This window comes from Rhizobium sp. 1399 (assembly GCF_031455475.1).
GTDB lineage: Bacteria > Pseudomonadota > Alphaproteobacteria > Rhizobiales > Rhizobiaceae > Rhizobium.
In genome coordinates, this window is the sequence record NZ_JAVDSU010000011.1 from 166,008 (window position 1) to 222,915 (window position 56,908).

53 protein-coding genes, 1 tRNA gene and 1 pseudogene (1 of these 55 running past the window's edge) are annotated in these 56,908 nt (G+C 60.7%); 23 read left to right on the plus strand and 32 right to left on the minus strand.

Going from position 1 to position 56,908, the window contains the following annotated elements; translation table 11 throughout:
- The first annotated feature begins 412 nt into the window (after positions 1-412).
- Positions 413-1,411, plus strand: a complete 999-nt coding sequence (locus tag J2X71_RS28400) for a glycine betaine ABC transporter substrate-binding protein (protein ID WP_310387458.1) — start codon at positions 413-415, stop codon at positions 1,409-1,411.
- A 32-nt stretch (positions 1,412-1,443) separates the two neighbouring features.
- A complete protein-coding gene (locus J2X71_RS28405; RefSeq protein WP_310387460.1) occupies positions 1,444-1,794 on the plus strand; it encodes a hypothetical protein in 351 nt (116 codons plus the stop codon).
- Positions 1,795-1,800: 6 nt separating this feature from the next.
- On the opposite strand, the gene J2X71_RS28410 is transcribed toward J2X71_RS28405, so the two are convergent.
- From J2X71_RS28410 to J2X71_RS28425, 4 genes are all read right to left on the minus strand, one after another.
- Positions 1,801-1,956 carry an entericidin A/B family lipoprotein gene (locus J2X71_RS28410; RefSeq protein WP_113321818.1) on the minus strand — a complete coding sequence of 52 codons (156 nt, stop codon included), beginning with the start codon at positions 1,954-1,956 and terminating at the stop codon, positions 1,801-1,803.
- A gap of 190 nt (positions 1,957-2,146) precedes the next feature.
- Positions 2,147-2,839, minus strand: coding sequence for a substrate-binding domain-containing protein (locus tag J2X71_RS28415; RefSeq protein WP_310387463.1), 693 nt, complete (start codon positions 2,837-2,839; stop codon positions 2,147-2,149).
- Positions 2,840-2,913: 74 nt separating this feature from the next.
- On the minus strand, positions 2,914-3,813 hold the full coding sequence (locus tag J2X71_RS28420; RefSeq protein WP_310387465.1) for a LysR family transcriptional regulator: 900 nt from the start codon (positions 3,811-3,813) through the stop codon (positions 2,914-2,916).
- A 109-nt stretch (positions 3,814-3,922) separates the two neighbouring features.
- Positions 3,923-5,329, minus strand: a complete 1,407-nt coding sequence (locus J2X71_RS28425) for a DUF882 domain-containing protein (RefSeq protein WP_310387467.1) — start codon at positions 5,327-5,329, stop codon at positions 3,923-3,925.
- Between the two features lie 289 nt (positions 5,330-5,618).
- Here J2X71_RS28425 and J2X71_RS28430 point away from each other — a divergent pair, with 289 nt between their 5' ends.
- The 5 genes from J2X71_RS28430 to J2X71_RS28450 all read left to right on the plus strand — a co-directional run bounded on the left by J2X71_RS28430 (position 5,619) and on the right by J2X71_RS28450 (position 10,979).
- Complete coding sequence (locus J2X71_RS28430; protein ID WP_310387469.1) at positions 5,619-6,923, plus strand: hemolysin family protein; 1,305 nt, start codon at positions 5,619-5,621, stop codon at positions 6,921-6,923.
- 126 nt (positions 6,924-7,049) lie between these two features.
- On the plus strand, positions 7,050-8,951 hold the full coding sequence (locus tag J2X71_RS28435; RefSeq protein WP_310387471.1) for a potassium transporter Kup: 1,902 nt from the start codon (positions 7,050-7,052) through the stop codon (positions 8,949-8,951).
- 215 nt (positions 8,952-9,166) lie between these two features.
- A complete protein-coding gene (locus tag J2X71_RS28440) occupies positions 9,167-9,334 on the plus strand; it encodes a hypothetical protein (RefSeq protein WP_007817848.1) in 168 nt (55 codons plus the stop codon).
- Positions 9,335-9,450: 116 nt separating this feature from the next.
- The gene (locus J2X71_RS28445) at positions 9,451-9,654 is read left to right on the plus strand and encodes a hypothetical protein (RefSeq protein ID WP_310387473.1); all 204 of its coding nucleotides are present in this window, start codon (positions 9,451-9,453) and stop codon (positions 9,652-9,654) included.
- Positions 9,655-9,956: 302 nt separating this feature from the next.
- Positions 9,957-10,979 (plus strand): GlxA family transcriptional regulator, encoded by a 1,023-nt coding sequence (locus tag J2X71_RS28450; RefSeq protein WP_113323369.1) that lies wholly within the window; start codon positions 9,957-9,959, stop codon positions 10,977-10,979.
- A gap of 186 nt (positions 10,980-11,165) precedes the next feature.
- Here J2X71_RS28450 and J2X71_RS28455 read toward each other — a convergent pair whose 3' ends face one another.
- The 9 genes and pseudogenes from J2X71_RS28455 to J2X71_RS28495 all read right to left on the minus strand — a co-directional run bounded on the left by J2X71_RS28455 (position 11,166) and on the right by J2X71_RS28495 (position 24,107).
- Entirely contained in the window at positions 11,166-12,497 is a 1,332-nt protein-coding gene (locus J2X71_RS28455; RefSeq protein ID WP_310387475.1) for a diguanylate cyclase, read from the minus strand.
- A 201-nt stretch (positions 12,498-12,698) separates the two neighbouring features.
- Complete coding sequence (locus J2X71_RS28460) at positions 12,699-13,529, minus strand: response regulator (protein ID WP_113323315.1); 831 nt, start codon at positions 13,527-13,529, stop codon at positions 12,699-12,701.
- Between the two features lie 147 nt (positions 13,530-13,676).
- Entirely contained in the window at positions 13,677-16,190 is a 2,514-nt protein-coding gene (locus J2X71_RS28465) for an FAD-dependent oxidoreductase (RefSeq protein WP_310387478.1), read from the minus strand.
- A gap of 236 nt (positions 16,191-16,426) precedes the next feature.
- On the minus strand, positions 16,427-16,702 hold the full coding sequence (locus tag J2X71_RS28470; RefSeq protein ID WP_113323317.1) for a hypothetical protein: 276 nt from the start codon (positions 16,700-16,702) through the stop codon (positions 16,427-16,429).
- Positions 16,703-16,802: 100 nt separating this feature from the next.
- Complete coding sequence (locus J2X71_RS28475; RefSeq protein ID WP_310387480.1) at positions 16,803-19,436, minus strand: mechanosensitive ion channel family protein; 2,634 nt, start codon at positions 19,434-19,436, stop codon at positions 16,803-16,805.
- 91 nt (positions 19,437-19,527) lie between these two features.
- Positions 19,528-20,085 carry a DUF924 family protein gene (locus J2X71_RS28480; protein ID WP_310387482.1) on the minus strand — a complete coding sequence of 186 codons (558 nt, stop codon included), beginning with the start codon at positions 20,083-20,085 and terminating at the stop codon, positions 19,528-19,530.
- A 33-nt stretch (positions 20,086-20,118) separates the two neighbouring features.
- Positions 20,119-21,174: a histidine kinase dimerization/phosphoacceptor domain -containing protein gene (locus J2X71_RS28485; protein ID WP_310387486.1), complete on the minus strand. Its 1,056-nt coding sequence runs from the start codon at positions 21,172-21,174 to the stop codon at positions 20,119-20,121.
- Between the two features lie 273 nt (positions 21,175-21,447).
- The gene (locus J2X71_RS28490) at positions 21,448-22,893 is read right to left on the minus strand and encodes an MFS transporter (protein WP_310387488.1); all 1,446 of its coding nucleotides are present in this window, start codon (positions 22,891-22,893) and stop codon (positions 21,448-21,450) included.
- A gap of 166 nt (positions 22,894-23,059) precedes the next feature.
- Positions 23,060-24,107: pseudogene (locus J2X71_RS28495) on the minus strand (glycosyltransferase family 2 protein).
- A 190-nt stretch (positions 24,108-24,297) separates the two neighbouring features.
- Here J2X71_RS28495 and J2X71_RS28500 point away from each other — a divergent pair.
- On the plus strand, positions 24,298-24,987 hold the full coding sequence (locus J2X71_RS28500; protein ID WP_310387490.1) for an isoprenylcysteine carboxylmethyltransferase family protein: 690 nt from the start codon (positions 24,298-24,300) through the stop codon (positions 24,985-24,987).
- 15 nt (positions 24,988-25,002) lie between these two features.
- Here the strand turns inward: J2X71_RS28500 and J2X71_RS28505 are convergent, their stop codons facing one another.
- From J2X71_RS28505 to J2X71_RS28540, 8 genes are all read right to left on the minus strand, one after another.
- Positions 25,003-25,656, minus strand: a complete 654-nt coding sequence (locus J2X71_RS28505; protein WP_113323324.1) for a DUF1442 domain-containing protein — start codon at positions 25,654-25,656, stop codon at positions 25,003-25,005.
- 227 nt (positions 25,657-25,883) lie between these two features.
- Positions 25,884-25,959 (minus strand) — tRNA-Lys (locus tag J2X71_RS28510).
- A gap of 126 nt (positions 25,960-26,085) precedes the next feature.
- A complete protein-coding gene (locus J2X71_RS28515; protein ID WP_310387492.1) occupies positions 26,086-26,997 on the minus strand; it encodes a PhzF family phenazine biosynthesis protein in 912 nt (303 codons plus the stop codon).
- 70 nt (positions 26,998-27,067) lie between these two features.
- Entirely contained in the window at positions 27,068-27,817 is a 750-nt protein-coding gene (locus J2X71_RS28520; RefSeq protein WP_310387493.1) for an NUDIX hydrolase, read from the minus strand.
- Positions 27,814-28,923 (minus strand): endonuclease/exonuclease/phosphatase family protein, encoded by a 1,110-nt coding sequence (locus tag J2X71_RS28525; protein ID WP_310387495.1) that lies wholly within the window; start codon positions 28,921-28,923, stop codon positions 27,814-27,816. Before J2X71_RS28525 ends, J2X71_RS28520 begins: the two co-directional genes overlap by 4 nt.
- Before the next feature lie 128 nt (positions 28,924-29,051).
- Positions 29,052-30,071, minus strand: coding sequence for an ABC transporter ATP-binding protein (locus J2X71_RS28530; protein ID WP_310387497.1), 1,020 nt, complete (start codon positions 30,069-30,071; stop codon positions 29,052-29,054).
- Entirely contained in the window at positions 30,059-31,753 is a 1,695-nt protein-coding gene (locus J2X71_RS28535; RefSeq protein WP_310387499.1) for an iron ABC transporter permease, read from the minus strand. The genes J2X71_RS28530 and J2X71_RS28535 overlap by 13 nt, the downstream gene beginning before the upstream one ends.
- A gap of 7 nt (positions 31,754-31,760) precedes the next feature.
- Entirely contained in the window at positions 31,761-32,738 is a 978-nt protein-coding gene (locus J2X71_RS28540; protein ID WP_310387501.1) for an ABC transporter substrate-binding protein, read from the minus strand.
- A gap of 586 nt (positions 32,739-33,324) precedes the next feature.
- Between J2X71_RS28540 and J2X71_RS28545 the strand changes: the two genes are divergently transcribed.
- Entirely contained in the window at positions 33,325-34,383 is a 1,059-nt protein-coding gene (locus tag J2X71_RS28545; protein WP_310387503.1) for an aldo/keto reductase, read from the plus strand.
- Between the two features lie 94 nt (positions 34,384-34,477).
- Positions 34,478-35,521 (plus strand): DUF2278 family protein, encoded by a 1,044-nt coding sequence (locus J2X71_RS28550; protein ID WP_310387506.1) that lies wholly within the window; start codon positions 34,478-34,480, stop codon positions 35,519-35,521.
- A gap of 39 nt (positions 35,522-35,560) precedes the next feature.
- On the opposite strand, the gene J2X71_RS28555 is transcribed toward J2X71_RS28550, so the two are convergent.
- On the minus strand, positions 35,561-36,778 hold the full coding sequence (locus J2X71_RS28555) for a PLP-dependent aminotransferase family protein (RefSeq protein ID WP_310387507.1): 1,218 nt from the start codon (positions 36,776-36,778) through the stop codon (positions 35,561-35,563).
- A gap of 314 nt (positions 36,779-37,092) precedes the next feature.
- Between J2X71_RS28555 and J2X71_RS28560 the strand changes: the two genes are divergently transcribed.
- The 4 genes from J2X71_RS28560 to J2X71_RS28575 all read left to right on the plus strand — a co-directional run bounded on the left by J2X71_RS28560 (position 37,093) and on the right by J2X71_RS28575 (position 39,552).
- Entirely contained in the window at positions 37,093-38,193 is a 1,101-nt protein-coding gene (locus J2X71_RS28560) for a branched-chain amino acid aminotransferase (protein ID WP_310387509.1), read from the plus strand.
- A gap of 200 nt (positions 38,194-38,393) precedes the next feature.
- The gene (locus J2X71_RS28565; RefSeq protein ID WP_310387511.1) at positions 38,394-38,603 is read left to right on the plus strand and encodes an AbrB/MazE/SpoVT family DNA-binding domain-containing protein; all 210 of its coding nucleotides are present in this window, start codon (positions 38,394-38,396) and stop codon (positions 38,601-38,603) included.
- The gene (locus tag J2X71_RS28570; RefSeq protein WP_310387513.1) at positions 38,603-38,980 is read left to right on the plus strand and encodes a type II toxin-antitoxin system VapC family toxin; all 378 of its coding nucleotides are present in this window, start codon (positions 38,603-38,605) and stop codon (positions 38,978-38,980) included. The genes J2X71_RS28565 and J2X71_RS28570 overlap by 1 nt, the downstream gene beginning before the upstream one ends.
- Positions 38,977-39,552 carry a class I SAM-dependent methyltransferase gene (locus tag J2X71_RS28575; protein WP_310387515.1) on the plus strand — a complete coding sequence of 192 codons (576 nt, stop codon included), beginning with the start codon at positions 38,977-38,979 and terminating at the stop codon, positions 39,550-39,552. The genes J2X71_RS28570 and J2X71_RS28575 overlap by 4 nt, the downstream gene beginning before the upstream one ends.
- A gap of 49 nt (positions 39,553-39,601) precedes the next feature.
- Here the strand turns inward: J2X71_RS28575 and J2X71_RS28580 are convergent, their stop codons facing one another.
- The 3 genes from J2X71_RS28580 to J2X71_RS28590 form a co-directional block, all read right to left on the minus strand.
- A complete protein-coding gene (locus tag J2X71_RS28580; protein WP_310387517.1) occupies positions 39,602-40,336 on the minus strand; it encodes a hypothetical protein in 735 nt (244 codons plus the stop codon).
- Positions 40,337-40,447: 111 nt separating this feature from the next.
- Positions 40,448-41,467 (minus strand): ketol-acid reductoisomerase, encoded by a 1,020-nt coding sequence (gene ilvC, locus J2X71_RS28585; protein ID WP_007817741.1) that lies wholly within the window; start codon positions 41,465-41,467, stop codon positions 40,448-40,450.
- Between the two features lie 47 nt (positions 41,468-41,514).
- On the minus strand, positions 41,515-42,165 hold the full coding sequence (locus tag J2X71_RS28590; RefSeq protein WP_007817743.1) for a TetR/AcrR family transcriptional regulator C-terminal domain-containing protein: 651 nt from the start codon (positions 42,163-42,165) through the stop codon (positions 41,515-41,517).
- 174 nt (positions 42,166-42,339) lie between these two features.
- Between J2X71_RS28590 and J2X71_RS28595 the strand changes: the two genes are divergently transcribed.
- Entirely contained in the window at positions 42,340-42,696 is a 357-nt protein-coding gene (locus J2X71_RS28595) for a DUF4087 domain-containing protein (RefSeq protein ID WP_310387522.1), read from the plus strand.
- 18 nt (positions 42,697-42,714) lie between these two features.
- Here the strand turns inward: J2X71_RS28595 and J2X71_RS28600 are convergent, their stop codons facing one another.
- Positions 42,715-43,623, minus strand: a complete 909-nt coding sequence (locus J2X71_RS28600) for an AraC family transcriptional regulator (protein WP_310387523.1) — start codon at positions 43,621-43,623, stop codon at positions 42,715-42,717.
- Positions 43,624-43,820: 197 nt separating this feature from the next.
- Here J2X71_RS28600 and J2X71_RS28605 point away from each other — a divergent pair, with 197 nt between their 5' ends.
- Entirely contained in the window at positions 43,821-44,867 is a 1,047-nt protein-coding gene (locus tag J2X71_RS28605; protein ID WP_113323340.1) for an NAD(P)-dependent alcohol dehydrogenase, read from the plus strand.
- 57 nt (positions 44,868-44,924) lie between these two features.
- Here the strand turns inward: J2X71_RS28605 and J2X71_RS28610 are convergent, their stop codons facing one another.
- Positions 44,925-46,205 carry an NAD(P)/FAD-dependent oxidoreductase gene (locus J2X71_RS28610; protein WP_310387526.1) on the minus strand — a complete coding sequence of 427 codons (1,281 nt, stop codon included), beginning with the start codon at positions 46,203-46,205 and terminating at the stop codon, positions 44,925-44,927.
- On the opposite strand from J2X71_RS28610, the gene J2X71_RS28615 reads away from it, so the two are divergent.
- Complete coding sequence (locus J2X71_RS28615; RefSeq protein WP_310387527.1) at positions 46,194-47,168, plus strand: aminoglycoside phosphotransferase family protein; 975 nt, start codon at positions 46,194-46,196, stop codon at positions 47,166-47,168. The genes J2X71_RS28610 and J2X71_RS28615 overlap by 12 nt on opposite strands.
- Before the next feature lie 9 nt (positions 47,169-47,177).
- On the opposite strand, the gene J2X71_RS28620 is transcribed toward J2X71_RS28615, so the two are convergent.
- Positions 47,178-47,642 carry an Lrp/AsnC family transcriptional regulator gene (locus J2X71_RS28620; RefSeq protein ID WP_310387529.1) on the minus strand — a complete coding sequence of 155 codons (465 nt, stop codon included), beginning with the start codon at positions 47,640-47,642 and terminating at the stop codon, positions 47,178-47,180.
- Between the two features lie 149 nt (positions 47,643-47,791).
- On the opposite strand from J2X71_RS28620, the gene J2X71_RS28625 reads away from it, so the two are divergent.
- The 4 genes from J2X71_RS28625 to J2X71_RS28640 all read left to right on the plus strand — a co-directional run bounded on the left by J2X71_RS28625 (position 47,792) and on the right by J2X71_RS28640 (position 51,480).
- Positions 47,792-48,514, plus strand: coding sequence for an aspartate/glutamate racemase family protein (locus tag J2X71_RS28625; protein ID WP_310387531.1), 723 nt, complete (start codon positions 47,792-47,794; stop codon positions 48,512-48,514).
- A 62-nt stretch (positions 48,515-48,576) separates the two neighbouring features.
- Entirely contained in the window at positions 48,577-49,494 is a 918-nt protein-coding gene (locus tag J2X71_RS28630; RefSeq protein WP_310387533.1) for a bifunctional helix-turn-helix transcriptional regulator/GNAT family N-acetyltransferase, read from the plus strand.
- 60 nt (positions 49,495-49,554) lie between these two features.
- On the plus strand, positions 49,555-50,178 hold the full coding sequence (locus J2X71_RS28635; RefSeq protein WP_310387535.1) for a TetR/AcrR family transcriptional regulator: 624 nt from the start codon (positions 49,555-49,557) through the stop codon (positions 50,176-50,178).
- 93 nt (positions 50,179-50,271) lie between these two features.
- Positions 50,272-51,480, plus strand: a complete 1,209-nt coding sequence (locus J2X71_RS28640) for an MFS transporter (RefSeq protein WP_310387537.1) — start codon at positions 50,272-50,274, stop codon at positions 51,478-51,480.
- Positions 51,481-51,568: 88 nt separating this feature from the next.
- On the opposite strand, the gene J2X71_RS28645 is transcribed toward J2X71_RS28640, so the two are convergent.
- Positions 51,569-52,015, minus strand: coding sequence for a helix-turn-helix domain-containing protein (locus J2X71_RS28645; protein ID WP_310387539.1), 447 nt, complete (start codon positions 52,013-52,015; stop codon positions 51,569-51,571).
- A gap of 119 nt (positions 52,016-52,134) precedes the next feature.
- On the opposite strand from J2X71_RS28645, the gene J2X71_RS28650 reads away from it, so the two are divergent.
- A complete protein-coding gene (locus J2X71_RS28650; protein WP_310387542.1) occupies positions 52,135-53,022 on the plus strand; it encodes an SDR family oxidoreductase in 888 nt (295 codons plus the stop codon).
- Between the two features lie 150 nt (positions 53,023-53,172).
- On the opposite strand, the gene J2X71_RS28655 is transcribed toward J2X71_RS28650, so the two are convergent.
- Positions 53,173-53,925: a pyridoxine 5'-phosphate synthase gene (locus J2X71_RS28655; RefSeq protein ID WP_310387543.1), complete on the minus strand. Its 753-nt coding sequence runs from the start codon at positions 53,923-53,925 to the stop codon at positions 53,173-53,175.
- Between the two features lie 447 nt (positions 53,926-54,372).
- Between J2X71_RS28655 and J2X71_RS28660 the strand changes: the two genes are divergently transcribed.
- Positions 54,373-55,065 carry a MerR family transcriptional regulator gene (locus tag J2X71_RS28660; RefSeq protein WP_007817771.1) on the plus strand — a complete coding sequence of 231 codons (693 nt, stop codon included), beginning with the start codon at positions 54,373-54,375 and terminating at the stop codon, positions 55,063-55,065.
- Positions 55,066-55,133: 68 nt separating this feature from the next.
- Here J2X71_RS28660 and J2X71_RS28665 read toward each other — a convergent pair whose 3' ends face one another.
- Together J2X71_RS28665 and J2X71_RS28670 are read right to left on the minus strand one after the other, a co-directional pair.
- Positions 55,134-56,261, minus strand: a complete 1,128-nt coding sequence (locus J2X71_RS28665; RefSeq protein ID WP_113323371.1) for an ATP-dependent RecD-like DNA helicase — start codon at positions 56,259-56,261, stop codon at positions 55,134-55,136.
- 59 nt (positions 56,262-56,320) lie between these two features.
- Positions 56,321-56,908, minus strand: partial view of a Mur ligase family protein gene (locus tag J2X71_RS28670; protein WP_310387546.1) — the 3' portion only. Its footprint extends 708 nt past the window's final position; the window shows 588 of its 1,296 coding nt (coding positions 709-1,296); its start codon lies off the right edge, out of view — the gene reads right to left on this strand; its stop codon occupies positions 56,321-56,323.

Genomic DNA, 56,908 nt, shown 5'->3' on the forward strand with positions numbered 1-56,908 from the left:
TGAAGACCCAACCGGAGACAAAATTCGACTTTTTTTGAACTTTTCCGACTTTCTCTCACTTGGAACCGCTTTCACCCCTCGCCGCGAGCGTGCATTTCCACCAATCGCACCCCGGGCCGCAGTTTCATGAAGCTGCCGGCATAAATTCTTCGAATTCAATAATTTAGTTACAGGTACAACGCGGAAAAGAGAGTTGATTTCTTGCGGCAAATCCGTAGGTTTGCTCATATTAAGCCATCATAGAAATGGCCAGCGACGAGCAGCCGGAAGACCAGACGAACGGCGCCGCACATAGGAAAAGCCCCGTGGAGCCATATTCCGGCCGTGGGCACCTGAAGCGGCGGAGAGATTTGTCGGCTAATTGCCTCGGTGCATGCGCGTTCGATCACATAAAAATTTCGGGGAACGTATAATGAAGACATTTTTCACGTCATTCATCCTTGCGGTCTGCTTTTATGCCGGAATAACGGAGGCGCAAGCTGCCGGATGCGGCAAGGTCTCGATCGCCGAGATGAGATGGGGCTCCGCCGCCATTGCCGCGAGCTTCGATAAATTCATCCTGGAAAAGGGCTACGGCTGCTCCGTCACCATCGTGGATGGCGATACGCTGCCGACTTTCGCCTCCATGAATGGCAGCGGCACGCCCGATATCGCCTCGGAATTCTGGGTGAAGGCGGTCAAGCCGCAGCTCGATGCCGCCATCAGCGCCGGGCGTCTGGTCAAGGGCGCCGAAATTCTTGCGGATGGTGCGGTCGAAGGCTGGTACATTCCGAAATTCATCGCCGACGCAAACCCGGATATTCGTTCCGTGCAGGATGCGCTGAAGCATCCGGAACTCTTTCCCGATACCTACGATCCCTCGCGCGCCGCAGTCTATAATTGCCCGGAGGCCTGGGCCTGCGAGATCTCGACCAGCAATCTCTTCAGAGCGCTCGATGCCGACAAGCTCGGCTTTGCGCTGGTCGACAGCCGGACACCCAAGGATTTCGACGGTTCGATTGCCCGCGCCTTCGAAAACAAGGTCGGCTGGCTCGGTTATTACTGGGCGCCGACATCAGTCATCGGCAAATACGACATGAAACAGCTGGGCTTCGGTGTGCCGCACGACGAGGCCGAATGGAACGCCTGCACCTCGGTGCCTCATTGCGCCAATCCCAAGGTGAACGCCTATCCGGTGTCGCAGGCCTTCACGTTGATGACCAGGGCTTTCGCTGATCGCGCCGGCCCGGTCATGAACTATCTGAACGCCCGCAGCTGGGACAACGAGACCATCAGCCAGGTGCTGGCCTGGCAGGATGAAAATGGCGAGGACAACGAGAATGCAGCCCTCTATTTCCTGCAGAATTATGAGGAGCTCTGGAGCCGCTGGGTTCCGGCCGATGTAGCCGAGAAGGTCAAGGCCAGTCTATAACCTTGCTGACAACAAGGACTGGACGATTCGTTATGACTGGCACGGTGCCCTTCCCCGATCGCGATACCGTCGCGGAAAAACTCGCGGCGCTCTCGGAAACCGACAAATCCTACCTGTCGCTGCTCATGGAAAATCCGGCGCAGGACGATAACTTGCTCGCGGGTCTCTATCGGCATCTCGACATCGCCTCCTCCTCGCGCCTTCTCAACTCGCTGAAGCTTGAAACCCTCGGCAAATGGATCGGCGAAGCTGCACCCGACCGGCTGCAGATCAGGCTCATGGAAGCGGCGCGCTCCAGCCAGCACCCGGCCTATGCCGCATTCCGGACCGGGCTGACCCGATCCGGCGGCCTCGAAAAAGCCTATCCGACTTCAAAAATCTGAAAGTAACTATCTCTTCGCTGCGCGATCGACACTGCGGCCGGCATCCTGCGTGGCATTGACGGCATTTGCCGTATCCCTGCCCACGCCACGGATCGTGTTGGCGCAAGAAGAAAGCGTAAGAAGGATCATCAAGGCGGATGCGATTTTACCCGTGGTCGTCATGTGCGAAATCCTTTTGTGAAATCAACCCCGAACGGCTGAAGCCGTCCGGGCGGGATAACGCATTCGTGAGCGAAAAGTTCACCGGCTAAGAGCCTTTCTCCGGAGAAGGCCAACATCTTCGAGATCGTCAAACGCGATTCAGCAACCAGGGGCGATAGCCCGCGCCGATCGCTGCCCATCAAGCACATATTCAGCTGCGCTCGACGCCCTTTGCCGCCAGGATATCGTCAATGGCTGCCGACATCAGAAACGCTGACAGCTGCCTGGCAGCGTCTGCACTCGTTGAATTGGCGCTGATGCCAATGGAAAAGTCGATGTAGCTTTGGAGTTCTGCCGGAAACTTGCCGACGAGCATGACCTCGAGAGCGGCGGCGAGGATAGACGTCACGGGAACGACGCCCAGCTCGGCCTCCCCGCGGCCGACAGCTGCCGCCGTCTGCCCTCCTGCTACCGGCACCAGCTTGGGCTTCACCTCTTCGGCTATTCCCAACCGATCCAGCAAACCGGAGAAGTAGCCACCGCTGGTGCCGTCACAGGCATAGGCGATTGATCTGGCGTTCTTCAAGGCGTGTTTGAATGCTTCCACGGAGCCAATGTCGAGCGGCGGGCTGCCTTCTTTTGCTGCCACTCCCATGGCTATCCGACCGAACGCGGCCTGGCTCCGCGCCTTGACCTTCCCCAGGGCGGTGAGTTCCTCAATCAGATCAGGATTGGTGATAACGAGATCAAAAGGTTCACCGGCTTCAATCTGCTTCCTTACGGTCGGATTGAGCTCCCACCTGACCGCGACCTTGCATCCTGAGATCGTTTCGAACCGGGAGATGACGGCAAGGACGGCAGGTCGGACCGCAACAGCGCCAAAAAGCCGGACTTGCTGATCCATGGCCTGACCATCCTTGTAAGGTGGTATCTAAGCATTCCGCGTCTACGCGATCATTCGATATCGCTCTGAGCCAATCAGGCAGCCGCCGCTTTCGATCTTTCGGCGAAGGATCCGCGAATGCTGTCGGCCACCGTCTCGATCGGCCCCGTCATCTGCGATGCCGTGAGCAGCTGGATGTCGAAAGACCCCAGTTCCGGCAGCCCTTCCTGGATGCCGAGGATAGCCATATCCTCGCTGACATAGGAGAGCGGCAGCGGCGCGATGGCGAGATCGGAGACCACGGCGGCGCGCTGCGCCATCGTGTGGGCGCTGAGATAGGCGACGCGATAGGGCCGCTTGTTGCGCTCGAGCTGGGTGATCGCCTCCTGCCGCCAGATGCAGCCGTCTTCCCAGATAGAGATCGGCAGCGGATCGCGCCGGTGCGCCGAGCCGCATTTGGCGCCCGCCCAGACGAGGCGCTCGCGATAGACGACTTCACCATTGGTCGGGAAAGGCCGCGTGGCGCAGTTGATGAGCGCAAGATCGAGGCGCTGTTCCTCCATCCGCTTCTTCAGGCCGATGCTCATGTCGATCGTCACATCGACCATGATGCCTGGATAAGTCTGCGCAAAGCTCTTCAGGATCTGCGGCAGCAGCCGCTCGCCGATATCCTCGGGCGCGCCGAGCCGCACCACGCCGCTGAGCTCGGGCATGATGAAGCGCGACACCGCCTCGTTGGAGAGCGCCAGGATGTTGCGCGCGTAAGACAGCAGCATTTCACCATGCTGCGTCAGCGTCACCGAGCGCGCATCGCGGCGAAACAGCGTCACGCCAAGCTGCTCTTCGAGCTTCTTGATCTGCATGGAAACGGCCGACGGCGTGCGGAACACGGTTTCGGCCGCAGTCGAAAAATTACCGGTCTCTGCAATGGCCACGAAGGTGCGCAGCACGTCATTGTCGAGCAGAGGAATGGGACGGCGAAACGGGATTGTCATCGTCACATCTTTCAATTTTTCTGAATGACCAAGGATTATCATTCCATTTGATTGAAAGTCAATCTGCGCCCTATTTTTGTAGGGCAACCGCCATCGAGCCTATTTGAGTTCAGCCCTCGGTACCGAAACGGCTGGTCTTGAAGCTGGTTCCAGCCGCACCTGAAGCAACCGCCCGGCCCTCGCCGACACCCTTCGGATAGGTGTTGCCGATCATGGCAGGCGCCGTGAGTTCAACTGACGTTTCCGGTGATCGCACTGCCCAGGCAATCAGCGCTCGTGCGGACATTTCTCCGACGCCACCCGAGACATGCTCCGACGCGGAGACCGGCAACACCGCGATCTGCTCGGCCGTCGGTGCGGGATGGGTCAGCCGGTCGGCGATACCTGAAGTATTGGCAGGCTTGCGACCGACGACGAAGCGCGTGAAATCGGCCGGGGCCGGCTGGACGGATGCAAGCACCGGCGCAACCGCGGGCACAGGTGCGGGCGCCTCGCTTTCCACGGCCTCGATTTCAACAGGCCGCAGCATCGGCAGCGGAACGGTCAGTGAAGCAAGATCGGCAAAGGCCCGGTCGGCGACCGCCTTGTCCTCCGGCTTGGCAAGCTGCGGCGCCAGTCCGATCTCGGCCCGCCTCTGCGGCGTCGGCAGCATGGCGGTGACAAGGCTTCCGGTCACGACGGGATCAGGTGCCTTCACGGGTGCTGCTGCGCGTGCCGTCAGCAGGGCCGATGCCGCTGCCTTTGGCGCTACAGGCGTATCGTCATCCTCATCTTCACCTGCGGCAATCTCGATCGGTGCCGAGCGGATACCCTTCTTGCGCTCGGCAAGCGCCACCTGATAGCCCGGCAGCGGTCGTCCGTCCGCCGGCAGGTGGATCGTGCGTCCGTCAGGGAAAAGCCGCGCCAGCTCCTGGCGCGACATGCGCGGCCAGGCGCGCACATTGCCGACGTCGAGATGCACGAAGGGGGAACCCGATGTCGGGTAATAACCGACGCCGCCGACCTGCATCTGCATGGCAAGCGCGCGCAGCGTCGCAAGCTTGACACCGGGAATGTAGAAATCCATCGCCTTGCCGAGCATGTGCTGGCTGCGCTTGGCGACACCGGTATTGCGCGATCGGTTGCGCAGCATGTTGTTGGTCGCCGGCGAGCGATAGGCCGAAACGACGTGGATCGCCTCCTTCGCCCCGCTCTTGCGATAGACCTCCCAGACGAGGTCGAGCAGCCGCGGGTCCATCCTGGCCGGCTCGTTGCGCCGCCAGTCGCGCAGGAAGCGGTTGATCTGGTTGAGGCCGCGCTGGTCAAATTTGCCGTTGCGCTTGAAGACGATCGTCGCCCGCTCGCCCGTATGCGTGAAGTAGAGTTTCAGCGCCCTGTCCTCAGCCGCTGCCTCGCCCGATCCCGCCATGACAGCAAAAACGAAGGCCGCGGCGATCGCCATGCGATGAGCGACGACAGACAAAAACCACGCAGACGCGGTCGTCGGAATGGCGGCGATGGCTTGATGAAGGGACACAGACTTCGTCCTTGGTGCGAGACACGAAAACATCACAGGCACCGCACACGTGGGCGGCGTTAAGCCTTCATTATGGTCAATAGATCCTTAAGAGGGGGTTTATGAGCTGCGGACTATATGAGACGCCGTTTCAAGGAGATGCCGTCCTGCGGCTCTCCAGTTGCGCTGGCTGCGAGAACTCCCGCCATAATTATCTTGCCAAGCGCCATGATCTTTGACGGGAACCCTCGCAAAGCGAGGCGAGATCGCATAGTTTCGACGGATCATTGTCATCGAAACAGGCCAAAGTTTGTATACCGAAATAGCCATCGTCGTCCTCCTCACCATTCTCAACGGCGTCCTGGCGATGTCGGAGCTCGCGATCGTCTCCGCCCGCCCGGCACGCCTCAGGGTTATGGCAGATCAGGGAAGCAGAGGAGCGCGACTGGCTCTGCGGCTCGCGGAGAATCCCGGCCGTTTCCTGTCGACGGTTCAGATCGGCATCACCCTCGTCGGCGTGCTATCAGGTGCCTTCTCGGGTGCGACGCTCGGCGCGCGATTCTCCACCTGGCTGCTGGCGCAGGGGCTTCCCGATGCCTGGGCGGACGGGCTTGGCGTCGGTACGGTCGTCGTGGCGATCACCTATCTCTCCCTCATCATCGGCGAACTGGTGCCCAAGCAGATGGCCCTTCGCGCGCCGGAAGCCGTCGCCGCCAGGGTCGCTCCGACCATGACCTACCTGTCGAAGGCGGCTCTGCCGCTCGTCTGGCTGCTCGACGGCTCGGGCAAACTCGTTCTCGCCCTGCTCGGCCAGTCCGGAAAGAACGCCGATGGCGTCACCGACGAGGAGATCAAGACGGTTCTCGCCGAAGCCCAGAGCGCTGGCGTAATCGAAATAGGCGAGTCCGCCATGATCACCGGCGTCATGCGTCTTGCAGACAGAACGGCACGTGCGCTTATGACGCCGCGGCGCGACGTCGAGCTGGTCGATATCGAAGATACCGCCGAGGAGATCCGCAAGACCATCCAGACGACCTCGCGAACGCGACTGCCGGCCCGCAAGGGCAGCTCCGACGAGGTTCTCGGCGTTCTCGCAGTCAAGGATTACTACGACGCCCTTGAAGCCAACCGGACGGTCGACATCATGACGCTGGTACACGATGTTCCGATCATCTCGGACCTCGCTCCCGCCTCCTCGGTGATCGAATCCATCCGCAAGTCGTCACAGCATATGGTTCTGGTTTTTGACGAATACGGCCACTTCGAGGGTGTGATCACGTCAGGCGACATCCTCGAATCGATCATGGGCGTCTTCGGCGACGCGGCCTCCGGCGAGGAACCGGCGATCAAGCGACGCGAGGATGGCTCCTACCTGGTTTCCGGATGGACGCCGATCGACGAATTTTCGGAATTCATGAACTTCCCCGTTGATGAAGACGTCGAATATCAGACCGTCGCCGGTCTCGTTCTGGAAGAGCTGAAGCATCTGCCCGAGCTTGGGGAGACCTTCATCAAGAACGACTGGAAATTCGAGGTGATCGACCTCGACGGGCGGCGCGTCGACAAGCTCCTCGTCAGCGCGCTGACGAAGGACGAGGCACGGGCGGAGAACTGATCGGTACGATCGGAGCCGGGATGCGAGCGGCCTGACGGCCCTTGCGCCCTCTGCTCGCTGCCAGACGTGCTATTCTCAGGCTTGCGCCCTATATCCTTCATTCCAAACGACAATCAGGGAATGTCCATGTCCGCCACCACCCACGACGCAGACCGGTCTCATGCAGGCCAGCAAAAGTTTGCGGCTCTCCTGCTCGGGGCGGTCGGAGTGGTCTATGGCGATATCGGAACGAGCCCACTCTATGCCTTCCGCGAAGCGCTTCGGCCCTTCACCCATGACAGCGTCACTCCAAACGAGGTCATCGGGCTGATCTCGTTGATGATCTGGACGCTGACGATCATCGTCACGTTCAAATACGTGCTGTTTCTGCTTAGGGCGGACAATGAGGGCGAAGGCGGCACCCTTTCCCTGCTGGCCCTTCTCATGAAGAAGACCAGCCGGCACGCGACCATCTTCTTCTTCGCAGGCATTATCGGCGCCGCACTCTTCATCGGTGACGCGATGATCACGCCTGCCTTGTCGGTATTGTCGGCGCTCGAAGGTCTGAAGCTCGTGACACCGGTCTTCACCCCCTACATCCTGCCGATCGCCATCGCGATCATGCTGCTCCTGTTTTTCGTCCAGTCAGTCGGCACCGCATCCGTGTCAAAGCTTTTCGGTCCGATAACGCTGCTGTGGTTTCTCGTGATGGGCCTTGGCGGACTCGCCCACATCGCCGACGATCCGGCGATCTTCGAAGCGCTCAATCCGCTCTACGCCTTCGACTTCATCACCCATGCAGGCCTCATTGGCCTCGTGGTCCTCGGCGCCGTCTTCCTGACCGTGACGGGCGCGGAAGCGCTCTATGCCGACCTCGGCCATTTTGGCAGGAAGCCGATCCAGGTCGCCTGGTTCGCAGTGGTCTTCCCGTCGCTCCTCCTGAACTATCTCGGCCAGGGCGCGCTTGTGCTTGCCAACCCGCAGGCTGCGTCTGATCCGTTCTTCCTGATGTTTCCGGAATGGGCGATCCTTCCCGTGGTCATCCTTGCCACCGCAGCCACCATCATCGCCAGCCAGGCGGTCATTACCGGGGCGTTCTCTCTCGCCCGTCAGGCGATCCATCTCGGATTCCTTCCTCGGCTGGAGATCTGCTTCACCTCCGCCTCCAACACCGGCCAGATCTATGTCCCGGCCGTCAACATGGCGCTTCTCATTGGTGTGCTTGCCCTGATCTTCGCATTCGGCTCCTCCGAGGCCCTCGCCACCGCCTATGGAATTTCGGTCACCGGTGCGATGGTCGTCACCACCATCCTGTCCTTCCAGTTTCTCCGCGTCGTCTGGGGATGGAACGTGCTCACGGCATTGGCGGCACTCCTGCCGCTCCTCGTGCTTGAAAGCATCTTCCTGGGCGCCAACCTCCTGAAGATCCACGACGGCGGCTACGTCCCGATCCTGATCGCCGGCGCGCTGATGGTTATGATGTGGACCTGGAAGAAGGGAACGCTGCTTGTGCGCCAGAAGTCCGCCAGCAACGACATACCCCTGATGCAGTTTCTGGCGTCGATCGAACGGAAGTCGGATCACGCTCCCGCCCAGGTCCCGGGCACCGCGATCTTCCTGACCAGCCTTCCCGATATGACGCCCGGCGTGCTGCTGCACAATCTGAAGCACAATCGCATTCTTCACGCCCGCAACGTCATCCTCAATGTGAAGACCGCTCCGCGCCCCTATGTGCCGGAAACGGATCGGGTGACGATCGAAAGGCTGTCGGAGCGCTTCATCAAGATCCAGCTCCTGTTCGGCTTCATGGAGGATCAGGACGTCTCCAAGGCCCTGCCGCTCTGCCGCAAGGCGGGCTTCGACTTCGAGATCATGTCGACCTCGTTCTACGTCGGCAGGCGCAAGCTCGTCGGCGATCCGAATACCGGCCTTCCGGCTTGGCAGGACCGCCTCTTCATCGCCATGGCCGGCTTCGCCATCGACCCTTCGGACTATTTCCAGCTCCCTAGCAACCGTGTTGTGGAGCTCGGAGAGCAGATGGTCATCTAACCGCTTCTGCGTGGATCGTCCACACCCGTCCACCCGTTTATATGTCGCCCGACAGGCACGAAGCGCTGCCGAAGGCAGCCCGTCACAGCCATTCTACGCGCGCCTCATCTTTCAATTTCTCTGAACCTAAGACCCAGTTCATTTCATTTGTTTGAACCAGCCTCAGCACCTATATTTTAGTTGTGACGATGAGGCTGAAGAAAAGGAGGCCGATCATGTCGCAGACATTAGGCTTCAACATCCTCCAGGCTTTCTTCGCGTTTCGCGCGCGCATGTTTCGGGTGGCGGTACGCGAACGGATCAGGCAGGAAATGAAGCATTATCCGCCGCATCTTGCGGCCGATATCTGCGCCCTGCCCGCCCTGGACGAGCAGCAGCGATAGTTCAAAATCGCTTATGGTACCCATGAAATCTATTCGTTTGAATGATGAGTGCCGCAAGCGCATATTTCACTTCAAGGATACGGCAATCCCGTATCTCGCAAGGAAAGGAAACGGCAATGACCTCTATGACCTACAGAGATGGCGGCAAGGGCCTGTCGTCCTATAGCAGACATTCCTCGCTCGGCTCCTATGCCGACAAGCTGGTGCGCGCATGGCGCCGGTGGCAGACGGAACGTCAGATCGAATCCATGCCTTTCGACATCCGCAAGGATATCGGCTGGCCGAGCGCCGATGAGACCGGCAAGGACAGAGCTCACTAAACATAGGGCTCATGAATGCAATATCATGCAATGAATGCGACATACCTCCCAAGCTAAAGGCGGTGCCTGTCCCAAGCAGCACCGCCTTTTTCATATCCGCCGCCTGCCTTTTCCCCGGTGAATTTCGCAGGACTATACCCCCGCAGCGACGCCTTTTGCATCGCTCGCGCCGCAAATCACCGATCATGTCGCAGATTTGCTCTTCCTAGCCGCATTTATCCATGCCAGTGTCGCTTTTGGAACATCGGAACGACGCATTCCACGCGACCAATATGCAGTCGCCCTCGAGCATGGATTTTCCAATGAACAAGATGCAGCTCAAGAAACGTTCCGTAGTCTTCTTCATGGTTCCGCAATTCACCATGCTGCCCTTTGCGGCGGCGGTGGATACTCTGCGGATCGCAAACCGCATGCTCGGCTATCCGGCCTATACGTGGCGCCTGAGCTCGGTCGACGGCGAGAAAGTCTATTCCTCCTGCGGCATCGGCGTGGAGGCCAATTCGTCGCTCGCTGAAGAGCGCCGCCATCTCGGTGGCGAAAACCGGCCGGGTATGCTGCTCGTCTGTTCGGGCATCGATGTCGAGACCTTCAACAACAAATCCGTCAATGCCTGGCTGCGCGAATCCTATAATCGCGGCGTCGCCGTCGGTTCGCTCTGTACGGGCGCGCATGTGCTTGCCCAGGCAGGTCTCCTGAACGGCAAGCGCTGCGCGATCCACTGGGAAAACCTGCCGGGCTTCTCCGAGGCCTTCCCGCAGGCCGAGGTCTATGCCGACCTCTACGAGATCGACAACAACCTCTACACCTGCGCCGGCGGCACGGCCTCGCTCGACATGATGCTGAACCTCGTCGGCGAGGATTTCGGCGAAAGCCTTGTCAACCGCATCTGCGAACAGCACCTGACCGACCGCGTGCGCAACCCGCATGACCGCCAGCGCCTGCCGCTGCGCGCCCGCCTCGGCGTCCAGAACGCCAAGGTGCTGTCGATCATCGAACTGATGGAAGGCAATCTCGCCGAGCCGCTATCGCTGCTCGAAATCGCCGAGGGTGCCGGCCTGTCGCGCCGCCAGATCGAACGCCTGTTCCGCCAGGAAATGGGCCGGTCGCCAGCCCGCTACTATCTTGAAATCCGTCTCGACCGCGCTCGTCACCTGCTGGTGCAGTCTTCTATGCCGGTCGTCGAAGTCGCCGTCGCCTGCGGCTTCGTCTCCGCCTCGCACTTCTCCAAGTGTTATCGCGAACTCTATCAGCGCTCACCGCAGCAGGAGCGCGCCGATCGCAAGATGACCATGGCCACCGCCCGCCAGCAGGCGGTTGCGGCTTGAGGCAGTGACGGCAGGATGACGAAACATGAAAGGCGGCTCGGTGGCCGCCTTTTTGATTTGCGAGGGCACCACCCTCTCCTTCGTCATGCTCGGGCCTGTCCCGAGCATCTGCTGCCGTCTCGTCTTTTGGAACGTAGCAGATGTCAGGGACAAGCCCGAGGATGACGGCGAGTGGAATTGCGCCCCTTACTGCGCCGCCTCTTCCGTCATCTTGGCATCGGAATAGACAAGGTTTCGCCCTTTGTGCTTGGCCATGTAAAGAAACTGGTCTGCCGCGTTCAGATAGTTCTCGAAGGTCTCGTAGCCGGCGATCTCGGCAACACCAATCGAGACCGTCACCGACAGTTCCTCATCGTCGGCCGTCACCTTGAGGCGGGAAATATCCGAGCGGATCTCATCGCAGAGCTTGGTAGCGGCCAGCGAATCCATCTGCGGGAAGAGAATGGCGAATTCCTCGCCGCCGAGGCGCGAGAGGAGATTGTCGCTACCTTCGAAGATCGTCTGCAGCCTGTCTGCGACAGCCTTCAGCACCTTGTCGCCGATCTCATGACCATAGGTGTCGTTGAGGCGCTTGAAATGATCAATATCGAGAATGGCGACCGCGGTCGACATTTTGAGCCGCAGGCATTCGTTTACCAGCTTCGGGCCGTTGTCGTAGAAATAGCGCCTGTTGTAGAGGCCGGTCAGGTAATCGCAGGCCGCCGCTGCGCGCAGCTGCTTCATCTGCGTCAGCGTCTCGACATTGTTGGCGATGCGGCATTGCAGCTCTTCGGCCACGAACGGCCGGTAGACGAAATCGCTGGCACCGGCCTTCAGGAAGCTGGCCGACAGCATGCGGTCGTTCGACGAGGAAACACCGATGACACGCAGCTTGTCCGAGCCGAACCGGTGGCGGATGCGCCGCGTCAGCTCATAGCCGCTCATATCGGGCATGTGATGGTCTGTGACGACGAGCTCGATATCGCTGTAGGCCTCAAGTGCCGCAATCGCCTCAAGCCCGGAACTGGCTTCGACGACCATATATTGCTGGGCCCTCAGGAGATCGACCAGCACCTGGCGCGCCGATGAAACGTCGTCGACGACGAGCACCCGCGTCTTCCGGTTCATGATCGCACGGCGCACGGTCGCGACCAGATTGTCGAGCGCGAACTCGTTATCCTTCAGCACATAGTCTATAACATTGCGCTCGAGGATGCGGGCGCGCGTATTGAGATCGAAGGTCGCGGTAAAGACGATGGCCGGAATATTGTGCTCGATCGTGCAGTCGAGCGCCTCGCCATAGGGCGAATCCGGCAGGTTCAGGTCAACGACGGCCATGCTGCAGCCGTGGCCGTCCTGCGAGAGCGCTTCGCGCAACGCCTTCAGCGAGGAGCAGCAGACAACGCTGAGGTTGAGCTCGGTCTGGAACCGATGGCGGAGAACGGCGGAAAACATTCGAGAATCCTCAACCAGAAGTATGCGGATTCCTCCAAACCGAGGACCTGCATTCTCCCGCTGAAAATCCCCCTGGAATGTCACAGCTGCCTACCCCTCCACACGCCCAAGGGGGTCGACTCGCCCCCTCTTGCCGTGCCGGACGATAGCCGAGGCCTCCCCTCCAGTGAAGAGGCAAATGACGGCAGCAACACCTGCGATTGCAGAAATATGAGCTTCCGTCATGTCTTTCAGGTGTGGGCCGATCACGGAGCCGCTTCCCTGCACCCGATCTTTGCGGCAGGGTCAGGCAACAGCCCGTTCCTTGCGCATGGACTGGATCTGCAGGAGCGTATCCAGGTTCTGGTTGACGCGGCAGTAGAACTCTTCGTCGATGAACGGGCGCAGCATGAAGTCGTTGCCGCCGGCCTTCAGGAACCGCGCTGAAAGCAGGCGGTTGGAAGAGGAGGAAACGCCGATGATGCGCAGCTGGTGCGAGCCGATCGACGCGCGGATGCGGCGCGTCAACTCGAAGCCGTCAATATCGGGCATGTTATAGTCGGTGACCATCAGGCCGATATCGCGGTTGGCCTTGAGGATTTCGAGCGCCTTGGCGCCGCTCTCGGCGGTGCTGACGCGGAAATTATAGCGCTTCAGGCGGCTGGAAAGCAGCGCGCGGGCCGTGGCGCTATCATCGACGATCAGCACGTGATGGCGGTGATTGGTCAGGAAGCGGCAGATCGATTCCGCCAGCAGGTCGACGGCAAAGATATTGTCCTTGAGGATATAGTCGACGATATCCTTGGCGAGCAGCTTGTCGCGCATGCCTTCCTGGAAGGTGCCGGTAAAGACGATCGTGGGGATCGACAGATCGACCAGATATTCCAGCGCCTCGCCGTTTTCGGCGCCCGGCAGGTTGATGTTGGAGATCGCGAGCGTAATCGGATCAGAAGACTTGTCGTAGGAAAGCTGCAGCTCTTCGAAGCTGCGGCAGATCTCGACATCGATATCGAAGAGCTCCTTCAGGCGCTTTCCGATCATCGAAGTGAAGACGTTGGAATCTTCAGCGAGGATAATACGCGCGCCGGCAAACATTTCTCCGGAATATTGCATCCCCGAAATACCTAGAAACGCCATGGCAAACCTTTAAAGTGGAAATTCTGTCCCCGAACGAAACGGTTACATGAATTCATTTGAATAATTATTAATCGGCTTGCCATAGCCAGCTATGAAAAAGGCGGCCGATGGTGCGGCCGCCTTTTTCTTGTCAATATGATTAAGAAATCACGTCCGAAGTGCGGCGTTCTCCGTATCGAACGGGCTCTCGCCGACGACAGTGGCGTTGTAGGTCGTGCCGAGGATCTTGATCTTCAGCTTCGTGCCTTCCTTGGCGTAATCGGGCCGCAGCATGGCAAGCGCCAGCGAGCGGTTGATGCGGAAGCCGAAGGTGCCGTTGGTGGCACGGCCGACGAGCTCGCCTGCCTCGTTGTAGATCGCTTCCGAGCCGCGCGCATCGACATCATTGCCGGTTTCGACGACGAGCGTCGCGAAGTTCCACTTCAGGCCCTTTTCCTTGTAGGCAAGCAGGCCCTCGCGGCCGAGGAATTCCTTCTCCGGCTTGATGAAGCGGTCGAGGCCGGATTCATAGGCATTGTACTCGATCGACATTTCGCGCGGGATCAGGCGGTAGGACTTTTCCACCGACATGGAGAGCATGGCGCGGATGCCGAAGGGCTTGATGCCGAATTCGGCGCCGGCTTCCATCAGCTTGTCGAAGATGTAGTTCTGCATCTCGATCGGGTGATGCAGCTCCCAGCCGAGCTCGCCGACGAAATTGACGCGCAGCGCATGGGCGTTGGCCGCACCGACGGAGATCTCCTTGCCCGAGAGCCAGGGGAAATCCTTGTTGTCGAGGCTGGTGTGCGTCAGCTTCTTCAGGACATCGCGCGACTTCGGACCCGCAAGCACCAAGACGCCATAGGCCTGGGTGATCGGCGTGAACTTCACGCTGCCGTCTGACGGCAGAAGCTTGCGCATATAGTCGTGGTCATGCGCCTCATAGGCGCCGGCCGAGACGAGATAGAAGGTGCCGGGTGCGCTTTCATAGACGGTGAATTCCGAGCGCACGCCGCCTTCCTTGGTCAGCATGTGGCAAAGCGCGATGCGGCCGCGCTTCTTCGGGATCGCATTGGCAAAGATCGATTCCAGCCATGCGCGCGCGCCAGGGCCTGTCACCAGCGCCTTGGCGAAGGCCGACATGTCGAGCACGCCGACATTCTTGTGGACGTTCATGACTTCGTTGCCGACATGCTCGAAATAGTTCGAGCGGCGGAACGACCACCGTTCCAGAATGCGGCCGTCTTCGGTCGGATCCGAATGATTGTGGTTGGTCAGCACGTCGGCGCCGACGCCGATCTGGTCCTTCGGCAGATCGTAGCCCTCGGGCGCAAACCAGTTGGCGCGCTCCCAGCCATAGACGGAGCCGAAGACGGCGCCGAGCTTCTTCAGCCGGTCATAGACAGGCGTCGTCTTCAGCGGACGGGCGGCTGCGCGCTCCTCGTCCGGATAGTGCATGGTGAAGACGTTGGCATAGGCTTCCTCGTTCTTGGCAATGAGGTAGCCTTCCTTGGCATAGGGGCCGAAGCGGCGCGGATCGACGCCCATCATGTCGACGGTCGGCTCGCCATCGACGATCCATTCGGCAAGCTGCCAGCCTGCGCCGCCGGCCGCGGTGATGCCGAAGGAATGGCCTTCGTTGAGCCAGAAATTCTTCAGGCCCGGTGCGGGGCCGACGATCGGGTTGCCATCAGGCGTATAGGCGATGGCGCCGTTATAGACCTTCTTGATGCCCACTTCGCCGAAGGCCGGCACGCGGGCGATCGCCGTTTCGATATGCGGCATCAGGCGCTCGAGCTCTTCCTGGAAGAGCTCGTATTCGCTGTCATCGGAGGGACCGTTGACATAACAGACCGGTGCGCCCTGCTCGTAGGGACCAAGCAGCAGACCACCATTTTCCTCGCGCATGTACCAGGCGCTGTCGGCTTCACGCAGCACGCCCATTTCCGGCAGGCCCTTAGCCTTGCGGGCCAGAATATCGGGATGCGGTTCGGTGACGATATACTGGTGCTCGACCGGGATGACCGGAATGTTGATGCCGACCATATCGCCGGTCTTGCGGGCGAAGTTGCCGGTGCAGGAGATGATGTGTTCGGCGGTGATCTCGCCCTTGTCCGTGGTCACCTTCCAGAGGCCGTCAGCCTGCTGCTCGATGGCGGTGACCGTCGTGTTGCGGTAGATTGTGGCACCGAAGTCGCGCGCGCCCTTGGCAAGCGCCTGTGTCAGGTCCGCCGGCTGGATATAGCCGTCATCGGGATGCTGGATGGCGCCGAGCAGGCCATCGGTCTCACAGAGCGGCCAGATTTCCTTCACCTGCTCCGGCGTCAGGATATTGACCTTCACGCCGATCGTCTCGGCAATACCGGCATAGTACATGAATTCGTCCCAGCGGTCCTTGGTGCGGGCGAGACGGATGTTGGAGACCTGGCTGAAACCGACATTCATGCCGGTCTCCTGCTGCAGTTCCTGATAGAAGCGGACGGAATATTTGTGAATCTGGCCGACCGAGTAGCTCATGTTGAAGAGCGGCAGCAGGCCGGCTGCATGCCAGGTCGAGCCTGATGTCAACTCCTTGCGCTCGATGAGCACGCTGTCGCCCCATCCCTTCTTCGCAAGGTGATAGAGCGTCGAAACACCGACCACGCCGCCGCCGATGACCACTGCCCGCGCATGTGACTTCATGGAGAAATACCCTCTTTTATCGAATGTCCGGCAGCCCATACCGGACGAACTCCCAATATCCGGCGGCTCAAGCCGGACGAACCATCTTCGCGAACTATGCAGCGAGGCCTGCGTCATGAGAGGCCTGTTTACGACATGCGAAAAGCTTGCCGCGACGAGGCGCAAATAGACAAGCGTCAAAAGCCGCAAGGCTCAAAAATTCATAAAAATCGATAGTGGCCGGGCCGAAGCCGCCGTCACTTGATGACGGCGGAACCCTTGACGATCTCGATCGTCTCGTCGCCGGAAAGCCCGATACGGTCGCCATCAGGCGTCGTCATGAAGCAACCGGAGGGGCAGACCCGTTCGGATGCGCCGGCATCCACGACGACTTCCACGCGGTTGCCGCCTTCGGTGACAGTCAGCACCACGGCTGCATCATCCTTGTTGGTAACGGAGGCGGCGAACGCCAGAGGTGCTGCGGAAAGGAGAAGAAGAAATGCGACTGCGGATCGTGTCACGGTATGCGACATAGGCTATACGCCCTCCCCTGGAGCGCTCGTCGCTGCCCGGCAGCGATCGATTGCCTGAGGTTATAGCGCAAGACCCGTGAATGAGCGCTGAATGACCCGTTCAGCCTTTGAGCTTGCCGTCCGCCGTCTTGCTGCGCAACTGGCGCACCGGCCGCTCGTCTTCTACCGTCTCTATTTCCTTGACCTCGTCTTCAGCCGTGGCCTCCTCGGGCTCATCAGGCTTTTGGACAAGCACCTTTTCCGCATCCGCATTCGCCTGCCGATGAATGGTCAGATCACTCTGCGGCAGCGGGATCTCGATGCCCTCCGCCTTGAAGCGCCTGAGGATCTCGATCCTCAGATTGTTGCGCACCGTCAGGCCATCCCCCATATCAGCCAGGAAGAAGCGCAGCTCGAAATCAAGTGAATAAGGCCCGAAGCGCAGGAACTCGACATGCGGTTCCGGATTGCGCAGGATCAGCGGCACGGCCGCCGTCAGTTCCAGCAGAATATCCATCACCTTGCGCGGATCGGCCTCATAGCTGACGGAAACAGGGATTTCCGAACGTCCGAGCTTGTTGCGATGCGTCCAGTTGCCGACGAGCCCGTTGATGAGCTCCGAATTCGGCACGATGATCGACTGCTTACGGAAGGTCTCGATTTCGGTCGCGCGCACCGAGATGCGCTTGACGATGCCTTCGGCCGTTCCCGAAACGACATGGTCACCCACCTTGAAGGGGCGCTCGACGAGCAGGATCAGGCCGGAGACGAAGTTGGAAACGATGTTCTGCAGGCCGAAACCGATACCGACCGACAGCGCCGAGGCAACGAGCGCAAGGTTGGAAAGGTCGATTCCCGCCGCCGAGATGCCGAAGATCGCCGCCACGCCGACGCCGAGATAACCGATGCCCGTCTTGACCGAATTGCGCACGCCGAGATCGACATGGCTGCGCGCCATGACATTGCTGTCCAGCCACTTCTGCACCCAGCGCGTTGCGAGATAACCGCCGGCAAAGAGCAGGATGCCGGTGAAGATGCCGACGAGCGAAATGCTGATGCCGCCGAGCCGCACCTCGGTAAACAGCCGGTAGGCAAGCAGCTGCAGGTCCTGCACGTGGAAGCCCCAGAGCAGCAGGATCAGCGGAATGCCCGTCAACAGCGCCACGGCATAGATCAGCAGGCCGACGACCAGCCCTACCTGATCGATCGCCACAGGCCCGAGCTTGAAGCGGGTCTCGAGAAAACGGCCAAGGAACGTATCGCCGAAATTGTCCTGCCGCGAGATCGCCTTGCCGAGCAGCAGGCCGATATAGGTCGTCACGATGATGGCGCTGGTGATGATGAGCTGGGTGGCGACGAAACGCGCCAGACCCACGTAGCCCGAAAGCGCCGCAAAGATGAGGCCCGCACCGAAGACGCGCAGCAGGATCGCCATGCCGCGCGGCCAGTGGCGGCCCGGCGCATCGGGATCGCCATTCTTCGCCAGCATCGGTTTTCCGAAGGACACGGCAATCAGGATGAGGCCGATGATCAGCGCCGCAAGCAGGCTGCGCACGACGGTCAGGACGAGCGGCGATCCCATCGCCTCGCCGATGGCGCCGAAGAGATAGTCGAGCGCGTTGACGACGGCCATGGCGATCAGGCAGTAGCCGACCGAGCGTGCACCGAGATTGGAAAGGCGCACCAGCCGCCACGACGGATCATTCGGCGCAAAGACGGCGTTGACGAAGCGGCCGACGAAATAAACAAGGCCGATCGAGCCGAAGAGCGCGCCGATGACGGGCGTGATGTCGCTCCGCAGCACATTGAAGCCGTCGAGGAAGATCAGCGACGTCACCAGCAGCACATCGAGCGCCGCCGTGCGGATCAGCGTCGACCAGAAGGCAAAGGCAAGCCGGCTGATATAGGACGGTTCTTCGACATGGACGTCGCGCCGCAGATACTGGCCGAAAAGCCGGTAGCCGCCGGAGAGCAGGATCAAGGCCGTCGCGAGCGACAGGAAGATCGCCGCAAAAAGCGACAGGCTCTTGAACTTCCAGACGAAGGTGATCCAGCTCGAAAACGTCTGGGAAAACTCGCTCACTTCCTGAACGAAGGCGCTGGTCGCATCGTCGAAAACGGAGACGGAGATTTCGGTGCGCCGGAACAGCGTATCGGCAAAGAGCTGGCGGCGCGTCGCCGTGATCACGTTGGAAAGCTTGGTGATTGCGATCGACAGGTTTTCCGCGTCACCCGTTACGGCATTGATCTGAGAGCGTTCCGATGTCAGCGCATTGCGCTCCTCGGTAACGATCTGCGCTTCCGGCGGCTGCCCGTCCTTCGGCGGTTCGCCAAGCTCGGCCAGGCGGCTCTTGATCTGATCGAAACGCGGGCGCAGGCTGACGGAGGTGGCGATAACGCCGCGGCCGAGTTCATCCGTCTGGCCGGCAAGCTCGACCAGAGCGTCGTCATTATCGGCATTCTGCTTGACGCGGTCCTGCAGCGAAGCAAGCTGGTTCTTCGCCTTGTCGATATCCTTCAGCGCCTGATCGAGCGCGCTGCTGGCAAGGGGCGCCTCAGCCGGCACTGCCTGGGGAGGGGTCGCCTGAGTCTCAGTTGCTTTGGTCCCAGTTGCTTGAGCCGGGACAGCCTGCGTCTGGGCCTCGGCCGCGGGCTGCGTAGCCTGCGCGAAAGCGGCCTTTCCATCGAGATGCAGGCCGGCAACAGCCAGCGACAGCAGAAGAACGGTGCGAAGCAACCAGTGTGTCAAGCGCAAGAAGTCCCCGCGTGGATTCGTCTCATCAGGTAATTGACCGCTTCTTATAGGAAAGAAAGGCGACAGAAAGGCGGAATCTCCAGATAACGGCTCAGAAACCGGAGCCGGGAAGCGCCAGATACGCCAGTTCGGCCTCGCTCGACTCTCGTCCGACAATGGCATTGCGATGCGGAAAACGCCCATATGTCGCGATCACGTCGCGGTGGCGAAGCGCATAGTCACGGAACTCCTCATCGCCGAGCGCGGTAAAGAGCACCACCGAACGATCCTGTTCGGCGAGGTCTTCTGCATGCTCGAACGGCATGTAGAAGAAAGTCCGCCGAATGCCCTGGACGGCCTGATCGGCGCCGACGGCAAGCGCCATCTTCGCCTCGCGCAGCGCCAATCCATCGGTCGAAAAGGCAAGCGGTGTCGCCCGGTAGATGTTGCGCGGAAACTGGTCGAGCACGATCACAGCGGCAAGCCGGCTTTCAGGACCGGAGCGCCATTCCTCGGTGACCTCAAGGGCAAGCGACAGGTGGGTTGCGCGAAATCGCGCCCGGATTTCCTCGTCCAGTTCGGCGCTCGAGCCGAACCATTCCTTTCGGCTGCAGCGCACGAACCAGAAATCATAGACCTCGCCGGGCGTGCAGACGATATCCGTGTTCATGATCTCTCCCCCGTGAGCTTACAGAAAAGCAGGTCAGCTTACTGTAAAGACCAGTATCGCCTTCGTGCCGCGATGCTCTGGATCGTAGACAAGTTCGGATTTCAGGCTGCCGGCCATCGCGGCCAAGATCTTAGAGCCGAGGCCGGTTCCCTTCGCCGGGCCGGAAGGATCAAAGCCCTGGCCCGCATCTTCGACGGTGACCCTGAGCACATCGCTTTCCTGCTCGACGATAACATTGATCTCGCCCGGGCTGCCATTCGGATAGGCATATTTGAAGGCATTGGTGACGAGTTCGCTGACGATGAGGCCGAGCGTGATGACCTTGTCGGTCGCCAGATTGACCGGCTGGGAGGTCAGCACAACGCGATGCGGCCGCTTCTCGTCGCGCATCGAGGCTTCGAGTTCGGTCAGGAGGCTGCTCAGATACTCATCCACCTGCACCGTGCCGACCTGCCGGTTGGTGTAGAGGCGGCGGTGGACGCTGGCGATCGCATTGATGCGCATCTGCGTTTCCTGAAGCGCGTCGATCGCCACCTGATCGCTGGTCATGGAGGATTGCATGCGGATCAGCGCACCGACGAGGCCAAGGCTGTTGGCAATGCGGTGATTGACTTCAGCAAGCAGCATTTCCGCATGGTCGCGCTGCTGGCGGATCACCTCCTGCGCCTGCGCCGTATCGCGGCGGAATCGCGCGCGTTCCAGCCCCTGTTCGAGGGCCGCGGCCAGAAGGTCGAAATAGTCGGGCGAAATGCCCTTCAGCACATAATCGTCGGCGCCAGCCTTCAGCGCCGCGACCGCAATGCTCGTATCGCCGGAACCGGTGGCGTAGATGACCGGCGGATGATCGGGCATCGCCGTGATGCGCGGCAGGATATCGAGCCCGGTTTCGGCCTTCAGGAAATGATCGAGAACGACGGCTTCGATACCGCCTTCGGCAAGCATCGCAAGGCCGGTCGCTCCGTCGCTCGCCCATTCGAGCTTAAAGCCGCGACGACCGAGATTCTTCCGCATCAGCAGCGCAAGCTCTTCATCGTCATCGATATAGAGGATACGGATCGCTTCACCCGTACCGCCTCTGGACTCGCTCATTCTGCCTCCGGGCATTTTCCCGCAGCAATACCGGCTGTGAGGCCGCCGAGTCTTTCTGCATGAGACTGTCGTATTGCATCGGCCAGCGCGCGTAAACAGCACCTGGCCTTTGGTATGATGTGACGCCTGATGCCAGACGGATCGAAGGAGAATGCCATCGAGAATGTCGACCTCTGCCGGCTGCGGCCGGAAGCCCCTCTAAAAAAATTGCGAACACAGATACTGAAAATCAGGCCGTTAACGCAGGGGAAGGCAAATGGTTCCGAGGGTAAGTCAGCTTTTTTGAAAGCGGCGGTGGTGGGAAACTTCGGCACCCGCATCGGCTGAAAGCTGCAGGAAGCGCAGGCAGGACAAAAAACCGATCATGCCAACCACGAAGAAAGCCCAGCGGAAGTCACCAAGAACAGGGTCCGCGGCACCCCGAAACCCTGCGGAAATGTTGAGCACGGCGGCCGCAACGGCAACGCCAAGCAGCATGGAAATCTGCTGCAACATGCTCGACAGCGTCGAGGCCGAACTTCTCTGCGCCGGGCCGATATCGGCAAAGGACAGCGTGTTGAGGGCGGTAAATTCCATCGAGCGGGAAAGCCCAGCAATGAGGAGCAGCGCCGAGATGACGACCTCGGGGGTATCAGGTGTCAGAAAGCCACAGGCGACGATCGAGCCGGCGGCGATGACGCCGTTGAAGAAGAGCACGTTGCGGAAGCCGAAAAACCGCAGCAGCGGCGTCGTCACCACCTTCATGCCGAGATTGCCGAGGAAATAGGCCAGGAGATAGGTGCCAGCGGCAATCGAGCTCAGGCCGAAGCCAAGCTGGAACAGCAGCGGCAGCAGGAAAGGCGTCGCGTTGATCGCCACACGGCAGGCCGTACCCGCCGAAAGCGTCGTCATCGAGAAGGTCTGCACCTTGAAGGCGGCCAGATCGAGCAGCGGATTGTCGACCCGCAGGAAATGCCGCGTCGCCATGACGGAAAGCACGATGCCCGCCACAAGCAGCACGACGAGGGGCACGAAGCCGCCCTGTGCTTTGACTGACAGTTCAAGTGCCGCAAGCAGCAGGGTCAGCCCCGCCGCACTGAGGAAAAAACCCTTGATATCGAGCGGCCCGACCCGTTCCTCGCGCTGTTCCGGCACGAAGCGGAGCACCAGCGCGATGCCGACGAGGCCGATTGGGATATTGATCAGAAAGTTCCAGTGCCAGCTGGCATAGGTGGTGATGAAGCTGCCGAGCACCGGGCCGACCACGGGTGCCGTCAGCGCCGGCCAGGTGATCAGCGCGATCGCCTGCACGAGCTCGGACTTGCGGGCGTTCTTGAGCACGATGATACGCCCGACCGGCGTCATCAGCGCACTGCCCACACCCTGTACCGCACGGGCAATGACGAATTCGGTGAGGTTGCCGGACAGGCCGCAGAACAGCGACGCCACGGTGAAGGCGGCAATGGACACGAGAAAGACGCGCCGCGCCCCAAACCGGTCGCCGAGCCAGCCGGAAAGCGGAATGAAGGCCGACATGGTGAGCATATAGACGGTGATGCCGATGCTCATGGCGACCGGCTGCACACCGAAGCTCGTCGCCATCTGCGGCAGCGAGGTGGTCACGATCGTCCCGTCGAGGATCTGCATGAAGAAGGAAACGGCAACGACGAGCGCTACGATCTTCGCCTGGCGGACATTTGCCGCCTCATCTGTATTCTCACTCGTCTGGACTGCAGTCATCGATCTGCCAAATGCGAATTCCGGATTGCGCGGGAAAAGGCGGGAGAACCGACAGGGCAAGCCGCGCGGAGGGATACAGTCTGCATACGCCCCTTATGCCGGATCGGAAAGGTCAAATGCCGCCAGGTCCGAGACTTTTGTAAACATGTTCGGCAACAATCCGAGATCAGCGGCCAACAGCCGCCTCAAGCCGCTTTGCGCTCACGCTTGCCGTCGAAAGCCTGCCGAGCTCCGACCTGCGGCTGGCGGTATCAAGTTCGGAGAAATCGTCGGGCAATTCGGACGTGACCTCGCCTTGCACCACGCAGTCGATCATGAACATCGGCCGGCGCTTATGCTCCTGCACGAGGCGACCGACATATTCGCCGAGCGTGCCGAGCGCAATCAGCTGGATGGCGCTCAAGGCCGATACGGCAGCCATGATGCTCGACCAGCCGGTAATGACATTGCCCTCGAACCATTGCACGAGCGTATAGATCAAAAGCCCGACCGCAAAGACGGCCGAGATAAGGCCCATCCAGGCGCTGACGCGCAGCGGAATGATCGAGAAACTGGTGATCGCATCGATCGCGAAACGGATCATCTTGCGCAGCGGATATTTCGTCGCCCCGGCATAGCGGGCATCGCGCGTATAACGCAGTGCCACCTGCCTGCCGCCGATCCAGCTCACCATGCCACGGATGAAACGATGCCGCTCCGGCATATTGAGCAGGATATGGACGATCCGCGCCTTCATCAGCCGGAAGTCGCCGGTGTCCTGCGGGATCGAGATGGAGGTGAGCCGCGTCAGAAGCCGATAGAAGACGGAGGCGGTGATGAGCTTGAACTTCGTCTCGCCCTTGCGCTCGCTGCGCTGCCCGTAAACGACATCGGCGCCCTGATCCATGATCGCCATCATCTCGGCCAGCAATTCCGGCGGATCCTGCAGGTCGGCATCGATCAGCAGCACGCGCTCACCACGCGCCACAGCAAGGCCGGAGGTCGCCGCAAGCTGGTGGCCATGATTGCGCAGAAGCTTGACGCCGAGCACCTGCGGAATGTCAGCTGCAAGCCTCGATATCACACCCCATGTATTGTCGCTGGAGCCGTCATCGACGAGGATGATCTCGAAGGAGCCGCCGGCAAAATTCGCTCAAGCCTTCGGCTTCGTTGTAGCAGGGCGCGACGATGGAAAGCTTCGTCTTCACGTCAGCACCATCAACGGATTTGCCCATTTCCACCGAATCTCCTTGCTCCCCGCAGGGCAGCATGACCAATCACCTGAGGGCACACAAGACAGAGCACCCCTGCCCTGATGATCGGTACCCGTGCCTCCGGCGATGGTTTGATATCATGCGTCTGCTTTGCATATTCTAAAGGCGAAGCCGCAAAGTGGATTGCGGAGCACGAGCACAGGGAAGCGTGATGCAGGAAAGAGCACCCGATCTCGGCCGCAGGGCCGCCGAAGCCAACGCCAAGTTTCTCGTGGCCCTCGTCGTCATTGTCTTCCTGGCGGCGGGCACACTCGCCTATTGGCAAGGCTGGCTGTTCCTCATCAATTTCGCCGCCTGGTCGGCCGGCTCATCGGTCTATTTCTATTATCGAGACCCCGCACTTCTGGGAAAGCGCATGCGCGCCGGCCCGGCCGCCGAAACGGAACCGGTGCAGAAGCGCATCCAGTTCTTCACCGGCATCGTGATGGTCGCGCTCATCGTGGTTTCAGCACTCGATTATCGCTTCGGCTGGTCGACCGTTCCGGTATGGGCAATCATTCTCGGCAATCTGCTGATCTCGGCAGGATTCCTGTTCGTCGTCTTCGTCCTCAGGGAAAATACCTTTGCCTCGGCCACCATCCAGGTCTCTGAGGACCAGAAGGTCATCTCCACAGGCCCCTACGCCCTCGTGCGCCACCCCATGTATGCCGCCGTCCTGCCGCTGGCATCAGGCATTCCGCTTGCCCTCTCCTCCCTGTGGGGCCTGATCATCGTGCCGCTGATCTTCATCGGCCTGATCCTGCGCCTCCTCGACGAGGAAGGCCATCTGCGCCGGGACCTGCCCGGTTATGAGGATTACTGCCGCAAGGTGAGCTACCGGCTGTTTCCCGGCCTCTGGTGAAAATCCGCCTGAGACTCAGGGCTCGTACCGGCTGACCTCCAGCCCCGATCCGACCGGCAGCAGCACGCTGGTGATCCCTGGCTTGGTGCGGATGGCCCGGGCATAAATCTTCACGTCTTCAGTCACAGGATAAATCATGTTGTCGGCAACGATGATCGCGCCCGCATTGAGCTTCGGATAGAAGGCCTCGAGGCACGGTAGGTAGAGATCCTTCCAGAGATCGACGAGCACGAAATCCACCTTGCCCCGCAATTCGCGGATCATCGCAACCGCATCGCCCACCCGGAAATCGATATGTTCGGCAAGACCGGCTCTCTCGGCCATCGTCTGCGCATGGGCGGATTTATAGCCATGCACTTCCATGGTGATCAGCCGCCCGCCGGTCGCCCGCGCAGCTTCAGCAAGCCAGATGCCGGAATAGCCGAAGGAAGTGCCGAGCTCGAGAATGGTCGGCGCCGTCAGGCTTCGGACGAGAATGTTGAGAAACCGCCCCGTCTCCGGGCCGACAGCCCGCATCCGCTGATCCTGCCCGCCATCGCGTCCGCCCGGTACCTCCTGGCGCAGAGTGCCACGCTCCTCGTCGATCCGCTGGTGATAGGCACCGAGCACATTGAGCACTTTCTCATCCAGCCGATGTTCGCCGAGATTATTCTGTCTGTCATCGCTCATTGCCATTCCTCCAGGGATAGGCTTGCGACGGTAGATGCCGCAGCAAGGACTTCGCTCCAGCGAGTTAAATACCGGGGGCGTCTTCGGGCAAGCGCAGAATATTTGGAAAGCGGAAACCGCCGATTCCCCGCAAACGGAGACGGCGGATTCAGAAAAACAGAAAAAGCCAGCAAGCCTTTGACATCAAAGGTCTTGTTTCTGGATTCTGTTCTCTTCGAAGGAGAATTTGGTGGGTGATGTAGGGCTCGAACCTACGACCCGCTGATTAAGAGTCAGCTGCTCTACCAACTGAGCTAATCACCCGTCCGCGCTTGGCTGCGCGGTGTGACGGGGCATATAAATAGGATCGTCCGGCTTGTCTAGCGCCCCGTCGAAAATTCTTTGGTTAATTGCGAAGTTTTTTTGTCAGGAGCTGGAAATGCAATGAAATCAAAGGTCGAGCGTGCCGGTCGCAATCCTCACTGCCTGGCCGCCGATCCGGGCATTCGAAATGGTGCCGCCTTCGATATCCATATGCAGGTGGATGAAGGACGGACGGCCCATTTCCAGACCCTGTTCGATGAGGATCGGATGATGCCCGTCCGTCAGCCGGTCGAAATGATTGATCGCACCCGAGAGAGCGGCGGCTGCCGAGCCGGTGGCCGGGTCCTCGGAAATGCCCATGCCGCTCGCAAACATGCGGGCATGGAACTTGGCGACATGGTTCACGCCGCCACGGCAATAAATATAGGCCGAGGCTAGCGCGCCATCGACGAAGGGCACCGTCTTTTCCCAGAGCTGCGGATCGAACTCCAGGCGCTCTGCCGCGCCGACATCATGGACCGGCACCATCAGGAAGGGAACGCCGGCACTCCAGATCGACGGCACGTGATTCTCGAAGCCGATCTCCGTGGTCTTCAGCGACAGCGCGTCGGCGATGCCGAGCTTGTCGAGCGGCAGCGATATCTGTTGGGATTTGCGCGGCAGGTCGAATTCGGCAAAGCTTGCCTCGCCTTCCCGCAACCTGACGGCGCAGCGCACCGGGCCGACATTTTCTTCGAGCACGGACACGAGATCGAGCGTTCCCGCTCCATGCGCTTTCTCCGCCAGCGCAATCGCCGTACCGACGGTCGGATGGCCGGCAAAGGGCAGTTCACGGCCGGGCGTGAAGATGCGGATACGCGCCGTATAGGCGGGATTGTTGGCCGGCTGCACGAAAACCGTCTCGGATAGATTGGTTTCGCGGGCAACCGCCTGCATCGCCGCGTCGTCAAGCCCCTTGCCGTCAAAGATCACGGCCAGCGGATTGCCGGCAAGTTTGGTGTCGGTGAACACGTCATAGACGCTGTAGCTTAACGCCAAACTGGCCTCCTTGAATCGGTCATCGAGCCGCCAACCTGCCCGACAGCACACGCAAGTGCAAGCGTCAGGTCTACTTGCCCGCGAAATACCAGTCGATGATCGGCAGCATCGCGACATTGTAAGGCTGTGCCTTCGGATCGGCCGAGCGGATCGCGACCGCGCCGGCAATTTCCTTATCCTCGGCGACCAGCATATGCGCGCCGATGAAATCGACCATCTCGTCCGCTGTCATGTCGAAGCGGAAGAGCTTGAACAGCGAGACGGAACCGCGCACATGACCCGCATAGAGCCCCTCGCCCACGATGGCCTTGTCGAGATCCAGGCCCGTCTCCTCCATCACTTCGCGGCGCATATTGCTGTCGATATCGCAACGCCCGTCCACGACATCTTCCGGTTCCAGCGAGCCCGCAGCGAAATAGACCTGACCGGGGTTGGCCGTATGCGCCCCCATGCGGATAGCGACCAGCGCCCCATCGGAGGATTCGAGCACCGGATAGGAAAAGAGATGGATGGCGCCCTTCCGGTCCGGCTGGCGCCGCCACCACATGAAGGCCGAGAAAGGCGCGATATAGGCCTCACCCGCAATTCCGGCTTCGGACAGTTTCAACCGGTGCTGCAACACAAGCCGGCCATCGAAAAGCGCCGGATTGGCGGCGATTTCCCGCTCCCAGTTCTCGCGGATATCAGCCCTGTTGGCGACGACCAGCGGATGATCACCCTCAAGCACGCGCAGATCGGCGCCGGCAATGGGAAATACCGTGCGTTCCGGCGGAAAGGCCGAAAGGTCTTCTGAAAAAGTCTCTGAAAAGCGAAGTGTCATAAGAGATCCAATGTCATGACGACGGGGCAATGGTCGGATGCCTTCGGCCTGTCCCAGCCGGTGCGCGGGTAACGCTCCACCTGCTGCCCCGGTGGGAAGATGGTGCGGTATGGCTGTCCGTGGCGGATGATTTCGGGAATGCGCTTGGCGTTGGTGGCGGCAAGTGCCGGCGACAGCCAGAGATAATCGAGCTGGCAGAGCCACTGCTCCTCCGGCCCGCGCGAATGATAGAGCGTCCAGCGGTCAAGTGGCTCGCGGCGGCGCACGACATTTTCGGCAAACCCGTCCTTGCTGAAGACATCGAGCGCGCTTTCGGCCTCATCCTGATGCTCGAACCGATAGCCCGTGCCGCGCCGGCCGATGACGTCGATCCGCTCCTGATAGTCGTTCATGTCGCCGCAGATGACGAAGTTCTTGCTTGCGGTATGGCCTGCGCCGAACCGGTTCTCGATGATACGGCGAACGGCGCGCGCCTCCGCCCGGCGGATCGGCAGGGTCGATTGCCGCCCGTCCAGCCCGTCGCGCGGATTACCCATAGACTTGAAATGCACGACATAGAGCGTCATCGGCACACCGCCGATCCTCAAATCCAGTTCCAGGCAGTCGCGCTTGAAGATCTTGTCGTCGAGCCGGTTGGTCTTGCCGATCTCCTCGTCGAAGAGACCGAATTCGCGATAGGTCACCATCGCATGGCTCTTGATATCCCTAAGCTCGATCTTCTGCCCGTCGCGCGTTTCCTCGCGCATCAAGACGGCGACATCGATGCCGCGGCTGTCATTGCCCTCGACGAGATATTTCTGCCGGTAGCCATTGCCGACCATGCGGTAGAGATAGCCATATTCGAAGGCCTGCAGGGCGGCCATATTGTCGATTTCCTGCAGGCAGAGAATATCGGCATCCGCATCGGCGATGGCGAGCGCCGTCATCTGCCTGGTATCGTCGGTCGACGCGATTACCCGTGCCTGCTCGAGCTGCTGGTAGGTGCCCTCGTTGCTGACCTCGAAGAGCTTGATGACGCGGTCCTGCCGGAGCTGGTTGCGATAGCCCGTGAAGTCGAAGCGGGTGAGCAGGTTTTCGACATTGAAAGTGGCAAGGCGAAGCGACATCACGCATTCCCGGTTGGATCGACGCCAATTACTAGAGCAATTCCAGCAAAAGTGTGCAGCGGTTTTGCGTCCGGAATCGCTTGAAAACAGTTAAAGTCGAATACGCGCTTCGAAAAGCCGTTTGTCCGTCAGAGCCGCCAGCCGGCGCGGATGACGACATGCACCGCCTCATCAGGCACGACAGCCACGCGGCTATAGGCGCGCAGCGTCTGGCCGTTACCGAGGGTCAGCTTCACGGCATAACGTTCGCCTTCGAAGAGCACGGATTCGACCGTCGCGGGCGCCCCCTCGCTACCGATGATGACATCTTCCGGCCGCACCAGAATATCGGCGCCATCGATATTGGCGGCATGCAGCACCCCCTCCAGCTCGTCCCATTCGAGCTGGCGCTCACCGCCCATGACCGGCAGCGTGACGATCGCGCCGCGGCCGATCAGCCCGCCGACCATGCGCCCTTCCGGCCGCGCATAGATTTCCGCCGGCGGCGCCACCTGCAACAGCCGCCCCTCGGACATGACGGCAACATCGGTTGCCAGCGCCATCGCCTCGCTCTGGTCATGCGTCACATAGATCATCGTTGCACCGGAGCGCTGGTGAAACTCGCGGAACGTCTCCTCCATCTCCTGCTTCAGATGCCGGTCGAGATTGGCAAGCGGCTCGTCGAGCAGCACGACATCGGGCGATGTCACCAGGCAGCGGGCCAGCGCCACGCGCTGCCGCTGGCCGCCAGAGAGATCGGCCGGCCGCCGCTCGGCATAATCGACGAGGCGCACGGTCGATAGTGCCTCTCTCACCTTGGCCTTGTAGGCCGAGCCCGATATGCCGCGAACTTTCAGCGGATAGCCGACATTGTCCGCCACACTCATATGCGGCCAGAGCGCATAGGACTGGAAGACCATCGCCATGTTGCGCTTCTCCGGCGGCAGCGATTGCGAGGCATCGGCCAAGAGCCGCTCGCCGAGATGGAGGGATCCGTCAGTCGGCGTCTCGAAACCGGCAATCATCCGCAGAACCGTGGTCTTGCCGCAGCCGGAGGGGCCGAGCAGCGCCAGGAAGCCGCCCTCGCGCACATCGAGCGAAAAGCCGCTGACCGCAGCCCTGCCCGTGCCGAAATCCTTGGCCACCTGATTGAGGATCAGCTTCGCCACGGCACTACTCCCTTGGGCAGATGTTTCGCCAGAAGCTCCAGAAGCAGCATCATGGCGACGACCATGAAGACGACGAGCACGGAAAGAGCCGAGGCAAGATCGGAACTGCCGCTGTCATCGAGATTATAGATGGCGACACCCAGCGTCTGCGTACCCGCCGACCAGAGCAGCGCCGAAATCGTCAGCTCGTTGCAGGCGATGAGAAAGACAAGGATGACGGAAGCACCCGCCGCCGGCGCAATCAGCGGCACGATGATATCTTTCAGCCGCCGGAAGAAACCGGCACCGGACAGCCTTGCCGCCTCTTCCAGCGCCGGATCGAGCTGATGAAAGGCGCTGACCACAGGCTTCAGGCTGACGGCGAAGAAGGAGGAGAAATAGGCGATGAGGATGATCCAGACCGTGCCGTAGAGCGTGACGTTCAACACCGGGATCGGCGCGGCAAAAACGAGGATGAAACACACCGCCATGACGATGCCCGGCAGCGAATAGGGTATTTCCACCAGACCGGACACAATGCGCGACAGCGTATCCTTGCGCCGCGTCAGCGCGTAAGCGGCAAGCACCGTCACGAAGAGCAGGCCGACCGCCGCCCCGCTGGCCAGCGACAGCGAATTGATAAAGGCCGTGCGCGTCACCGCCTGCCGGAAGAGGATCTCCTCGAAGGCATGGAAGGTCATGGTCTTGAAGGTGAGCGGCACGCCATAGGCCGGCACCAAGGCACCTGCGACGAGCGCGAAGAAGGGTGCGGCCAGCATGAAGAACAGGATGATCCAGAGCAGCGGCGCGAAAACGAGCTTCCACCCGCCGAGCTCGAAGGCAGCGGTCGCACCCGAAAGGCCGATGACGCGATAATCGCGCCCACGCAATGCCCTATCCTGAATGGCAAGGCCGGCGACAGAGATCAGCGCGATGATGGCCGAGAGCAGCGCCACATCGCCGAAAGTGCGGCCGGTAAAGGCAGTGAACTTGGAAAAGATCAGCGTCGGCAGCGTGAAGATAGAGGCCGGAATGCCGAGGATCGCCGGAATGCCGAAATTGCCGGTGCAGGAAACGAAGGAAATTGCAGCCCCCGCAATAACGCCCGGCAGCGATAGCGGCAGGATGATGTCGCGAAAGACGCGCAGGCTTGAGGCGCCCGAAAGCCTTGCCGCCTCCACCCCGTCGCGCGGCAGGGTCATCAGCCCTACCCTCAGCGCCAGATAGACAAGCGGCGCATGCTGCACGCCATAGAGCAGCGCAATGCCGCCGACCGAATAGAGCGGCTGCGGCGACCCCAGCGGCGGCGCAATATGCAGCGCCTTCAGAAGCGGGCTCGAGGGCCCCGACATCTGCACCCAGGCAAGTGCCGTCACCTGCGGCGGGATCATCATCGGCAGCACGAAGAAGAAGCTGAGCGGCCCCTTGGCCGGAATATCCGTCAGCGTCAGCAGATAGGCGAAAGCGCAGCCGATGGCGAGCGAGATGATCGTGCCGAGGATCGCCGTGACGATGGTGTAATAGACCGCCGACCAGACCATCGGATCGGACAGAACCACCATGACGCCGCCATTGGCGAAAGCGGAAATGCCGACGACCGCGAGCCGCGCTAAGGGCAGCACGCTAAGGAAAAGAACCACTAAGACAATAAAAGGAAACAGCCAGACAGGCTGGCTGTTTCCTGGACGTACATAGCCCTGCATGGCTCTATTATTTCGAACCGAAGAGATCCGTAAAGGTCTTCAGATCCTTGTCGGTATTCTTCAGGGCTTCGGCAGCATTGACCGGCAGAACCTTGATTGTGTCGCGTGCCGGGAAGCCTGCGGGCAGCTTCATGCCGTTACGAGCAGGGATATAGCCGAGCTTCAGGAAGCCTTCCTGGCCCTTTTCGGAGAGGACGTAGTCGACGAACTTCTTGGCAGAGTCGACGTTCTTGGCGCTGGCGAGAATGCCGACCGGCTCAGTCACGGCTGAAACGCCTTCGCTTGGGAAGACGAACTCGACCGGAGCGCCCTTGGCCTTCTCGCGGATCGGCAGGTAATCGACGACCACGCCATAAGCCTTTTCGCCCGAAGCCACGGACTTTAGCACGACGCCATTGCCGCCAGAAGCGACAGCCGCATTATCGGCGAGCGACTTGTATAAATCCCAGCCGAGGCCCGGAACGGCGGCCAGCGTCTGGGCGTGAATGAGAGCTGCACCCGAAGCAAGCGGGCTCGGCATGGTGACGAGGCCCTTGGCTTCCGGCTTGGCGAGGTCCTTCCAGCTCGTCGGCTTCATGGCAGCCGATGTGTTGTACATGATGCCGGTCGTGATCAGCTTCGTGGAATAGTAGTAGCCGTCGGCATCAAAGAGCGCGGCGTCGTAATTGGCAGCTTCCGGCGACTTGTAGGCGAGCAGCTTACCGTCTTCCTTCAGGCGCTCAAGCGTCACGACATCGGCGATCAAGAGAACGTCGGCAACCGGGTTGCCGGCCTGGATCTCAGCCTGCAGCTTCGCCATGATCTTCGGCGTGCCGTCGCGTACCCAGTCGACCTTGATATCGGGATTGGCGGCCATGAAGCCGTCGACGGTCGCCTGCGCATCTTCGTTCGGCTGGCTGGTGTAGAGAACGAGGTTTGCGGCCGAAGCCGGGATGGCGAAAAGGCTCGCGGCGAGAAGGGCTGCGGCGGAAACTAGAGTTTTCATGGAAGGAATCCTCGGATTGCGATGCCCCTCCCTTATTAGGGGCGTTTAACACCGATGTGACAGGGCAAGGTAGCTTCAACCTAGTCGTCTATGCCAGTTGAGCGGCCGCACCTTCTCATCTTCCTTCTCCACAAAAACACGCATTTTTTCCAGCGGGTCTAAAGCAAAACCATATGAACTTAAGATTGAATCACCTACAGCTCCGCACGCCGATCCGTCTTTACCTTGCCCCGCAACAAGGCTCGCTATTGGAACTGGGATTACTCACCGCCGAGTCCTGCAGGCCCACTCGCCAGGCGCTGCTCGAAGCGGTTGGCAGAAATGAAAGCTCAGGCTTCGTCCGTGCCCTATCGCGCAGGATGGAACGAAGCCAGCCAGTACTCGCGGCAGACATGACCCGCGCGTCGCGGACAAAAAAAGCGCTTGTCCCGGAAGCTCCCCGCGCTCGCGTCGAAATCAGTCGGCTATTCTCCTCGCGCGAGCGGCGGCGAAAGGGTAAAATCACGCAGGCGTGAACACCTTGCCGTTTGACGGCGAGCTCTGCTGCGGTACGTCAATCAGGCCATTTTCATGAGGAGGAATTTCAATGGAATATCGTTTGCTCGGCCGTTCCGGCCTTAAAGTTTCCACCGTGACCATGGGCACGATGACCTTCGGCGGCGTCGGCTGGGCAAAGACGGTCGGCGATCTCGGCGTGCAGGAAGCTCGTCGCATGGTCGACATCTGCCTCGATGCCGGCGTCAACCTGATCGATACGGCCAACGTCTATTCCAATGGCGAATCCGAGCGCATCATTGGCGAAGTGCTCGGCGGCAAGCGCCCTAATGGAGTGCTGCTCGCCACCAAGGCCCGCTTCGGCATGGGCGATGGCCCGAACGATCGCGGCCTGTCGCGCTACCACCTCATCCGCGAATGCGAGGCAAGCCTCAAGCGCATGAAGACCGACGTCATCGACCTCTACCAGGTCCATGAATGGGACGGTGAGACGCCGCTCGAAGAGACGATGGAAGCGCTCGATACGCTCATCAAGCAGGGCAAGGTGCGTTATGTCGGCTGCTCGAACTATTCCGGCTGGCACATCATGAAGGCGCTCGGCGTTGCCAATGAACACAAGTACCAGCGCTTCGTCAGCCAGCAGATCCACTATACGCTGGAAGCCCGTGACGCGGAATACGAATTGCTGCCGATCTCGATCGACCAGGGTCTCGGCGTGCTCGTCTGGAGCCCGCTTGCCGGCGGTCTGCTCTCCGGCAAGCATCGCCGCAATGCCGCCGCCCCCGAAGGCACCCGCCAGTTCGCCGGCTGGACCGAACCGCCGATCCGCGACGAAAACCGCCTCTGGAACATCGTCGAGACGCTGGTGGCGATCGGTCAGGAACGTGGCGTTTCCGCAGCGCAGGTAGCACTTGCCTGGCTGATCGGCCGCAAGGCGGTCACGTCCGTCATTATCGGCGGACGTACCGAAGCCCAGTTCAAGGACAACCTCGCCGCCGCCGACCTGAAACTGTCCGCCGACGAGCGCAAGCGCCTCGACGATGTCAGCGTGCCCCCGGTCATCTACCCCTATTGGCACCAGCTCAACACCGCCAATGAGCGGCTGAGCGAAGCCGACATGGAACTCTTCGCCCCGCATGTGAAGAAGTAAACTCTCCAAAGCGTTGCATGGCGGAAAATCAGCGTCACAAAAGATGCATTTCCGCTATGCTATCGTGAACCCCTGCCCCACCACGAGGTTCACTATGCTCCGGAATTACAAGGTGCTGAAGGGTACGGCTTCGGCGCTCGCCCTTGACGACGACAACGACCCGCATATCGAAATCCGCATCGAAGCCGGTGGCATCAGCTATCGCATTGCCATGAACGTGCGCTCGAAGGAATCGCCGCACGACTTGCTCTACGCCAATGTCATGGATTTCCAGCATGAGACACTGACGGCCGAACTCGCCGTCCTGCCGATGGGCCTCACCGACATCAGAGGCGACCGGCAGGATCTGGCGATCGACTATGTGCGCGGCGGCATGATCGAGCGTGAGGATATGAATGTCGCACCCTTCCAGCTCGACGGCCCGAAGAACGACCTGCGAGATTTCATCGAACCCATCGTGCAGGAAGGCATCGCCGACAAGTCCATCCACTTCTATGCCTTCGGCGAAGCCTGGGGACCGGAAAACAACAAGCCGGACGAGTATTTCGGTTTCGAGCCCGGCAATGGCATCCACGACATCCACATGAATCAGGGTGACAGCGGCAGCTTCCGGGCCACCAATGCGCCCAATCAGGACGGCGCGCTGCTGATCCATTTTTCTGATGAGGATCACTGGGCGGCGATCTTCCTCGGCTTCCAGTCGCAGAACTGGAATACGGATGCTATCTCCGGCCACCCTGTCGGCGACAACAGAGGCGGCCAGGGCCGCGGCGAAGGCACGCGCCGCCCGCAGCCGATCGTCGCCTCGTCGCTGCGCATCGTTGCCGCCATGATCAACCCGGTGAACCACCCTGACGGCACCGAGGACGAGACTGTGACGCTCATCAATCGCTCGGATGTGGCGATGTCGATCGAAGGCTGGTCGCTGGAGGATGGCGAAGGCCGCCGGCAGAAATTGACGGGCTCGCTCGCCTCGGGCGAATTCCGCACCATCACGCTCGATCCTGAGAATGGCGGCCCGCAGCTCGCCAACAAAGGCGGCGATATCATCCTCATCAATGCCGATGGCGCGGTCGCCGACCGTGTCGGCTACGGCAAGAGCGAAACCGCAAACGAAGGCTGGACGACGATCTTCTGATCGCCGCCCAACCCTAATTCTTATAGGCTTGAAGTCACATCAGCCGATCTCGCTGGCGATCAGCCTGCCGAGACGGCTGATGCCCTCATCGATCATCTGGTCGTTGGCGCAGGAGAAGCTGACGCGGAACGTATTGGCGCCCGAACCATCGGCAAAGAAGGCCTGGCCCGGCACGAAGGCGACCTTGGCGCTTTCGAGGGACCTGGCAAGCAGCTTGGCGCCGTCCATGCCCTCTGGCAGCGTCACCCAGATGAACATGCCGCCTTCCGGCTTGGTCCAGCTCGTGCCCGAAGGCATATACTTTTCGAGCGCTGCCAGCATGGCGTTGCGGCGCTGGCTGTAGACCGCCCTGACCTTGGCGACCTGCGCATCGAAGCCGCGCTCGGCGACTTCCGAAATCGCCATCTGGTTGATCGTCGAAGAATGCAGGTCGGCCGCCTGCTTCATCAGCACCAGCTTGCGGATGACGGGCGCATTGGCAACGATGAAGCCGACGCGTAGGCCCGGCGCCAGCGTCTTGGAGAAGCTGCCGCAATAGATCGTGCGCGTATCGTTGATATGGCCCTTCTCGGCAATCTCCAGCGCCAGGATCGGCGGGATCGGATCACCGTCATAGCGCAGCGACTGGTAGGCAGCGTCTTCGATGACGGCGATGTCGAGCTCTTCGGCAAGTTTCAGAACCTTCTCGCGGCCATCGCGGTCGACGGTCTCGCCGGTCGGATTGGAGAAATCGGCCGAGAGATAGGCGAATTTCACCTTGCCGCCCTTCTGCGCCGCGGCCTCGCGGTAAGAATCCGGCGTGCGGTTGCCGCCGGGCGTCAACTGGTCGTAGGACGGCTCGTAAGCGTTGAAAGCCTGCAGAGCGCCGAGATAGGTCGGCCAGGTGACCAGCGCCGTATCGTTGGGCGACAGGAACAGCTTGCCGAGATAATCGAGGCCCTGCTGCGAACCGGAGACGATGAAGACATTGTCGAGCGCGCACGGAATGCCGAGGCCCGCCATCTGCTTGATGAGCCACTCGCGCAGCGGCTTGTAGCCTTCGGAAACAGAATATTGCAGCGCTGAATTGACGGCCGAGCTGTCGAAAATATCCGCATAGGCCTGCTTGAACTCCTTGTCCGGAAACAGCGCCGGATCCGGAATGCCGCCGGCAAAGGAGATGATATCCGGCCGGTCGAGAAGTTTCAGAAGCTCGCGGATTTCCGAAGCGCGCATCCTTGTCGAGCGCGTCGCAAACATATTGTCCCAGTTCAGCATGGGGTTTCCTCATATTTTTATAATATCAGCAGCTCACCATGCAGTGGAATTTATGTCAATAATGCTGACCTATTTTCTTGTCACTGTGACAAGTTTGGAAGTCCTGTATTCCAGAGCCTTGGTGCCGATTGGGCTGCCGTTCGAGATTTCATGCAGCCGAACCGAATGGCCTGCCTCGTTGCGTGAACGTTCGCCACATCACGCGATTATTCCTTTGATCAAAAGCAGAAACCGGCCGATTCAGACCTTTCCAAAACCGGCCCGGCGGCAGTAGTGTGCCGGCCATTATTCAATGGACTATCAAGGTGCCAGCAATGACTGCGACGTCGACCTCTCCTGAAATCAAAATCGAATTCCACAAGTCTCCCGTCTCCGACGCCGACCGCATCCGGGCACTGGAAACGCCCGGCTTCGGCAAGGTCTTCACGGATCATATGGTCCTGGCGCGATGGACTGCCGACAAGGGCTGGCACGATGCAAAGGTGACCCCGCGCCGCCCGCTGGAACTCGACCCTGCAAGCGCCGTCCTCCACTACGCTCAGGAAATCTTCGAAGGCATGAAAGCCTACAAGGCGCAGGATGGCCGCATCCTGCTCTTCCGGCCCGAAGAGAACGCCCGCCGCTTCGCGCAGTCGGCAGCCCGCATGGCAATGCCCGCCGTGCCGGAAGAACTCTTCCTGAAGGCCGTCGAAGAACTGGTTCGCGTCGACAAGAACTGGATCCCCTCCGGAGACGCCAGCCTCTACCTTCGCCCTTTCATGTTCGCCAACGAGGCGTTCCTCGGCGTTCGCCCGGCCCAGGAATATATCTTCTGCATCATCGCCTCCCCAGTCGGCGCCTATTTCAAGGGCGGCGCGAAGGCTGTCTCCCTCTGGGTCGAGACCGCCTATACGCGTGCAGCCGCCGGCGGCACCGGTGCCGCAAAATGCGGCGGCAACTATGCGGCCAGCCTCGTGGCGCAGGCTGAAGCGGCGAAGAAGGATTGCGACCAGGTCGTCTTCCTCGATGCAGCCGAACATCGCTGGGTCGAAGAACTCGGCGGCATGAACGTCTTCTTCGTCATGAATGACGGATCGGTCGTGACCCCGCCGCTTGGCGGCACGATCCTGCCGGGCATCACCCGCGCCTCGGTCATCGTACTCGCCAAGGAAAAGGGCCTGCGCGTCGAGGAACGCCCCTACTCCTTCGAGGAATGGCAGGCCGACGCCGCCAGCGGCAAGCTCGTCGAAGCCTTCGCCTGCGGCACGGCCGCGGTGCTGGCCGGCATCGGCTTGGTTCGGCACGCCGGCGGCGAGTTCCTGGTCGGAGACGGACAGACCGGCAAGCTGACATCAGAACTGCGCCAGCAACTCGTCAGCCTGCAGAAGGGCGTAACGAACGATGAGCGCGGCTGGACGCGTCTCGTCTCTGCCTAACGCTAGATACCCGAAACGCAGCGGCGTTCTCGACGGGTAGAACTACAGTGACAACTTCGAAACCGGGCGCCCCGCCCGGTTTTTTTATGGCCCGGGCCGCCATGTGATGACGGAGATTGCATCGACGCCGAAAACGGTTCGCCATTGACCAACGTCAGTCGAATTCTTACTGTCAGCCAATCGATAGAGGAAAGGTAAGAATGGCAACCGCGACCCTCTCTTCCAAATTTCAGATCTCTATTCCGAAGGAAGTGCGTGAACAGCAGCACTGGTCCGCAGGCCAGGAATTCGTCTTCATCCCGAAAGGCAAGGGGGTCCTTCTCATCCCCGTTCCCGAACTGACAGATCTCAAGGGCATGGCCAAAGGCGCCGACCCGAACGACTACCGCGACCGGAAAGACCGGTTCTGATGCGCGTCGTCGATAGCTCAGCCTGGATCGAATGGCTGACCCAAGGCCCGGCCGCAGATCGCCTGCAAGGCGAGATGCCTGGGCGAACCGAATGCATCGTGCCCACCATCGTCCAGCTCGAACTCGCCAAATGGCTGGAGCGCGAACGCGGTGAAGAAGCAGTCGATTCCTTCTTCGCCTATACCGCCACCTGCATCGCGGCCCCTTTCGACACGGCGTTGGCCCGCCGCGCTGCCGAAGTCTCGGCGAAACGCAAGCTCGCCCTAGCCGACGCCATCATCTACGCCACCGCCGAACTGCATGACGCCGACGTTCTGACGCTCGACGCCCGTTTCAAGGACCTAGACCGCGTGGTTTATATCGAGGAGAGCCCGTGACCAACTCTTTCTACGATGACAATGCCGAGACTTACGCCACTCGCGACCGCAGGCCGCCGACAGCGAGGCTCGATGCCTTCCTCTCCGCCCTCCCCGAGAAGGCACGCATTCTCGAACTCGGCTGCGGTGGGGGACAAGACTGCGCCTACATGCTGTCCAAGGGCTTCGACGTAACTCCGACGGATGGCTCAGCTGAGCTTGCCCGGCAGGCAGAGAAACTGATCGGCAGGCCGGTCACGGTCATGCGTTTCGAGGAGCTTGCGGCGCGGGAGGAATTCGATGGCGTCTGGGCCGAGGCGAGCCTCCTGCATGTGCCCCGCACAGATCTGTCCGCCATCCTTGCCCTTATCCGCAACGCCCTGAAGAAAGACGGCGTCTTCCACGCGAGCTTCAAAGCCGGCATCGCCGACGGCCATGATGATTTCGGGCGCTACTACAATTACCCTTCAACGGAATGGCTGCAGGAACTGCTCGTTACTGGCGGTTGGAGAAATGTCACGCTCAACGAAGCGGATGGCGGCGGTTATGACAACAAGCCGACCCGCTGGCTGCATCTTAGCACTCGCAAATGAAGAGGCCGGAGCTTTTGCCGAGGCCGAGCAGCTCTAATCCTCAGGCCTTTCAGCGCGCCAAGGCAACCCGCCGTAATTCTCCAATTTCATCCAGCAGAAGGTCGATCTGCCACTGCTGTTCTGCTGGTATCATGTCCACCAATCCGATCACCGCGTTTTCGACAGTCGCGCTGGTCAGCCAATCAAGGACGAGACGGCGTTTTTCGGCTGCGATATCCTCCCAGAAGCCATTGCCTCGATAGAGACCTTTCAGGTCGACACGGGCAAGCTGCAGAAACGCATTCGGTGTCGGCTGCCGGACCCACAGGCTGAGACAGGATTCGAACTGGAGATCGAGCCTTACCATCGCCAGTATCCAATTCCAGGCGAACGGATCGAAATCGGGGTTCTGCAATCTCTTGAAGGCCCATGCAGCATAGACAGCATTCGCCACCACCGTTTGCTCGACGACAGGCCAGCGCTTCCAGTCGCATAAGGCAAGCTTCGAAGCGATGACGGGCGGTTCGAAGCCGTAGGAGCCAGGACGTATGACCGCCAGATGAAGGATCCGTGGCAGGAAATGCTTGAACTCGTAAGCCGAACCCACAGTCGTCATCGCGCTCGCTGAGTATGGTCCGAGCGCCTCGGCGCTCAGCTCGCGCAGGGGCGCCGATTTCAGGTCCGAGAGAATTTTCTCCGGGTCGCGCAGAGGCGAAGCATGCAGCGACTGCGGAAACGGATAGTCCTGAAATGAAGAGTAAAGAGACTCAAGTCCCTCTTCCAGATCCTGCCTTGCAGACCTCATGATTGCTTCAAACACGTCAGCCCCAGGAATGGTTTTATCTCAAACGAGCACTTAATAGCGAAAAGGCCGGAGCTTTCGCCCCGGCCCTTAATATCACGTCATCAAAACAGCTTAGTTGACGGACTTGTCGACCAGCTTGTTCTTGCCGATCCAGGGCATCATGGCGCGGAGCTTCGTGCCGACTTCCTCGATCTGGTGGCTGTCGTTCAGGCGGCGGATGCCCTTGAAGCGCGCGCCGCCGGCACGGTATTCCTGCATCCAGTCGGAGGTGAACTTGCCGGTCTGGATGTCCTTGAGAACACGCTTCATTTCGGCCTTCGTTTCAGCGGTGATGATGCGCGGACCGGAGACATATTCGCCCCACTCGGCCGTGTTGGAGATCGAGTAGTTCATGTTGGCGATGCCGCCTTCATAGATCAGGTCGACGATCAGCTTCACTTCGTGCAGGCACTCGAAATAGGCCATTTCCGGAGCGTAACCGGCTTCGGTGAGCGTTTCGAAGCCGGCGCGGATAAGCTCGACGAGGCCGCCGCAGAGAACGACCTGTTCGCCGAAGAGGTCGGTTTCGCACTCTTCGCGGAAGTTGGTTTCGATGATGCCCGAACGGCCGCCGCCGACGCCGCAGGCGTAGGAGAGAGCGAGTTCAAGTGCGTTGCCGGAAGCGTTCTGGTGAACGGCAACGAGGCAGGGAACGCCGCCGCCCTTCTGGTATTCGCCGCGAACCGTGTGGCCCGGGCCCTTCGGGGCGATCATGACGACGTCGACGGTCGCCTTCGGCTCGATGAGGCCGAAGTGAACGTTGAGGCCGTGAGCGAAGGCGATAGCAGCGCCGTCACGGATATTGCCGGCGATGTCGGCCTTGTAGATGTCGGCCTGCAGTTCGTCCGGGGTTGCCATCATCATCAGGTCGGCCCAGGCGGCAGCTTCGGCAACCGTCATGACCTTGAAGCCGTCGGCTTCGGCCTTCTTGACGGTCGGCGAACCGGCCTTGAGCGCGATGACGACATTCTGGGCGCCGGAATCCTTGAGGTTCAACGCATGTGCGCGACCCTGCGAACCATAGCCGATGACGGCGACCTTCTTCGACTTGATGAGGTTGAGATCGGCATCACGATCGTAATAGACGCGCATTGAAATTCCTTCCCTTTTGCTTGTCTTGTTGACTGTCAAAAAGCGGTTCAGCCGAGGATCGGCATCTCCGCCAGAACTTTCTCCGTGCCGTAAAGGCGCAGGAAGGCGGTGACCGCCTTCTCCGCCTGACGCGCGGTATCCTTGAGCCCCGGCTCGCCGAGCAGCATGCGCACATGCAGGTCGGAAACGATGAGGCCGTAAAGCGTATGATAGGCCTCATCGGCATCATGGAAGCGCAACAGCCCTGCCCTTTTTCCCGCGTCGATCAGCGCCATGGCGCGGCGGTCGATCTGCCGGCGGCCGCGCTCCAGCAAGAGCTTGCCGAGCTTCGAGCCGTCGCGATGCGACTGGCCGATCGCCAGCCGGTTCAGCGCCAGCGATACGTCACCGGCCAGAACTTCGAGAAGATCGCGGGCGAAGATGACGAGATGGTCGTGCAGGCTCGTATAGGTCAGCCGCTCGCCGCTGCGCTCGAAGGTGCGCACTTTGCTCGCCTGATAGGCAATCATGGCCGAGAGCAGACCGTCACGGTCGCCGAACCACTTGTAGAGGCTTTCCTTGGAGCAATTGGCGGCGCGCGCCACACCCGATGTCGTCAGCGCCTTCTCGCCTCCGTCGACGAGAAGCTGCAGCGCCTGCTCCAGAACAGCGTTCTGGCGTGGCGAAAACTCGCTCGGCTCTGCGACATCGACTGACACGGTTTCAACTCCCCATTTACGTACCGTACGGTACGGTTCGTGGCGTTTATGCGCCAGATCGCAGGCTCTCGTCAAGAACCGTCAGGAGATTTTTTCGTATCATATGAAACAGCGGAATTCGGCTGTTCGAAGGCAGGCAAATCGCCGAACATCGATGCCCAAGGAGAATCGCCCGTGAAAACAATAGCCCTCACCGCTGCCCTGTCGCTTGCCCTCGCCCTCCCGGCCCTTGCCGCCGAGACGCGCTGCGGCTGGATCCAGAACCCCACGCCTGCCAATTGGTGGCTGGACGATGCACAAAATACCTGGACGATCATGACGCAGGGAAGCGGCGAAGAACCCGAGGGCATGGACCTGATCCCTGATATCTCCGAGCACGACTATGTGCGCACCAACGGCAATTACGGCTATGCCTGCGCCTGCATGAACGTTGAGACCGACGGCAAGGAGCGCATTACGCGCATCCTCGCCTTCCGCCAGCTGACGCTCGCCAAGTGCCGCAACGACAAGGCGCTGAAATTTCCTGGCTGAGGTCTACTCGGCTACCCCTTATTCTGCTGCCATGACCTCGCGCGCGCCATCGACATCGCGCGCCGGCGACGCGCCGTAGAGGCGGCTATATTCGCGGCTGAACTGAGACGGGCTCTGATAGCCGACTTGGTGGCCGGCAGTGCCCGCATCGAGCCGCTCCACCAGCATCAGCCGGCGCGCCTCGTGCAGGCGAAGCTGTTTCTGATACTGCATCGGCGTCATAGCCGTCACCGACTTGAAATGATGATGGAACGAAGACACGCTCATGCTGACATGATCGGCCAGCTCCTCGATGCGCAGCGGCCGGGCGAAATTTTCCTTCAGCCAGGCGACGGCCCGCGCGATCCTGTTGCTGTGGCTGTCGGCAGTGGCGATATTGATTAGCCGCTCGCCATCGGGGCCGGTCAGTATCCGGTAGAGGATTTCCTGCTCGATCAGCGGCGCCATGGCCGGAATGTCGTCTGGACGATCGAGCAAGCGCAGCAGGCGCACGGCAGCGTCAAGAAGTTCCGGCGGCGCGACATTGACAGCCATGCCGCGCTGGCCGTCGGTATGGGCGGCAGGCCGCGGAATGTCGATGCGGCTCAAAAGCTCCAGCAACTTTTCGGAGTCGATCGCGAGCCCGAGACAAAGATGCGGCACCTCGGGGCTGGCCTCGGCGATGCGCCAGGCGACCGGCAGATCGAGCGAAGTCAGCAGATAATCCCCGGTTCCGTAGCTGATGAACTCATCTCCGAGGCGAAGGCTCTTGGCGCCCTGCAGCACGAAGGCAAAACATGGCTTGTAGCTGCTATGCAACGGATCGCTGGGATTGGAGCGGCGGCTAATGTGAAGATTGCCGATCGACGTGCGGAACTCGCCATCGCCGGGCGCAAAGCGCATCGCGATATCGACGATTTCCCGATAGGGATTGAAGGGCAAGGTCATGGGCAACTCTTTCTGTCTCACGCCAGCGATATCGGTCTTATCTAAAGCTCCTTTTCCATTTCGCAAACAGGTGGCCGGCTCACTTTTGCAGGATCGTGCAAAAAGCAGAGAGTATCGCTCTAACGCTGATGCGTGGTTCCGGGCAATAGTCCGGGCATCCTCTCACCCCACCCCTGAAATCGAAAAGGAAGGCTCCCATGCCTATTGCAAGAGGCTACGCCGCCACCGACGCTTCCAAGCCGCTCACCCCTTTCACCTTCGAGCGCCGCAACCCGAACCCGGACGACGTCGTCATCGACATCAAGTTTGCCGGCATCTGCCATTCCGACATCCATACCGTCCGCAACGAGTGGAAGAACGCCGTATACCCGATCGTGCCCGGCCATGAGATCGCCGGCATCGTGACGGCCGTCGGTTCCGCCGTGACCAAGTTCAAGGTCGGCGACCGCGTCGGCGTCGGCTGCTTCGTCGATTCCTGCATCGGCTGCGCCGAACGCGACCTCGACCGTGAACAGTACATGCCGGGTCTCAGCGGCACCTACAATGATTTCGAAGCCGACGGCAAGACACGCACCCAGGGCGGTTATTCCGACTCGATCGTCGTCAAGGAAGGCTATGTCATGTCCATCCCGGACAACCTTCCGCTCGATGCCTCCGCACCGCTTCTCTGCGCCGGCATCACGCTCTATTCGCCGCTGCGCCACTGGAAGGCCGGCCCCGGCAAGAAGGTCGCAATCGTCGGCATGGGCGGCCTCGGTCATATGGGCGTCAAGCTCGGTGCTGCCATGGGCGCCGATATCACCGTGCTCTCCCAGAGCCTCTCCAAGAAGGAAGACGGCCTGAAGCTCGGCGCCAAGGAATATTACGCTACCAACGACCCGGAAACCTTCAAGAAGCTCGCCGGCGCCTTCGACCTCGTCATCTGCACAGTCAGCGCCGAGATCGACTGGAACGCCTATCTCGGCCTCGTGAAGGTGGATGGCGCCTTCGTGGTGGTCGGCGTTCCGGAAAACCCGATCCCGGTTCACGCCTTCTCGCTGGTCCCCGGCCGCAAGAGCATTTCCGGCTCGATGATCGGCTCTATCAAGGAAACCCAGGAAATGCTCGACTTCTGCGGCGAGCACAACATCGTTTCCGAGATCGAGAAGATCAACATCCAGCAGGTCAACGAAGCCTATGAGCGGGTGCTGAAGAGCGACGTCCGCTACCGCTTCGTCATCGACATCGCCTCGCTGGCAGCCTGATGAAACAGAAAGGGCGGCTCCCGGAGCCGCCCTTTTTCTTTGTGGTCTGTTTCGCCCCTACCCGTCGTCGCGCATGGTCTCGCGCTGGGTGATCAGCCGGGCGCTGTGCTGGCCGCTCATATAGATCCAGAACCAGTTCCAGGCGACGGTGAAGCGCGAGCGCGTACCGATCAGGAAGTAGATATGGGCGAGACCCCAGATCCACCAGGCGAGCCAGCCCTTGAGCTTGAAACGGCCGAAATCGATGATCGCCGCGCTCTTGCCGATCGTCGCAAGGCTGCCCTGATGCCAGTATTTGAACGGCCCCGGCGCCGGCTTGCCGGATATGCGGGCGCGGATGACCTTCGCCACATAGCCGCCCTGCTGCTTGGCCGCCGGCGCAATGCCCGGCACCGGCTTGCCATCCTCACGCATCACAGAGGCCGTATCGCCGATCACGAAGACATCGGGCAGGCCCGGCGCCGTCAGGTCCTTCTCGACGATGGTGCGCCCCGCCCGGTCGGCGGGCACGCCCAGCCAGCGTGCTGCATGCGAGGCCTGTACGCCTGCGGCCCAAACGATCGTGCGGCTCGGAATGAACGTCTCGCCGACCGTGACCCCGTCAGCCGTGCACTGCGTCACCGGCGTTCCCGTCAGCACCTCGACGCCGAGCTTCTCCAGTGCCTTTTGCGCATAGGCCGAGAGATCCTCGGCAAAGGCCGGCAGCACACGCGGCCCAGCTTCGATCAGCACGACGCGGGTCTTGCGCGTATCGATGTTGCGGAACTCTTTCGGCAGCGTGAAATGCGCCAACTCGGCGATGATGCCGGCAAGCTCACAGCCCGTCGGGCCAGCCCCGACGATGGAGAAGGTCAAAAACGCGTCGCGCACCGCCGGATCGCTTTCCACTTCCGCCCGCTCGAAGGCGAGCAGCACGCGGCGGCGGATCGTCGTCGCATCCTCCAGCGTCTTCAAGCCCGGAGCGACAGGCTCCCATTCGTCGTGGCCGAAATAAGCGTGCGTAGCACCAGTCGCCAGCACCAGCGTGTCGTAGTTCAACACCATACCGCTGCGTAAGGAAACGGTCTTTGCCAGCGCATCGACGCCGTTGACCTCGCCAAGCAGCGTGGTCACCTCGGGCCGGTCGGCATAGAGATGGCGGATCGGCCAGGCGATCTCTGAAGTGGAGAGGATGGTCGTTGCTACCTGATAAAGCAGAGGCTGGAAGAGATGGTGGTTGCGCCGGTCTATGAGCGTGATCTTCACGCCCCCTCCCCTTGATCCCAGGCCTTTCAATCCATTGACGAGCTGCAGCCCACCGAAACCGCCGCCGACAACGACGACGTGATGTTCGCTCATGACCTACCCCTTTTTGTCATTCTGCTGCAGCAAATGTCGCCTTTCGCCGGAAGTATTCAACCGCTGTTTCGGCATATCTCCCCTGCATCCCGATCGGCTTTGATCGTTGCAGATATGCCCTTCACGTCCGTGCCATCCTCGTTGTCATCAAAACCGTTTTCCGCATACATTCCGGGCATGGACGAGGAAATCATTTTAACTGGCGGCGGGCGCAGCGAAGTGTCTCGGCAGGGCAGTATCGTTTATCGCCAGAGCGGCCCCTGGTCCCCGACCACTATTTCGCTGCTGAGACATCTTGCGCAGGTGGGATTCGCCGCATGTCCCCGTGTCGTCGGCACAGGTTTTGACGAGCGAGGCCGCGAAACCCTCTCGTTTATCGAGGGAGAGTTTGTCCATCCGGGGCCTTGGAGTGATGAGGCCATGCCGCGTCTCGGAAATATGCTCCGGCAACTCCACGAGGCGACGTCTTCGTTCAAGGTTCCAGACAATGCGGTCTGGCGCGGGTGGTTTGGCCGCGAACTCGGAACCGGTCCGCGTGTCATTGGTCACTGCGACACCGGCCCGTGGAACATTGTCTCTCGCTCCAACTCGCCAATCGCCCTCATCGATTGGGAGGTCGCAGGACCGGTCGGAATAGACATCGAACTGGCGCAAGCCTGCTGGTTGAACGCCCAGCTTTTCGATGACGATATAGCGGAAAGAATGAACCTTGGCTCGGCTATGACGAGAGCACGGCAGGTTCGCTATTTGCTCGACGGCTATGGCTTTTCGAAAGCGCAGCGAGATGGCTTTTTCGACAAACTGCTCACATTTGCTGTTTACGATGCTGCCGAGCAGGCGAAAGAGGCCCACGTTGCGCCGGAGACAAAAGATCCAGAATCCCTATGGGCCATAGCGTGGCGAACAAGGAGCGCATCCTGGATGCTCCGCAACCGATCCGCGTTGGAAGCGGCCTTGCTCTAGGTCGTTCGCTCAATTGGCGTAACTAACGGGGATCGCCGTGCCGCTCTTCATCAGTTCCATGGAGATCGACGCCGAGACGTCGAAAAGTTCGATGCGACGCACGATCCGCTTGTAGATAACATCGTAATGTTCGACGCGCGGCAGGACGATCTTCAGAATGTAATCGTAATTGCCGGTCAGCCGGTGCGCTTCGACGATTTCGGGGATATCGCTGATCGCGCGGCGGAAGGCCTCCGTCCATTCGTCGGAATGATGCGCCGTCTTGATGAGCGCAAAGAGCGTGGTCGGCACGCCCATCCGCTCGCGATCCAGCACGACGATGCGACGCGCGATATAGCCGCTCTCCTCCAGCCGCTGGATGCGCCGCGAACAGGCCGAGACCGATAAGGCCACGCGCTCTGCAAGGTCGGTCACGGAGATGCCTGCATCGTCCTGCAGGATATCAAGAATCCGCCTGTCGCGATCGTCGATCATGATGGCTCACGCTGAAATTTTGCAAAAAACTGAGAAATGCCGCAAAACCTTAGCACATATCGATGCAAAAGCACAAACAATGCAAACACGTTGCACCTGATCTGCTGCATCATTCCTGCATTCGAAAACACCATAGGGAGCGAGAATCCATGAAAAACATCGGCCTGATCGGCGGCATGAGCTTTGAAAGTTCTGCGGTCTATTACCGTCTCATCAACGAAATGGTGCGCGAGCGCCTGGGCGGCCTGGCCTCTGCCGAACTCACTTTGCATTCGGTGAATTTCGAGGAGATCGTTGCCCTGCAGAAGGCCGGCGCCTGGGATATGGCTGCCTCGCGCCTCGGCGATATCGCACTGCGCCTGCAGATTGCCGGTGCCCATTGCGTGCTGATCTGCACCAACACCATGCATCTGATCGCACCCGAGGTCTCCTCGCACATCTCAGTGCCGCTGATCCATATCATCGACGAGACCGCTAAGACGATCCATGAAGCCGGCTGCAAGCGCCCGCTGCTGCTTGCCACACGCTACACGATGGAGCACGGCTTCTATACCGACCGCATGAAGAGCCTCGGTCTCGACATCATGGTGCCCGACGCCGCCGACCGCACCACCGTGCACGACATCATCTTCAACGAGCTCTGCGCCGGCAAGGTGCTCGACAGCTCTCGCCAGAAGCTGATGGCGGTGATCGAACGCGCCCGCGCCAATGGCGCCGACAGCATCATTCTCGGCTGCACGGAGATCTGCCTGATCCTCAACCCGGATCACCTTCCCCTTGCTGGATTCGACACGACAGCAATCCATGCTCGCGCCGCCGTCGATTTCGCGCTCGAGGGAGAAATCGCAAACGAAGAAGAAGACGCAGCCTGAGCCCTCAATTTAGTTGACTCAGTCAAATAAAATCAGCAGGGTCTCTATCAGGAGACCCTGCCATGACCGACCTTTCCCTCATCGAATCCGCCCGCGAATTCAACCGCTTCTATACGAACTTCCTCGGCCTGTTGAACAAGGCCTATCTCGACACGCCCTTCACACTGACGGATGCGCGCGTGCTCTTCGAGATCGGCGCCCATGATGGAGTCAATGCCGGCGCTCTCGCCCGCGACCTGCAGCTCGACCCCGCCTATCTCAGCCGCATTCTCAAACGCTTCCGCGAAGAAGCCTTCATCGAGGCGACGCCCGATCCAGCCGATCAGCGCAGCCAGATCCTCACTGTCACCGGCAAGGGACGCAGCCAGTTCGAGGAGCTTGGCCGCCGCTCGAATGCACAGATCGCCGCCCGCTTCGACACGCTGGCCGATGGCGAGCCGCAGGCCGCCGTTGCCGCCATGCGCACGATCCGTTCGATCCTCGATCCGCAGGCAAGACCGGCTGCCGCCATCATCCGCCCGCATCGCGCCGGCGATATCGGCTGGATCGTCCAGAGCCAGGGGCGTTTCTATGCCGAGGAATATGGCTGGGATCTGCGCTTCGAAGGGCTGGTCGCCGATGTCGCTGGCAAGTTCCTCGCCAATTTCGACTCCGAGATGGAATATTGCTGGATCGCCGAGCGCGGCGGCATCAATCTCGGCTCCGTACTGATCACCAATGGCGGCGACGGCATTGCGAAGCTCCGCCTTCTCTACGTCGACAAGGCCGCGCGCGGTCTCGGCCTCGGCAAACGGCTTGTCGATGAGTGCATCGCCTTCTCGCGCCGTAAGCGATACCGGCAGATCTCGCTCTGGACCAACGACTTCCTCCACACCGCCCGCGCCATTTATCAAAAGGCCGGCTTCCGACTTGTCTCCGAGGAGAGACATCGCATGTTCGGTCCGGAAGCCAACGGCCAGACCTGGGTGCTTGATCTCTGATCTTGTTGCGTCGCAGAAATTTCACTTGATTTGGAAACGGTCATTCCCTAATTAGGCGCCATGACCGTTGACACCCTGACACCTGATGTAAAAACCCGCAGCCGCGGCCGCCCGCGCGAGTTCGACATGGACGCAGCACTCGATGCTGCGCTGCGCGTCTTCTCCGAGCGCGGCTACCACGCCGCCTCCATCAGCGAATTGACCGAAGCCATGGGCCTTGCCTCCGGCAGCGTCTACAAGGCTTTCAAGGACAAGCGCGGCATCTTCCTTGCCGCCTTCAAGCGCTATCGTCAGCTCGGCCGCGGCCGGCTGGAGGCAAAGATCGCATCCGTTAAGACCGGCCGCGAAAAGGTCTCCCAGATGGTCACGTATTACGCCGAGCTTTCCCATGGTGAAGCGGGCCTCAAGGGCTGCCTCGTCGTCGGCGGCGCAAACGATCTTTCTCTGCTGGACGAAGAAGCTGCGGAGCATGTGGCCGCCGCCTTTTCCGCTGACGAAAAGCTCATGGCCGACCTCATCCGCATCGGCCAGGCCGATGGCACCATTCCGTCGACCGTGGATGCTGATGCCACGGCCCTCACCTTTCTCTGCCTGACCAAGGGCTTGCGTGTCATCGGGAGGACGGGACGCGGCGAGAAAGAGATGATGGCTACAGTCGAGGCCGCGATGCGGCTCGTGACTTGACGATCGAAATATCGTCATCCGGTCAGGGATCGGGTGGCGGCAGACGATTAAATTGCATTCAATCCTCCCGATCATTGCCTTTTGGAGTTTCTAATGAGCGTTTCAGCCACCACGCCGGATAAGGTCACGCCCCGCGTCCTATCCCCCTGGCTAACCTTCCTTTTTGCAGCCTCCTGCGGCTTCGTCGCCGCCAACCTCTATTACGGCCAGCCGCTGGCAGGCCCGATCAGCGCCAATCTCGGCTTCTCGCCAGCCGCAACCGGCCTCATCGTCACGCTCACGCAGATCGGTTATGGCCTCGGTCTGCTCCTGATCGTGCCGCTCGCCGACCTCTTTGAAAACCGCCGCCTCATCCTGACGCTGATTGCCGCCTCGGCACTTGCGCTTGTTGGTGCGGCCTTCTCTTCCACGCCGGGCATGTTCCTGACAGCCTCGCTCTGTATCGGCCTGGCCTCGGTCGCAGCCCAGGTCCTCGTCCCCTTCGCCGCCAGCATGGCGCCGGACGCGACGCGCGGCCAGGTCGTCGGCAATGTCATGAGCGGACTGCTCTGCGGCATCATGCTCGCCCGCCCCTTCGCAAGCCTCGTCGCCGAAGCTTCCTCCTGGCATATGGTCTATTACGTCACCGCCGCCGTCATGATCGCGCTCGGCATCGTGCTGCGCGCCAATCTGCCGGTCCGCGTCCCCCACACGAAGCTGCGTTATGGCGAACTGCTGGCCTCGATGACCCACCTTGCGGTGCATTCTCGCGTGCTGCAGCGCCGTGCCCTTTATCAGGCAGGCATGTTCGGCGCCTTCAGCCTGTTCTGGACGACCGCGCCGCTGCTGCTCGCAAGCCCCGCCTTCGGCATCTCGCAGAACGGCATCGCGCTGTTTGCACTTGCCGGTGCCGCCGGCGCCATCGCCTCGCCGATCGCCGGCCGCCTTGCCGACCGCGGCATGACGAAGGTCGCCTCGACGCTCGCCATGCTGCTCGGCATGGGCTCTTTTCTCATCAGCCATTTCGCCACCGATGGCTCGCTGACGGCGCTCATCCTGCTGACGGCTGCGGCGATCCTGCTGGATTTCGGCGTGACGACCAATCTCGTCTGCGGTCAGCGTGCGATCTACGGCCTGAGCCCGGAACATCGCGGCCGCCTGAATGGCCTCTTCATGGCGACCTTCTTCACCGGCGGCGCGATCGGCTCGGCGCTCGGCGGCTGGGCTTATGCGACGGGCGGCTGGTCGATGGCGGCCTGGATCGGCTTCTGCTTCCCCGCAGTCGCCTTCCTGTTCTTCCTGACGGAAGGCCGCGGGAAATAATCAAGTCTAGGTCAGGCGGCTCGACCGCCTGATCCCCTAAAGCAATTCCAGCAAAAGCGTGCAGCGGTTTTGCGTCCGGAATTGCGCTCTATACAGCGTCTGCGTCGAACCGCAGTCGTGCCGCGCGAACATCGTCATGGTTCGCCTCGGCCCAGTTCAGAAGCTGCGACAGCACCGTGTAGAGCGAGCGGCCAAGATCGGTCATCCGGTATTCCACGCTCGGCGGCTTCGTCGGAAAAACCTCCCGCTCGATATAGCCGTCCCGCTGCAGGTCGCGCAGCGACTGGGTCAGCATGCGCTGGGAAATATCCGGGATCATGCGGCGCAGTTCGCCGAAGCGATAGGGCTGCTTGGCAAGCGCCTCCAGAAGCAGCGTCGACCATTTGCCGCCGATCTGCTGCATCATATCCCTGACCGGGCAATTGGTGAAATCCAGGCTGGCAAGGTCGATCTCGCGCCGCGCGCCGCCCAGCCCATCGGCCGGTCCTTTTGATTGGCGCGCTCTGGCTTTCAGATTGACGACTGTTCCTGCCATGAGGTGGTTCCCTTTTGGTAACGAAGTCCCGAAAAACTGCCTTCTTTACAGCCCTCGGTCAATTCCTATTCTAGTGTTACTCTCTTTTTGAGACCACCTGTCAGCCACTAGAGGATATCATGAGCGAAACCATTCTCGTCACCGGCGCTGCAGGCCAGCTCGGCCAGCTTGTCGTCCATCACCTGATCGAAAACTACAAGGTCGCCCCGGCAAACATCATTGCCGCGACCCGCAGCCCGGAAAAGCTCTCGAGCCTCGCCGCCAAGGGTGTTGTCACCCGCAAGGCGGATTTCGACGACGCCGCCGGCCTCGAAGCCGCCTTCGCCGGCGTCGACCGCCTGCTGATCATCAGCACTGACGCCCTCGACACACCCGGCAAGCGCCTGATCCAGCATAAGGCCGCCGTCGCCGCTGCCGTGAAGGCCAAGGTGAAGCACATCACCTACACCTCCATGCCGGCCCCTGACAATTCGCTCGTCACCTTCGCGCCCGACCACCTCGGCACCGAAAGCGCAATCAAGGAAAGCGGCATCCCCTACACGATCGTGCGCGACGCCTGGTATCACGACAACTACCTGCACAGCATGCCGCACAATCTGCAGACCGGAAAATGGTTCACTTCGGCGGGTGACGGCAGGATCTCGACCATCTCGCGTGACGATTGCGCGCTCGCCATCGCCTCGGTGCTGGCATCAGGCATCTCTGCCAGCGCCACCTACACGGTGACCGGCAAGCAGTCGCTGACGCCGAAGGAAATTGCCGCGATCGCCACCGAAGCCACCGGCAAGCCGCTCGACGTCGTTGATGTCACCGACGAACAGCTCGGCCAGGGCATCCGCGGCGCCGGCCTGCCGGGCTTCGTTGCCGACATGCTGGTGTCGGCCGATGCCAATACCCGCGCCGGCAAGTTCGACATCGTCACCGACGATTTCACGAAGCTGACGGGCAAGCAGCCGCAGTCGCTGAAGGACTACTTCGTCGCCAATAAGGCCGCGCTCACAGCCTGAGCCGACCTACAGCATCGGCCCGAAAATCGGAATCGATTTTCGGAAACCTGATGCGTAGATTCAAAGAGTTAGAGCGTCCTTTGTGCGTCCGAATGGACGCACGGCGCTCTAAGGCTCGCCCCCACATCCACCGAGGGCGGGCCTCTTCTTTCAGATCTTCTGGCCGCAGGCCCGGCAGAAGCGGCGCACCGTTTCCGCCATGCCATATTGCAGCGCATCCGCCGTCAGGCCGTGGCCGATCGAGACTTCGGCGAGAGCGGGAATGCGCTTCACGAGCGCGGGAAGATTTTCCACTGTCAGATCATGGCCGCCGTTGACGGCAAGGCCGAGCGCGAGTGCGGCATCCGCCGTCTTGCCGAGACCTTCGAGGATCGGCCCCACCCTTTCAAGCGCATCATAGCAGCCGCCATAGGGGCCGGTGTAAAGCTCGATTCGGTCGGCACCCGTCGCTTTCGCGGCCTTTACCGCCTCAGCATCACCATCTCCATCGGCAAACAGCGAAACACGGAATCCCATCTTCTTCAGCCGCGCTACGACATCGGTGAGGAACGCCTGATGCCTGCGGAAATCCCAGCCGTGATCGGAGGTCGCCTGCGAGGGATCATCAGGCACCAGCGTCACCTGCTCCGGCTGAGCCTTGGCACAAAGCTCCAGGAATTCCTCGGTCGGATAGCCCTCGATATTGAATTCGGCTTCCGGAAACTCGTCGTCGATCAGATTACGGATCACGGGCAGATCGGAAAAGCGGATATGCCGCTGGTCCGGCCGCGGATGCACGGTCAGCCCTGAGGCACCAGCGGCAAGAGCGATGCGCCCGAGGCCTTCCACGCTTGGCCAGGGCAGATCGCGCCGGTTGCGCAGCATGGCGATGGCATTGAGGTTCACGGAGAGTTTGGCGGGCATGGCAATATCCGTCTGGGATGGCGACTGGTCCTGCTTTTAAGGCAAGCCGTCCGCGAACGCCAATGAGATTCGCACATGCATTCATGCCTGTCCTTGATAGTCGCGCGCACCATGACGATCGACGTCAGGGGCGTACCGAAAACAGTAATTCCCGTTCCCTTCGAAGATCATTCGTCAGCGACGACGAACCGTGTGGTTTTATTTTACCACATACCAAGCAAGAGGCGGATTGAGATGCCGCAACATTGCTATCCCATTTAAAAACGGTTATTTTTAGCACTTACAAAAGAACCCGTCCGCGCATAAAGTGGGCGCCACGTAACGAGTAAGTACGCCGAGTACTGCTTCTTCCAACGATAAGAACGCTAGAGGAAAACCCCGCTCGCCGCGCTCCGGAAGCAACTGGCAAAGCCGCATGAGGTGCAACTATCTGCCCCAGGAGGGTTCATGCCAGACGGTTCCAAACGTTTGTTTGCTGCCGCCGGTATCGCTTCGGAGGCCCGGTCGAAATACCGGTTCCTGCCTTCGGCCGCTTTGCCGCCGGATATCCCACAAGGTCCCGTTCCGATCGCCGACATGGCGAACGCATTCGGCGTCACGCACAGGACACTGCATTTCTACGAAGAGAAGGGCCTGATTTCCGCAAACCGCATCGGCCTGATGCGCGTTTACGATCAGGATGATGTCATGCGCATGGCGGTCATCACCGTCTGCCGCGAAACCGGCATGCCGATCGCCGTCATCCAGGAATTGATGGACGTGTTGCGCAGCGCGGCCTCCCAGGAAGAGGCCGAGTCGATCTTCCGCGAGGCCCTCTCCCAACGCAAGCGAGAGCTGACGGCCGAAATGTCGACTTTGCACCGGCAGCTGCAGCAGGTAAGCGACCTTCTCGATTACGACAGCAGCCTCGACCTGCCGCCGATCAACGACAACAGGGATCCGGCAAGCCTGACCGATCAGGAGCGCCAATGCCTGGAGCTGATGGCTGAAGGATATTCGACGCAGCGCATCGCCCGCGCCCTCGACCTCAGGCATGAGGAAACGCGCGCGCTGGAAGCCGACATCATCATGAAATTCCAAGCCAACAACCGCTTTCAGGCGATCGCCAAGGCGGTTCTCCTCGGCATCGTGCAGGCCTGATCACTTGGCAGCGGCCGCCACCGCATCCCTGCAGGAGCACAAACGCCAGTTTCCAGCGGACGCCAATCTTAGCGAACGATTGTCAGCGTCTCTGCTGCGCGCGTAATCGCGGTGTAAAGCCAGCGCTCGCGCGTATCGCGAAAGGCCCAGCTTTCGTCGAACAATACGACATTGTTCCACTGCGAACCCTGCGCCTTGTGCACCGTCAGCGCATAGCCGTAATCGAACTCGTCATAGCGCTTGCGTGTATTCCAGGGGATCTCGCCTTCCACATTCTCGAAGGCTTGCTTCAGAAGCTTGATCTTCGCAGCCCCACGATCCATATCGTCATCTTCGGGGCGGACCAGCAGGTTGATGCCGGGCTTGGTCGTTTCCTTGGATGAGGTCATGACCTGCCAGAGCGAGCCATTCAGCAGGCCCTTGGCCGGGTCGTTGCGCAGGCAGACCAGCTTGTCGCCGGTCTGCGGATGTTCGGTCGTAAAACCCTTGAGCTCCCGCAAACGCTGGTTATAGCGCCGCCGCGTCTTGTTTGTGCCGACGAGCACCTGATCGGCATCCATGACCAGCGGCTGCGTCACCTCGTTCTTCGAGATCACCTGCGCCTTGCCATAGTCGCCATACATGATCTCGTTGCCCTCACGCACCTGCATGGCAAGCTTGATGATCGGATTGTCGCGCGCCTGCCGATGAATATCGGTCAGCAGGTAGTCTGGGTCCTGATTGGTGAAGTAGCCGCCGCCGGTGACCGGTGGCAGCTGGCCAGGATCGCCGAGCACGAGGATCGGCGTGCCGAAGCTCATCAGGTCCTTGCCGAGCGCCTCGTCCACCATCGAGCACTCGTCGACGATGATCAGTGCCGCCTTGGCGACCGGGCTCTGGCGGTTGATGGAAAACATCGGCGCAATCGATGTCTTGCCGGTTTCCTCGTCGGCAATCTCTTCCTCGCCGCGCGGCCGGTAGATCAGCGAATGGATGGTCTTGGCATTCGACGCCCCGCGCGAGCGCAGCACCTGCGCCGCCTTGCCGGTGAAGGCGGCAAACAGTACGTCGCCATCGACATGCTCGGCAAAATGCTTGGCAAGCGTCGTCTTACCCGTGCCGGCATAGCCGAACAGACGGAAGAGCGGCGACCTGCCCTCCTTCAGCCAGTTCGAAACGGCTTTCAGGGCTTCATCCTGTTGCGGGGCGAATTGCATGGAAGCGACTTGGCAGGATTCGCCCGGCATAGGCAAGGTGGAATTTTCCTTGAAGCGAACTAGCTCTTCGCCGCCTCGCTGATGACCCGCTCGCGCAGCAAGCCGACGAGATAGAGCGATCCCGTCAGGATCACCCAGGCGCCGGAGGCGGCTGCCTGTTCGAGCGCCTTTTCATAGGCCGCCTGCGGATCATCGATCACCTCGCTCGCGAGACCGATCTGACCGGCAAGCGTCTGCAATTCGGCAGGCGAACGGAAACGATTGGAAACCGAGGTGAAGATCGGCGAGACGCCGTAGCGGCCCATCACCTCGAGAAGCCCGGCGGCATCCTTGTCTGCCGCGATCGCCACGACAGCAATGCCCGGCCCGACAAATCCTTCCATGCCGGAGAGGTCGTCAAGCACTGCTTCGAGATTGAACGGCACATGTGCCCCGTCGAGCGCAACGGCAACACCTCTGCCCGCGACAGGCACGATGAAACGCTCCAGCCGTCCCGGCAACTGCGATTCCCGCTCGGCATCGGCATCGATCAGCCATCCACCGACCACCTTGCCCTCGCGCGCCTTGACGCCAAGTTCACCGAGCACATCGAGCGCGGTACCCGCGATTGCAATATTGCGCCCGGCAATCGTCGACGCTCCGGAAAA

Excerpts from the sequence above, each read along its gene's own strand:
- J2X71_RS28650 (WP_310387542.1), top strand. The coding sequence starts at position 52,135 with ATGAGCGAAACCATTCTCGTCACCGGCGCTGCAGGCCAGCTCGGCCAG.
- J2X71_RS28600 (WP_310387523.1), bottom strand. The coding sequence starts at position 43,623 with ATGACCTTGCCCTTCAATCCCTATCGGGAAATCGTCGATATCGCGATG.
- J2X71_RS28450 (WP_113323369.1), top strand. The coding sequence starts at position 9,957 with ATGAACAAGATGCAGCTCAAGAAACGTTCCGTAGTCTTCTTCATGGTT.
- J2X71_RS28485 (WP_310387486.1), bottom strand. The coding sequence starts at position 21,174 with ATGAGCGAGTCCAGAGGCGGTACGGGTGAAGCGATCCGTATCCTCTAT.
- J2X71_RS28525 (WP_310387495.1), bottom strand. The coding sequence starts at position 28,923 with ATGTCGCTTCGCCTTGCCACTTTCAATGTCGAAAACCTGCTCACCCGC.
- J2X71_RS28500 (WP_310387490.1), top strand. The coding sequence starts at position 24,298 with ATGCAGGAAAGAGCACCCGATCTCGGCCGCAGGGCCGCCGAAGCCAAC.
- ilvC (WP_007817741.1), bottom strand. The coding sequence starts at position 41,467 with ATGCGCGTCTATTACGATCGTGATGCCGATCTCAACCTCATCAAGTCG.
- J2X71_RS28520 (WP_310387493.1), bottom strand. The coding sequence starts at position 27,817 with ATGACACTTCGCTTTTCAGAGACTTTTTCAGAAGACCTTTCGGCCTTT.
- J2X71_RS28625 (WP_310387531.1), top strand. The coding sequence starts at position 47,792 with ATGAAAAACATCGGCCTGATCGGCGGCATGAGCTTTGAAAGTTCTGCG.
- J2X71_RS28615 (WP_310387527.1), top strand. The coding sequence starts at position 46,194 with ATGTTCGCTCATGACCTACCCCTTTTTGTCATTCTGCTGCAGCAAATG.
- J2X71_RS28635 (WP_310387535.1), top strand. The coding sequence starts at position 49,555 with ATGACCGTTGACACCCTGACACCTGATGTAAAAACCCGCAGCCGCGGC.
- J2X71_RS28555 (WP_310387507.1), bottom strand. The coding sequence starts at position 36,778 with ATGCTGAACTGGGACAATATGTTTGCGACGCGCTCGACAAGGATGCGC.
- J2X71_RS28400 (WP_310387458.1), top strand. The coding sequence starts at position 413 with ATGAAGACATTTTTCACGTCATTCATCCTTGCGGTCTGCTTTTATGCC.
- J2X71_RS28535 (WP_310387499.1), bottom strand. The coding sequence starts at position 31,753 with ATGCAGGGCTATGTACGTCCAGGAAACAGCCAGCCTGTCTGGCTGTTT.
- J2X71_RS28490 (WP_310387488.1), bottom strand. The coding sequence starts at position 22,893 with ATGACTGCAGTCCAGACGAGTGAGAATACAGATGAGGCGGCAAATGTC.
- J2X71_RS28655 (WP_310387543.1), bottom strand. The coding sequence starts at position 53,925 with ATGCCCGCCAAACTCTCCGTGAACCTCAATGCCATCGCCATGCTGCGC.
- J2X71_RS28470 (WP_113323317.1), bottom strand. The coding sequence starts at position 16,702 with ATGTCGCATACCGTGACACGATCCGCAGTCGCATTTCTTCTTCTCCTT.
- J2X71_RS28645 (WP_310387539.1), bottom strand. The coding sequence starts at position 52,015 with ATGGCAGGAACAGTCGTCAATCTGAAAGCCAGAGCGCGCCAATCAAAA.
- J2X71_RS28565 (WP_310387511.1), top strand. The coding sequence starts at position 38,394 with ATGGCAACCGCGACCCTCTCTTCCAAATTTCAGATCTCTATTCCGAAG.
- J2X71_RS28480 (WP_310387482.1), bottom strand. The coding sequence starts at position 20,085 with ATGAACACGGATATCGTCTGCACGCCCGGCGAGGTCTATGATTTCTGG.
- J2X71_RS28460 (WP_113323315.1), bottom strand. The coding sequence starts at position 13,529 with ATGGCGTTTCTAGGTATTTCGGGGATGCAATATTCCGGAGAAATGTTT.
- J2X71_RS28665 (WP_113323371.1), bottom strand. The coding sequence starts at position 56,261 with ATGCAATTCGCCCCGCAACAGGATGAAGCCCTGAAAGCCGTTTCGAAC.
- J2X71_RS28540 (WP_310387501.1), bottom strand. The coding sequence starts at position 32,738 with ATGAAAACTCTAGTTTCCGCCGCAGCCCTTCTCGCCGCGAGCCTTTTC.
- J2X71_RS28630 (WP_310387533.1), top strand. The coding sequence starts at position 48,577 with ATGACCGACCTTTCCCTCATCGAATCCGCCCGCGAATTCAACCGCTTC.
- J2X71_RS28405 (WP_310387460.1), top strand. The coding sequence starts at position 1,444 with ATGACTGGCACGGTGCCCTTCCCCGATCGCGATACCGTCGCGGAAAAA.
- J2X71_RS28660 (WP_007817771.1), top strand. The coding sequence starts at position 54,373 with ATGCCAGACGGTTCCAAACGTTTGTTTGCTGCCGCCGGTATCGCTTCG.
- J2X71_RS28410 (WP_113321818.1), bottom strand. The coding sequence starts at position 1,956 with ATGACGACCACGGGTAAAATCGCATCCGCCTTGATGATCCTTCTTACG.
- J2X71_RS28570 (WP_310387513.1), top strand. The coding sequence starts at position 38,603 with ATGCGCGTCGTCGATAGCTCAGCCTGGATCGAATGGCTGACCCAAGGC.
- J2X71_RS28505 (WP_113323324.1), bottom strand. The coding sequence starts at position 25,656 with ATGAGCGATGACAGACAGAATAATCTCGGCGAACATCGGCTGGATGAG.
- J2X71_RS28465 (WP_310387478.1), bottom strand. The coding sequence starts at position 16,190 with ATGAAGTCACATGCGCGGGCAGTGGTCATCGGCGGCGGCGTGGTCGGT.
- J2X71_RS28640 (WP_310387537.1), top strand. The coding sequence starts at position 50,272 with ATGAGCGTTTCAGCCACCACGCCGGATAAGGTCACGCCCCGCGTCCTA.
- J2X71_RS28620 (WP_310387529.1), bottom strand. The coding sequence starts at position 47,642 with ATGATCGACGATCGCGACAGGCGGATTCTTGATATCCTGCAGGACGAT.
- J2X71_RS28445 (WP_310387473.1), top strand. The coding sequence starts at position 9,451 with ATGACCTCTATGACCTACAGAGATGGCGGCAAGGGCCTGTCGTCCTAT.
- J2X71_RS28550 (WP_310387506.1), top strand. The coding sequence starts at position 34,478 with ATGCTCCGGAATTACAAGGTGCTGAAGGGTACGGCTTCGGCGCTCGCC.
- J2X71_RS28545 (WP_310387503.1), top strand. The coding sequence starts at position 33,325 with ATGGAATATCGTTTGCTCGGCCGTTCCGGCCTTAAAGTTTCCACCGTG.
- J2X71_RS28560 (WP_310387509.1), top strand. The coding sequence starts at position 37,093 with ATGACTGCGACGTCGACCTCTCCTGAAATCAAAATCGAATTCCACAAG.
- J2X71_RS28435 (WP_310387471.1), top strand. The coding sequence starts at position 7,050 with ATGTCCGCCACCACCCACGACGCAGACCGGTCTCATGCAGGCCAGCAA.
- J2X71_RS28580 (WP_310387517.1), bottom strand. The coding sequence starts at position 40,336 with ATGAGGTCTGCAAGGCAGGATCTGGAAGAGGGACTTGAGTCTCTTTAC.
- J2X71_RS28605 (WP_113323340.1), top strand. The coding sequence starts at position 43,821 with ATGCCTATTGCAAGAGGCTACGCCGCCACCGACGCTTCCAAGCCGCTC.
- J2X71_RS28610 (WP_310387526.1), bottom strand. The coding sequence starts at position 46,205 with ATGAGCGAACATCACGTCGTCGTTGTCGGCGGCGGTTTCGGTGGGCTG.
- J2X71_RS28415 (WP_310387463.1), bottom strand. The coding sequence starts at position 2,839 with ATGGATCAGCAAGTCCGGCTTTTTGGCGCTGTTGCGGTCCGACCTGCC.
- J2X71_RS28420 (WP_310387465.1), bottom strand. The coding sequence starts at position 3,813 with ATGACAATCCCGTTTCGCCGTCCCATTCCTCTGCTCGACAATGACGTG.
- J2X71_RS28440 (WP_007817848.1), top strand. The coding sequence starts at position 9,167 with ATGTCGCAGACATTAGGCTTCAACATCCTCCAGGCTTTCTTCGCGTTT.